This window comes from Cupriavidus sp. FW305-46 (assembly GCF_058787075.1).
This window is the reverse complement of record NZ_JBYSZI010000028.1, coordinates 8896-66566: the sequence shown is the minus strand read 5'-3', so window position 1 is coordinate 66566 and position 57671 is coordinate 8896. Positions and strand designations below refer to the sequence as shown.

38 protein-coding genes (1 of these 38 running past the window's edge) are annotated in these 57671 nt (G+C 70.4%); 18 read left to right on the top strand and 20 right to left on the bottom strand.

Annotated elements, in window-relative coordinates:
* The 8 genes from AC3WON_RS15545 to AC3WON_RS15510 all read left to right on the top strand — a co-directional run.
* Nucleotides 1–743, top strand: partial view of an AMP-binding protein gene (locus AC3WON_RS15545; protein ID WP_492352188.1) — the end only. Its footprint begins 979 nt before the window's first position; 743 of the gene's 1722 nt are visible here — the last part of the coding sequence; its start codon lies beyond the left edge, outside the window; its stop codon occupies nucleotides 741–743.
* Nucleotides 737–1711, top strand: coding sequence for a lysophospholipid acyltransferase family protein (locus AC3WON_RS15540; protein ID WP_492352187.1), 975 nt, complete (start codon nucleotides 737–739; stop codon nucleotides 1709–1711). Before AC3WON_RS15545 ends, AC3WON_RS15540 begins: the two co-directional genes overlap by 7 nt.
* 24 nt (nucleotides 1712–1735) lie before the next feature.
* Entirely contained in the window at nucleotides 1736–2335 is a 600-nt protein-coding gene (locus AC3WON_RS15535; protein WP_492319590.1) for a LolA-related protein, read from the top strand.
* Between the two features lie 20 nt (nucleotides 2336–2355).
* Nucleotides 2356–4755, top strand: coding sequence for an MMPL family transporter (locus AC3WON_RS15530; protein WP_492319613.1), 2400 nt, complete (start codon nucleotides 2356–2358; stop codon nucleotides 4753–4755).
* Complete coding sequence (locus AC3WON_RS15525) at nucleotides 4752–5600, top strand: polysaccharide deacetylase family protein (RefSeq protein ID WP_492352186.1); 849 nt, start codon at nucleotides 4752–4754, stop codon at nucleotides 5598–5600. Before AC3WON_RS15530 ends, AC3WON_RS15525 begins: the two co-directional genes overlap by 4 nt.
* A 66-nt stretch (nucleotides 5601–5666) precedes the next feature.
* The gene (locus AC3WON_RS15520; protein WP_492319588.1) at nucleotides 5667–6869 is read left to right on the top strand and encodes a beta-ketoacyl-[acyl-carrier-protein] synthase family protein; all 1203 of its coding nucleotides are present in this window, start codon (nucleotides 5667–5669) and stop codon (nucleotides 6867–6869) included.
* An 8-nt stretch (nucleotides 6870–6877) separates the two neighbouring features.
* Complete coding sequence (locus AC3WON_RS15515; RefSeq protein ID WP_492319587.1) at nucleotides 6878–7690, top strand: beta-ketoacyl synthase chain length factor; 813 nt, start codon at nucleotides 6878–6880, stop codon at nucleotides 7688–7690.
* The gene (locus AC3WON_RS15510) at nucleotides 7683–8171 is read left to right on the top strand and encodes a hotdog family protein (RefSeq protein ID WP_492319586.1); all 489 of its coding nucleotides are present in this window, start codon (nucleotides 7683–7685) and stop codon (nucleotides 8169–8171) included. Before AC3WON_RS15515 ends, AC3WON_RS15510 begins: the two co-directional genes overlap by 8 nt.
* A 6-nt stretch (nucleotides 8172–8177) precedes the next feature.
* On the opposite strand, the gene fahA is transcribed toward AC3WON_RS15510, so the two are convergent.
* From fahA to AC3WON_RS15495, 3 genes are all read right to left on the bottom strand, one after another.
* Nucleotides 8178–9440 carry a fumarylacetoacetase gene (gene fahA, locus AC3WON_RS15505; RefSeq protein ID WP_492319585.1) on the bottom strand — a complete coding sequence of 421 codons (1263 nt, stop codon included), beginning with the start codon at nucleotides 9438–9440 and terminating at the stop codon, nucleotides 8178–8180.
* A 140-nt stretch (nucleotides 9441–9580) separates the two neighbouring features.
* Nucleotides 9581–10900, bottom strand: a complete 1320-nt coding sequence (hmgA, locus tag AC3WON_RS15500) for a homogentisate 1,2-dioxygenase (protein ID WP_492319584.1) — start codon at nucleotides 10898–10900, stop codon at nucleotides 9581–9583.
* Nucleotides 10901–11411: 511 nt separating this feature from the next.
* Nucleotides 11412–11798: a helix-turn-helix domain-containing protein gene (locus AC3WON_RS15495; RefSeq protein ID WP_011617393.1), complete on the bottom strand. Its 387-nt coding sequence runs from the start codon at nucleotides 11796–11798 to the stop codon at nucleotides 11412–11414.
* A 338-nt stretch (nucleotides 11799–12136) separates the two neighbouring features.
* Between AC3WON_RS15495 and AC3WON_RS15490 the strand changes: the two genes are divergently transcribed.
* The 3 genes from AC3WON_RS15490 to AC3WON_RS15480 all read left to right on the top strand — a co-directional run bounded on the left by AC3WON_RS15490 (nucleotide 12137) and on the right by AC3WON_RS15480 (nucleotide 14285).
* Entirely contained in the window at nucleotides 12137–12742 is a 606-nt protein-coding gene (locus AC3WON_RS15490) for a TetR/AcrR family transcriptional regulator (protein ID WP_041688140.1), read from the top strand.
* A 170-nt stretch (nucleotides 12743–12912) separates the two neighbouring features.
* Nucleotides 12913–13938, top strand: coding sequence for an alpha/beta fold hydrolase (locus AC3WON_RS15485; protein ID WP_492319583.1), 1026 nt, complete (start codon nucleotides 12913–12915; stop codon nucleotides 13936–13938).
* Nucleotides 13939–13952: 14 nt separating this feature from the next.
* Entirely contained in the window at nucleotides 13953–14285 is a 333-nt protein-coding gene (locus AC3WON_RS15480; RefSeq protein WP_492352185.1) for a DUF2917 domain-containing protein, read from the top strand.
* 127 nt (nucleotides 14286–14412) lie between these two features.
* Here the strand turns inward: AC3WON_RS15480 and AC3WON_RS15475 are convergent, their stop codons facing one another.
* The 8 genes from AC3WON_RS15475 to AC3WON_RS15440 all read right to left on the bottom strand — a co-directional run bounded on the left by AC3WON_RS15475 (nucleotide 14413) and on the right by AC3WON_RS15440 (nucleotide 26610).
* Nucleotides 14413–14754 carry a DUF3325 domain-containing protein gene (locus AC3WON_RS15475; protein WP_492319582.1) on the bottom strand — a complete coding sequence of 114 codons (342 nt, stop codon included), beginning with the start codon at nucleotides 14752–14754 and terminating at the stop codon, nucleotides 14413–14415.
* The gene (locus AC3WON_RS15470; RefSeq protein WP_492352184.1) at nucleotides 14738–16369 is read right to left on the bottom strand and encodes a PepSY-associated TM helix domain-containing protein; all 1632 of its coding nucleotides are present in this window, start codon (nucleotides 16367–16369) and stop codon (nucleotides 14738–14740) included. Before AC3WON_RS15470 ends, AC3WON_RS15475 begins: the two co-directional genes overlap by 17 nt.
* Nucleotides 16366–16689, bottom strand: a complete 324-nt coding sequence (locus AC3WON_RS15465; RefSeq protein ID WP_492319580.1) for an iron uptake protein — start codon at nucleotides 16687–16689, stop codon at nucleotides 16366–16368. The genes AC3WON_RS15470 and AC3WON_RS15465 overlap by 4 nt, the downstream gene beginning before the upstream one ends.
* 70 nt (nucleotides 16690–16759) lie before the next feature.
* A complete protein-coding gene (locus AC3WON_RS15460; RefSeq protein WP_492352183.1) occupies nucleotides 16760–18814 on the bottom strand; it encodes a TonB-dependent siderophore receptor in 2055 nt (684 codons plus the stop codon).
* 333 nt (nucleotides 18815–19147) lie between these two features.
* Complete coding sequence (locus AC3WON_RS15455; RefSeq protein ID WP_492352182.1) at nucleotides 19148–20548, bottom strand: lysine N(6)-hydroxylase/L-ornithine N(5)-oxygenase family protein; 1401 nt, start codon at nucleotides 20546–20548, stop codon at nucleotides 19148–19150.
* A gap of 22 nt (nucleotides 20549–20570) precedes the next feature.
* Complete coding sequence (locus AC3WON_RS15450; protein ID WP_492352181.1) at nucleotides 20571–21671, bottom strand: GNAT family N-acetyltransferase; 1101 nt, start codon at nucleotides 21669–21671, stop codon at nucleotides 20571–20573.
* A gap of 32 nt (nucleotides 21672–21703) precedes the next feature.
* Nucleotides 21704–23386 (bottom strand): cyclic peptide export ABC transporter, encoded by a 1683-nt coding sequence (locus AC3WON_RS15445; protein ID WP_492319576.1) that lies wholly within the window; start codon nucleotides 23384–23386, stop codon nucleotides 21704–21706.
* Nucleotides 23383–26610, bottom strand: a complete 3228-nt coding sequence (locus AC3WON_RS15440; protein ID WP_492352180.1) for an amino acid adenylation domain-containing protein — start codon at nucleotides 26608–26610, stop codon at nucleotides 23383–23385. The genes AC3WON_RS15445 and AC3WON_RS15440 overlap by 4 nt, the downstream gene beginning before the upstream one ends.
* Before the next feature lie 409 nt (nucleotides 26611–27019).
* On the opposite strand from AC3WON_RS15440, the gene fhuF reads away from it, so the two are divergent.
* On the top strand, nucleotides 27020–27616 hold the full coding sequence (gene fhuF, locus AC3WON_RS15435; protein ID WP_492352179.1) for a siderophore-iron reductase FhuF: 597 nt from the start codon (nucleotides 27020–27022) through the stop codon (nucleotides 27614–27616).
* 12 nt (nucleotides 27617–27628) lie between these two features.
* Here fhuF and AC3WON_RS15430 read toward each other — a convergent pair whose 3' ends face one another.
* The 4 genes from AC3WON_RS15430 to AC3WON_RS15415 form a co-directional block, all read right to left on the bottom strand.
* Nucleotides 27629–33655: an amino acid adenylation domain-containing protein gene (locus tag AC3WON_RS15430; RefSeq protein ID WP_492352178.1), complete on the bottom strand. Its 6027-nt coding sequence runs from the start codon at nucleotides 33653–33655 to the stop codon at nucleotides 27629–27631.
* A 37-nt stretch (nucleotides 33656–33692) separates the two neighbouring features.
* Nucleotides 33693–36788, bottom strand: coding sequence for an amino acid adenylation domain-containing protein (locus AC3WON_RS15425; protein ID WP_492352177.1), 3096 nt, complete (start codon nucleotides 36786–36788; stop codon nucleotides 33693–33695).
* A complete protein-coding gene (locus AC3WON_RS15420) occupies nucleotides 36781–46068 on the bottom strand; it encodes an amino acid adenylation domain-containing protein (RefSeq protein ID WP_492352176.1) in 9288 nt (3095 codons plus the stop codon). The genes AC3WON_RS15425 and AC3WON_RS15420 overlap by 8 nt, the downstream gene beginning before the upstream one ends.
* Before the next feature lie 115 nt (nucleotides 46069–46183).
* Nucleotides 46184–47131, bottom strand: a complete 948-nt coding sequence (locus tag AC3WON_RS15415; RefSeq protein ID WP_492319570.1) for a TauD/TfdA family dioxygenase — start codon at nucleotides 47129–47131, stop codon at nucleotides 46184–46186.
* A 326-nt stretch (nucleotides 47132–47457) separates the two neighbouring features.
* Here AC3WON_RS15415 and AC3WON_RS15410 point away from each other — a divergent pair, with 326 nt between their 5' ends.
* The 4 genes from AC3WON_RS15410 to AC3WON_RS15395 are packed head-to-tail and all read left to right on the top strand — an operon-like array spanning nucleotide 47458 to nucleotide 50719.
* On the top strand, nucleotides 47458–47664 hold the full coding sequence (locus AC3WON_RS15410; RefSeq protein WP_492352175.1) for an MbtH family protein: 207 nt from the start codon (nucleotides 47458–47460) through the stop codon (nucleotides 47662–47664).
* Nucleotides 47661–48479, top strand: a complete 819-nt coding sequence (locus AC3WON_RS15405) for a thioesterase II family protein (RefSeq protein ID WP_492319569.1) — start codon at nucleotides 47661–47663, stop codon at nucleotides 48477–48479. Before AC3WON_RS15410 ends, AC3WON_RS15405 begins: the two co-directional genes overlap by 4 nt.
* Nucleotides 48466–49284, top strand: a complete 819-nt coding sequence (locus tag AC3WON_RS15400) for a 4'-phosphopantetheinyl transferase family protein (RefSeq protein ID WP_492319568.1) — start codon at nucleotides 48466–48468, stop codon at nucleotides 49282–49284. The genes AC3WON_RS15405 and AC3WON_RS15400 overlap by 14 nt, the downstream gene beginning before the upstream one ends.
* Nucleotides 49285–49294: 10 nt before the next feature.
* Nucleotides 49295–50719, top strand: a complete 1425-nt coding sequence (locus tag AC3WON_RS15395) for a diaminobutyrate--2-oxoglutarate transaminase (RefSeq protein WP_492352174.1) — start codon at nucleotides 49295–49297, stop codon at nucleotides 50717–50719.
* A gap of 48 nt (nucleotides 50720–50767) precedes the next feature.
* Here AC3WON_RS15395 and aliA read toward each other — a convergent pair whose 3' ends face one another.
* Genes aliA through badH form a run of 4 tightly spaced genes read right to left on the bottom strand, consistent with a single transcriptional unit; the run spans nucleotide 50768 to nucleotide 55219 of the window.
* On the bottom strand, nucleotides 50768–52411 hold the full coding sequence (aliA, locus tag AC3WON_RS15390) for a cyclohexanecarboxylate-CoA ligase (RefSeq protein WP_492352173.1): 1644 nt from the start codon (nucleotides 52409–52411) through the stop codon (nucleotides 50768–50770).
* 45 nt (nucleotides 52412–52456) lie between these two features.
* Nucleotides 52457–53608 carry a cyclohexanecarboxyl-CoA dehydrogenase gene (gene aliB / locus AC3WON_RS15385; protein WP_492352172.1) on the bottom strand — a complete coding sequence of 384 codons (1152 nt, stop codon included), beginning with the start codon at nucleotides 53606–53608 and terminating at the stop codon, nucleotides 52457–52459.
* A gap of 30 nt (nucleotides 53609–53638) precedes the next feature.
* Nucleotides 53639–54421, bottom strand: coding sequence for a 2-ketocyclohexanecarboxyl-CoA hydrolase (badI, locus tag AC3WON_RS15380; RefSeq protein WP_492319564.1), 783 nt, complete (start codon nucleotides 54419–54421; stop codon nucleotides 53639–53641).
* 30 nt (nucleotides 54422–54451) lie between these two features.
* Entirely contained in the window at nucleotides 54452–55219 is a 768-nt protein-coding gene (gene badH, locus AC3WON_RS15375; RefSeq protein WP_492319563.1) for a 2-hydroxycyclohexanecarboxyl-CoA dehydrogenase, read from the bottom strand.
* A 139-nt stretch (nucleotides 55220–55358) separates the two neighbouring features.
* Between badH and AC3WON_RS15370 the strand changes: the two genes are divergently transcribed.
* Complete coding sequence (locus AC3WON_RS15370) at nucleotides 55359–55880, top strand: MarR family winged helix-turn-helix transcriptional regulator (RefSeq protein WP_492352171.1); 522 nt, start codon at nucleotides 55359–55361, stop codon at nucleotides 55878–55880.
* Nucleotides 55881–56144: 264 nt separating this feature from the next.
* Entirely contained in the window at nucleotides 56145–56438 is a 294-nt protein-coding gene (locus AC3WON_RS15365) for a GYD domain-containing protein (protein ID WP_010810201.1), read from the top strand.
* A 78-nt stretch (nucleotides 56439–56516) separates the two neighbouring features.
* Here AC3WON_RS15365 and AC3WON_RS15360 read toward each other — a convergent pair whose 3' ends face one another.
* Nucleotides 56517–57533 carry a zinc-binding alcohol dehydrogenase family protein gene (locus tag AC3WON_RS15360; RefSeq protein WP_492319561.1) on the bottom strand — a complete coding sequence of 339 codons (1017 nt, stop codon included), beginning with the start codon at nucleotides 57531–57533 and terminating at the stop codon, nucleotides 56517–56519.
* Nucleotides 57534–57671 lie beyond the last annotated feature (138 nt).

The window sequence follows — 57671 nt, the reverse complement described above, 5'->3', positions numbered from 1 at the left end:
TGCCGCTGGGCGACGCCATCGCGCCGCTGGATGCCGGCCACTTCCTGCTCCATGGCCGCAAGGCCGACATGCTGAATATCGCCGGCAAGCGCACCTCGCTGGCTTACCTGAACCACCAGCTCACGGCCATCGACGGCGTGCGCGACGGTGCGTTCTTCATGCCCGATGATGCGCACGAAGGCGACACGCATGGCCACGTGGTGCGGCTGGTGGCGGTGGCAGTGGCGCCAGGCGTTGCACCGGCGCAGCTGCAGCAGGCGCTGCGCGCGCGCATCGACCCGGCCTTCCTGCCACGCCCGCTGCTCTTTGCCGACAGCCTGCCGCGCAATGCCGCCGGCAAGCTGCCGCGCGAAGCCCTGGCGGCGCTGGTCGCAAGGCTTGCCGGGGCGCACCACGGCGATAGCGTGGCAAGGCCCGGCTTTGTCATCGACGCCGATCACCCGGCCATCGCCGGCCACTTTCCCGGCCATCCGATCGTGCCGGGGGTGGTGCTGCTGGACCACGCGGTGCTGGCACTCGGCGCTGCAATGGGCCGCCGCCTTGCCGTCACCGAGGCCGGCACCATCAAATTCCTGAGCCCCGTGATCCCGGGCGAGCGCGTTGAGATCCTCCACCAGGCCGACGCAGCGGCCGATGGCGGCGAGAGTATCCGCTTCACGCTGCGCAGCGCCGGTCGCGATGTCGCCAGCGGCACGCTGCAGGTGCGCGGCGCCGCGCCGCAAGCGGGGGCATCGGCATGCTGAGCTGGCTGTGGAAGCGGCAGTCGCCGCTGGAATCCGAATGGTCGCGCCGCCAGGAGCGCGGCAGCATCACGCTGCTGCGCGTCATGACGTGGATCTCGCTGGCACTGGGCCGCCCCGTCGGGCGCGTGGTGCTGCGGGGGATTGCGGCGTACTTCATGCTGTTCGCGCCGGCGGCACGCCATGCCTCGCGCGCCTACATGGACCGCGCCCTCGGGCGCGAGGCCAACTGGGTCGATGGCTACCGGCATGTGTTCACCTTCGCCTCGACCATCCATGACCGCATCTACCTGCTCAACGGCCGCTTCGACCTGTTCGATATCCGCCTGCACGGAGAAGAGCAGCTGGAAGCCGCGATGGCGCGCGGCCGCGGCGCAATCCTGCTGGGTGCGCACCTGGGCAGCTTCGAGGTGGTACGCGCGCTCGGGCGGCGGCACCCGGACATGGAAGTCGCGATCACCATGTACGAGGAAAACGCGCACAAGCTCAACGATGTACTGCAGTCGATCAACCCGGCGATGCGCCAGGACGTGATCGCGCTGGGCCGCTTCGACACCATGCTGCGGGTGCGCGACTACCTTGACCGCGGCTACATGATCGGCATGCTGGCCGACCGCACGCTGTCGCAGCGCGCCACCGACCCGGTGCAGCAGTGCAGCTTCCTCGGCACGCCGACCGGCCTTCCGACCGGCCCGCTGCGCATGGCGGCGATGCTGCGCCGGCCGGTGTTCTTCATCACCGGCCTGTACCGCGGCGGCAACCGCTACGATGTGCACTTCGTGCCGCTGGCCGACTTCACCGGAACCGCACGCGGCCAGCGCGAGGCAGCCGTGCAGACCGCGCTGACGGAATACGTGCGTTTGCTAGAGCAGTTCTGCCGCAGCGCCCCGTACAACTGGTTCAACTTCTACGATTTCTGGCACGCCGGCCCGCCGCTGTCTGAACAGCCGCCGCCGGGCAACGAGCCATGACCCGCGAGCCCTGAGCAGCCCCTGATGCCCCTTTCCAGACGCCCTTTCCGCTTCCTGCTGTCGATGCTGCTGGCCAGCGCCATGCTTGCGCTGGCCACGCCGTCCGGCGCCGCCACATTTGGCGTCGACCAGCTGATGTCCACCCTGGCGCAACGCAAGTCAGGGCGCGTGCTGTTCACCGAGACCAAGTACATGGCGATAGTCGACAAGCCGGTGCAGTCGACCGGCGAACTGCTGTTCACGGCGCCCGACCACCTGGAGAAGCGCACACTGTCGCCCAAGGCCGAGAACCTGGTGCTCGACGGCGACATGCTGACGGTCGAGCGCAACGGCAAGCGCTACACCATGCCGCTGCAGAACTACCCCGAGCTAGCCGCCTTTATCGAGAGCATCCGCGGCACGCTGGCAGGCAACCGCCAGACACTTGAGCGCTACTACAAGCTCGGCCTGGAAGGCCGCGCCAGCCGCTGGACGCTGACGCTGACCCCGGCGGACTCGCGCATGGCCGCGGTGGTCAGCCAGGTGCGCATCGACGGGAGCCAGGATGCGCTCGACCGCGTCGAAATCCGGCAGGCCGACGGCGACCGCTCGGTGATGAAGATCCGACCTGCCGGCCGCCCATGAGCGCAGCGCCGCCCGCAACGATGCGCCCGGCGATGCGCCGGCTCGCGCTGGCGCTGTGGATCTTCGCCATACTTGCCTGCGCGGCTGTGATCAGCCGCACCACCTTCACGGCCGACCTCTCGGCCTTCCTGCCGCGGCTGCCCAGCGCCGAGCAGCAATTGCTGGTGAACCAGCTGCGCGACGGGCTGGTATCGCGCCTGGTCCTGGTCGGGATCGAAGGCGGCGATGCCGATGGCCGGGCCGCGGTATCGCGTGCCATGGCGGCGCAGCTGCGCGGCGACCCGCGCTTCACGGCGATCCAGAACGGCGAGCCGGTCAACCAGGATGCAGACCGCCAATACGTGTTTGCGCACCGCTACCTGCTCAGCCCCGCGGTCACGCCGGAGCGCTTCAGTGAACGCGGCCTGGCGCAGGCGCTGAATGAATCGTTCGAGCTGCTGGCCTCGTCCGCCGGGCTCTTCACCAAGTCGCTGCTGCCGCGCGATCCCACCGGCGAAGTGGCCGCGATGCTGGCACAGCTGGATGCCGGGCAGCGCGTGCCCATGCACGCCGGCGCCTGGGCGTCGCGCGACGGCAAGCGCGCGGTGCTGCTGGCGCAGACCGCCGCCGCGGGGTCTGACACGGATGCGCAGGCACAAGCCATCGGGGCCGTGCGCGAGGCGTTTGCCAAGGCTGCGACGGCTGGCAAGTACCAGCTGGCGATGACCGGGCCGGGCGTGTTTTCCGTCAATGCACGCGACACCATCCGCCATGATGTGGAGCGCCTGTCGACCATCGGCGTGGCCATCATCGTCACGCTGCTGCTGCTGGTCTACCGCTCGGTGCCGCTGCTGGTGCTGGGGCTGGTGCCGGTACTGAGCGGCGCGCTGGCGGGCATTGCCGCGGTCAGCCTGGGCTTCGGCGGCTCGGTGCACGGACTGACGCTGGGCTTCGGCACCACGCTGATCGGCGAGGCGGTCGACTATTCGATCTACCTGTTCGTACAGTCCGCGCAGTACACGCGCGACGGCCGGCGCGACGAGCGCGCCTGGCTGGGCGGCTTCTGGCCGACGGTGCGCCTGGGCGTGCTGACCTCGGTCTGCGGCTTTGCCTCGCTGCTGCTGTCGGGCTTTCCGGGGCTGGCGCAGCTGGGGCTGTATTCGATTGCCGGGCTGGCGACCGCGGCACTGGTGACGCGCTTCGTGCTGCCGCAGCTGGTGCCGGCCACGCTGCACCTGCGCGACGTGGCGCCGCTGGGCCGCCGGCTGCAGTGGCTGGCGGCGCGCGCGCACCGGCTGCGCTGGCTGGTGCTCGCGCTGGTGGTGGCAGCCGGCACGGTGCTGGCCATGCACCGCGGCACGCTGTGGGGCCGCGAGCTGCAGGCGCTGAGCCCGGTGTCGGCCAGCGACCAGGCCCTCGATACCAGGTTGCGCGAGGATCTTGGCGCGCCCGACGTGCGCTACCTGGTGGTGCTGTCCGGGCCGGACCAGGAATCCGTGCTGCAGGGCGCGGAGCGCGTGGCCCGTGAACTGGACCCGCTGGTGGCGCAGAATTTCATCGGCGGCTACGAGAGCCCGGCGCGCTACCTGCCCAGCGCGGCAACCCAGCGCGAGCGCCAGGCCAGCCTGCCGCCGCCCGACGAGCTGGCGCAGCGACTGGGCGCCGCCATCGCCACGCAGCCGGTGCGCGCGTCACTGTTCGCGCCTTTCCTGGCGCAGGCCGAGGCGGCGCGCACCGGTGCGCTGCTGCGGCGCGAGGACTTGCGCGGCACCTCCATGGCGCTGGCTGTCGATGCGTTGCTGGCGCAGCGCGACGGGCGCTGGAGCGCCACGCTGCCGCTGCGCGCACCGGCCCAACAAAGTACCGGCGCGGCCGACGGCATCGACACCAGCGCAGTGCGGGCCGCGGTCGCGCGGGCCGGCGTCGCTGACACGCTGTTCGTCGACCTCAAGGGCGAATCCGACCGCCTCTACACCGGCTACCTGCGCGAGGCCTTGCTGCTGTCGCTGGCCGGCCTGCTGGCGATCATCGTGCTGCTGGCCGTGGCGCTGCGCTCGGCACGGCGCGTCGTGGCCACGGTGCTGCCGCTGGCCGCGGCGGCGCTGGTGGTGCTGGGCGGGCTGGCAGCGCTCGGCCAGCCGCTGACGCTGCTGCACCTGGTGGGCCTGCTGCTGCTGATGGCCGTGGGTTCCAATTACGCGCTATTCTTCAACGGCCCCGCGGCGGGCAGCCAGGTGGCGGGCGCTTCACCGCATACACTGGTATCGCTGCTGCTGGCCAACCTGACCACGGTGGCCGCCTTCGGCCTGCTGGCGCTGTCGAGCCTGCCGCTGCTCAAGGCCTTCGGCCTGACGGTAGGTCCGGGGGCCGTGCTGGCCCTGTGGTTTTCGGCGATACTGGCGCGCCGTTCGGCGCCAGACACAGCCAAGAGTGCAACATGAATTCGTATCCCGCACCGCGCGTAGCCTTGCGCGGCACCTCTTACAGCCGCCCCTGGCGCCCCACCCCGCTGCTTTACGGCGCCGCCGCCGTGCACCTGGGTGCCGCCGGCGCAATGCTGGCGCACCCTGAGGCCATGGGCATGGCGCTGGCCGGCGTTGGCGCCGCCCATGCGGCAATGTGCGCCGCCGGCCTGTGGCCGCGCAGCCACTGGCTTGGCCCCAACCTGCTGCGCCTGCCGCCCTCTGCCGATGATTGCGTGGCTCTGACGTTCGACGACGGCCCCAACCCGGCGTTGACGCCGCGCGTGCTCGACATGATGGACCAGCACGGCGCGCGCGCGACCTTCTTCTGCGTCGGCGCGCGCGCCGCGGCGCATCCGGAACTGGTGCGCGAGATCGTCCGCCGCGGCCACGCCGTGGAAAACCACAGCATGTACCACCGGCTGCACTTCTCGGTGTTCGGTCCCGGGCGCATGCTGCGCGACATCGGTGCCGCGCAACAGGTGCTGACCGACCTCACCGGCCAGGCGCCGCGCTTCTTCCGCGCGCCAGCGGGGCTACGCAATCCCTTCCTTGAGCCGGTGCTGTGCCGGCTCGGGCTTCAGCTTGCGGCCTGGACCCGGCGCGGCTTCGATACCCGCTGCGGCGACCAGGCGGGGCGCGTGGCGCAGCGCCTCACCGGCAAGCTCGCCGGGCGCGACATCCTGCTGCTGCACGACGGCAATCCCGGCACCGATGCCGCCGGCAATGCACATTGCACCACCGTGCTGCCGGGCCTGCTCGCTGCCATCGAACGCGCCGGCCTGCGCTGCGTCACGCTGCGCGCGGCCGTGCCGACAGCCTGAGTGAGCGGCGGCTTGTTACAATTGGCACAGCCTTCCGAGATTCCTTCCATTCGTTCCCCCGAAGCCGTGTCCCCGCTCCTGTTCTCGCATTTCACGGCCACCAGCTGCCTGGGCGCCGGTGTAGACGCCACCCTGTCGGCACTGCGTGCGCAGCGCGGCGGCCTGGCGCCCTGCCGCTTCGGCGGTGTCGAGCTCGATACCTTCGTCGGCGAAGTCCCCGGCCTGGACACCGTGGCACTGCCGCCCGCACTGGCCGAATTCGACTGCCGCAACAACCGGCTGGCGCAACTGGCGCTGGAGCAGGACGGCTTTGCCGCGCGCGTGCGCGAAGCGGCGGCGCGCTACGGCGCCCACCGGGTCGGCGTCTTCCTGGGCACCAGCACCGCGGGCGTGCTGCAGACGGAACTGGCCTATCGCCAGCGCGATCCTGCCAGCGGCGCGCTGCCGCCGGGCTTCCATTACGCCACCACCCACAACCCCTACTCGCTGCCCGCCTTCCTGCGCCAATACCTGGGGCTGGCCGGTCCGGCGGCTGCGGTGTCCTCGGCCTGTTCATCCGGCGCCAAGGTGTTCAGTTCGGCACGGCGCATGCTGGAGGCAGGGCTGATCGATGTGGCCGTGGTCGGCGGCGTCGATTCGCTGTGCCACACCACGCTGTACGGCTTCAATTCGCTGGAGCTGTTGTCCGACCAGCCGTGCCGGCCCTATGACGTGGCGCGCAATGGCATCTCGATCGGCGAGGGGGCGGCATTCGGCCTGCTCGAGCGCGTGGCCGGCACCGCGCAAGGCGATGCCATCCTGCTGGCCGGGATCGGCGAATCGAGCGATGCGCACCATATGTCGACCCCGCACCCCGATGGGCTGGGCGCGCGCCTAGCGCTGGAGCAGGCACTGGCCAGCGCTGGAGTCGCGCCGGCACAGGTCGGCTACGTCAACCTGCATGGCACCGCCACGCGCAGCAACGACGCGGCCGAGGCGATGGCCATGGCCGCGGTGCTGCCCGGCACGCCGTGCAGTTCCACCAAGGGCGCCACCGGGCATGCGCTGGGCGCCGCCGGCGCGCTCGAAGCCGTCATTTGCGCGCTGGCGCTGCGCCACGGCCTGGTGCCCGGCGGCATCAACACCACGCAGGTGGATCCGGCGCTGGACGTGAACTACCAGCTCGCCAACCGCGAGGCACCGCTGCGCTATGCGATGACCAATGCCTTCGGCTTCGGCGGATCCAACTGCAGCCTGCTGTTCGCCCGCGCGGACGCAGCTTCCCACTGAGCATCGCCATGCCGCAGCACGTGTATATCGAAAGCATCGGCCTGCTCGGCCCCGGCCTGACCGGCTGGCAGCAGGCCAGCGAAGTCCTTGCCGGCCGCGTGCCGTATGCGCACGCGCCCACCGAACTGCCGCCACCCGCGGGCCTGCCGCCGGCCGAGCGCCGCCGCACCGGCCCGACCGTACGGCTGGCGCTTGGTGTCGGCCAGCAGGCCGTCGCCGCAAGCGACTGCGAAGCCGCGCAGCTGCCGACGATCTTTGCCTCGTCCAGCAGCGACGGCTTCAACTTCCATGCGATCTGCGAAGCGCTGGCCGAGCCCGAGCCGCTGATGTCGCCCACGCGCTTCCACAACTCCGTGCACAACGCTACCGCCGGCTACTGGTCGATCGCCGCAGGCGCGATGCGCACCTCCAATGTGCTGTGCGCCATGGATGGCAGTGGCAGCGCAGGCTTGCTCGAATGCGTGCTGCAGGCCGCCGCCGATGCCGAGCCCTGCCTGCTGATCGCTTATGACACCGGCTATCCCGAGCCGCTGCACAGCCACCGCCCGATCCCCGATCCCTTCGGCGTGGCCCTGCTGGTCACGCCGCGGCAGACCGCGCGTTCGCTCGCGCGCATCGGCGTGGCGCTGAAGCAGGCCCCCGCCACGGTGATGCCGGACGCCGCGCTGGAAGCTCTGCGCACGTCGGCGCCGGCCGCACGCATGCTGCCGCTGCTGGCGGCCATCGCCCGCGGCGAGGCCACCACCGTGGTGCTCGACTACCTGGATACGCTGCAGCTTGCAGCCGAGGTGGAAAGCCTCGGCGGCCAGGCGGATGGCTGAGCTGCTGAAAGACCGCGACTGGATCGCGGCACGCATTCCGCACCAGGGCACGATGTGCCTGCTCGACGGCGTGCTGGCCTGGGATGCGGCATCGGTTCGCTGCACGTCCGCCACGCATACGCGCGCGGACAACCCGCTGCGCGCGCAGGGCCGGCTGGCCGCGGTCAGCGGGATTGAATACGCGGCACAGGCAATGGCCGTGCACGGCGCATTGCTGGCGGAAGCGGAATCAGGAATGGGCGCACAGCGCCCGCGCTCGGGCTACCTGGCCAGCGTGCGCAAGCTGGTGCTGCATGTGGAGCGGCTCGACGATATCGACGCGCCGCTGCAGGTTGAAGCGCAACGCATCAGCGGTGAAGGCAACAGCGTGCTGTATGCCTTCACTGTCAGCGCCGCGGGCCAGGCACTGCTGTCAGGCCGCGCGGCGGTCATCCTGGATGCCGCCGCAGTTGGCCAAAGCGCCAACCACAGCGCCGGCTGAAGCGCTTCAGCGCGCCGGCAGGATCTTGCCCGACACCGCGCCGAAGCCGACGCGATAGCCTTCGCCCTGGCAGTAGCCGGTCATGATCACGTCGTCGCCATCCTCCAGGAAGGCTCGGCGGCTGCCGTCGGCCAGCGTCACCGGCTCGGCGCCGTTGCGGGTCATTTCCAGCAGGCTGCCGTAGGAGTCCGGCGTCGTGCCGCTGATCGTGCCCGAGCCCATCAGGTCGCCCACGCGCACATTGCAGCCCGACACCGTGTGGTGGGCCAGTTGCTGCGCCATGGTCCAGTACATCGCCTTGAAGTTGGTGCGGCAGATGGTGCTGGGTGCCGCTGCGCCCTGCGGCTGCAGCGCGACTTCGAGGGCGATGTCGTAGGCATTCTTGTCCTGCTGCTGCAGGTACGGCAGCGGCTGCGGCGACTGCTCGGGGTTGTCGCGGCGGAACGGCTCGAGCGCTTCCATGGTCACCACCCACGGCGAGATCGAGGTGCCGAAGCCCTTGCTGTTGAACGGCCCCAGCGGCACGTATTCCCACTGCTGGATATCGCGCGCGCTCCAGTCATTGAGCAGCACCATGCCGAACATATGCGCCGGCGCATCGGCGGTGCTGACGGGCTCGCCCAGCGCCGATTCCTTGCCGACGATAAAGCCCATCTCCAGTTCAAAGTCCAGCTTGCGGCAGGCGCTGAAGATCGGGCGTGCCTCGTTCGGCAGCTTGATCTGGCCGTTGGGACGATGCAGCGGCGTGCCGCTCACCACCACCGAGCTGGCACGGCCGTTGTAGCCGATGGGGATTTCCAGCCAGTTCGGCAGCAGCGCGTTTTCCGGGTCGCGGAACATGCGGCCGACGTTGGTGGCGTGCTCCTTGGACGAATAGAAGTCCGTGTAGCCCGGGATCTCCACCGGCAGGTGCAGCGTTGCGGCCGACATCGGCACCAGCGCCTGGTCGCGCAGGGCGGCGTTGTCGCGCAGCGCGGCGTCATCGCCGGACAGCAGCGCGCCCAGGCGCTTGCGGGTTTCGCTCCACACCGGCTTGCCCAGGGCGATAAAGCGGTTCAGGCTGGCTGCGGCGAACGTACCCTTGGCGGCGGCGGGCAGCAGGCCGGCTTCATCGAGCGCTGCGAGGTCGAGCACCTGGTCGCCGATGGCGACGCCGATGCGCGGGAACTGGCCCTTGGTCGAGAACACGCCGTACGGCAGGTTCTGCAGCGGGAAATGGGTCTGGCCGTCGTTGGCGGAGGCGATCCAGCTGGTTTGGGGGGCGGTCATGGGGTTACTCCGAACATTTTAGGTGGCACTTGTCGCGTGCCGTGACTCGTCATGCTTGACGAGCGCCTGCCCTCTCCCCCGGCCCCTCTCCCGCAAGCGGGAGAGCGGAGAAAACCGGGCGGGCGATCAAGCGCCCGGGATTAGCGAACCTTTGGGTTGAAATGCTTCTTCAGGCCCTGCCAGCAGGTGTAGTAGTCCTGCTGCAGCGAGGCCGACTGCGCGGCATACGGCGTCGGGCGGATCACGCCCGGGGTCTCGAACATGAAGGCCATGGTGTCCTCGATGCGGTGCGGCTTCGAGGTATCGGCGGCGCTGGCCTTCTCGAAGGTTTCCGCATCCGGGCCGTGGCCGCTCATGCAGTTGTGCAGGCTGGCGCCGCCAGGGGCAAAGCCTTCGGCCTTGGCGTCGTAGACGCCGGTGATCAGGCCCATGAACTCGCTGGCGATATTGCGGTGAAACCAGGGCGGGCGGAACGAGTCCTGCATCGCCAGCCAGCGCGGCCCGAAGATGACGAAGTCGATGGTGTCCACGCCCGGCGTGGCCGACGGCGACTGCAGCACCAGGAAGATCGACGGATCCGGGTGGTCGAAGCTGATCGAACCGATGGTATTGAAGCGGCGCAGGTCGTACTTGTACGGGGTGTAGTTGCCATGCCAGGCCACCACGTCCAGCGGCGAGTGGCCGATCCCGGCGCGCCACAGGTTGCCCTGGAACTTGGCCACCAGCTCGAAATCACCCTCGCGGTCTTCATAGCTGGCAACCGGCGACAGGAAGTCGCGCGGGTTGGCCAGGCCGTTGGAGCCGATCACGCCCAGGTCGGGCAGCTGGAACAAGGCGCCGTAGTTTTCGCAGATATAGCCGCGCGCCTCGCCGTCGGGCAGCTCCACGCGGAAGCGCACGCCGCGCGGGATCACCACGATCTCCTGCGGCTCCACTTCCAGCCGGCCCAGCTCGGTCACCATCAGCAGGCGGCCCTGCTGCGGCACGATCAGCATCTCGCCGTCGGCGTTGTAGAAGAAGCGGTCCTGCATCGACTGGTTGGCCAGGTACAGGTGGATGCCGCAGCCGGTCATGGCCTCGGGGCCGCCATTGCCGGCCATGGTGACGATGCCGTCGACAAAGTCGGTCGGCACCGACGGCATTGCCGGCGGGCTCCAGCGCATCTGGTTGGGCGACGGCGGCACCTGGTCGAAACGGCTCAGGAAACGCGACTGCTCGATCTGCGTGAACGGCGTATGCATCGAGGCCGGGCGGATGCGGTACAGCCACGAGCGCCGGTTGTGCGCGCGCGGCGCGGTGAAGGCCGTGCCGGACAGCTGCTCGGCATACAGGCCGTAGGGCGCGCGCTGGGGCGAGTTCTGGCCGACGGGCAGCGCACCGGGCAGCGCCTCGGTGGCGAATTCATTGGCGAAGCCGGACATATAGCCGTGCTCGGCGAGCTGGGTGTGCGTGAGTGTCATGGTGTCGTCAGCGTTCCTGGGTCTCGGTCCATTTGGCGCTGCGCTGGCGCCTGGCGGCCTCTTGCTGGGAGTGCCTGCCGGTCCGTATTCCGCCTCTGCGTGGTGCACGGGGCAAGAATTACGTAATGCGTAATGAATTTACCATATCGTAATAGCCAAGCTCGGACGTGTCAAACGGCACCGCTGGCGCATGCGCCGGACGCCGCTTGCATTGCAGTTGTAGGTGGGAAACGGGAAAAGTGGGAAAAAACCAGGAAGCGCCGGGATGCGCGCGTCGACGCCTGCACGGCGGCAGTTGCTCACGCAGCGGGGGAAAACCAGGAAATGCGGGAAAGCGCCGAAGCAGGCAACCAGGCCTGCGGCGTCATCCACGCCAGGCGTCGCGAACGGCGCTCAGGACGGTAGCAACCGGCGCGGTGCGGAAAGCCCCGCGCCGGTTGTCATGGGGTGGCCTGGAGGCCAGCTGCCGGTGCCGGCGCGTTGCGAACGCGGCCGGCCAGGCGGCGGCCGGTCAGACCGGCTTGTGGCCCTCTCCGGTCCCGGAGCCGAAACCGCCTCCGGAAGCCGGCGCCGCGGCCGGCGCGGCCGTGCTTCCGGCGGCCGGCTGGCCTGCCATCGAAGCTGCCGTCACGCCGCCATTGCGGCTGGCAATGAATGCGTTGACGTCTGCAGCAAGATGCTGCGGGGCCAGCACGACTTCCAGGCCCAGCGCCTCGCAGGCAGCCAGGAACGTCGACATGCGGGGATCGGCCTGACCCGACTCCGCCCGCAGGTAGGCTTCCCGGGAAATCCCCGCTTTACGGGCGACGTCCTCCTGCTTGAGCTTGCGCGCGCGACGCAACGCCCGCAGTTGCCGGAACGGTTCGCTAGCGCCTCTTGGCACGGCTGTACTGTTCATGTCGGTCTCCAGTCACCAGTGAAAAAAAGTGCGCGGACGTGCATTCGAGTATAGAGCACGCAAAGCGTTCCGTATGTAACCGCAGAAACACTTTGTGCAGATTTCTTAGAAGTCCGCAATCCCGTCCTGACATCGGCCGATTGCCGAACATCAAAGAGCCGGATCGTGCACAACAACGCTGCACCGCCCAGTCTCTAACGGGCCTTGGCGGTTTGCGTTGACGTCACATGCATATCCATATGACGTTATGGCCTCCCGGACACAAGTGCGCAAGTCGGGGCAAATACCATGCATCTGGTTTCGTTGACAAACCGACCGGTCGTGCTATTCTCCACGCCATGCAGAAAGGACAACTCACTCGCAACGCCATCGTCGAACAGGCACTGGACACCGCTGCCAAGGTCGGCTTCGAACAATTGTCGCTGGCCACGCTGGCCGCGGACACCAATATGTCGAAGAGCGGCCTGTATGCACACTTCAAGTCCAAGGAGGTGTTGCAGCAGGCAGTGCTGGACCTGGCCGTTGAGCGCTTCGGCGAGATCGTGATCCGGCCGGCGATGCGCCAGCCGCGCGGCATGCCACGGCTGCAGGGGCTGTTCGAAGGCTACCTGGAATGGCTGGGCGGCACGGTGACGCAGGGACGTTGCCTGTTCACGGCGCTGGGCCAGGAATACCGCGACCGGCCGGGCTCGATCCGCGACCTGGTGGTGCAGTCGCTGAAGGACTGGCACAGCACGGTTGCGCGCGTGGTGGGCGACGCCATCGATGAGGGCCATTTCGGGCCGGATACTGACCCGCGGCAATTTGCATTCGAACTCTCGGGTATCGGCATGGCCTTCCAGCAGTCGTTCAAGCTGCTTGGCCGCGACGATGCCGAGACCATGGCGCGGCGCGCATTTGCGGCTCTGGTGGCCCGTGCCGCCGAAGGCGCCCGCGGCCACTGAACCACACATTGGCGCCGGCGCTATCCCGCCGGCAGGCAGCAACCGCTCCGGCGGGCTTTTTTTGTACCAAAAAAAGCACGACTGGTCGGTCGTAACAACAGCACCGAAGCCGCCGGCGGGGCCGGTGCCGATGATGCCGTGCAATCCAGAATCCATTGGAGGTGCAGGTCGTGACGCAAGCAGTCTCTTCTCCTTCCCCGGTTTCCTCATCCCCCGCCGCCGCGCCCCTGCCCGCGCGCGCCGGCAATGCGCCGCTGCGCACCGGCAAGTCCGGCGCGGTGGAGCGGGCCTTGCAGGGCTGGCAGCGGTTGCGCTGGCAGGCGGGCAGCATGGTCAGGCCCGGCGCGACAGCGCGGGCGCTGGAGCACATCTGGTTCAAGCCGCCGCGCGCCGCCGCCACATCGGCAGCACGGCGCCAGCTGGACAGTGCGCGCGCCGACTGGGCGCTGGTGACGGGCCAGGGCCCGAGCCGGCGCGTGCGCGTCTATCGCTGGGGCAGGTCCGGCCCGGTGGTGCTGCTCGCGCACGGCTGGGGCGGACATGCCGGCCAGTGGCATGCGGTTGTCGAGGGCCTGCTGGCCGCCGGCATGCGCGTGGTGGCCTTCGATGCGCTCTCGCACGGCGCCTCCGACGCCGGCGCGCGCGGCGCGGCGCAGACCTCGGTGCTGGAAATGTCGCGCTCGCTGCTCGCCGCGGCCTGGCACGCGGGGCCGGTGCACGCCGTGGTGGCGCATTCGCTCGGCGGCGCGGCCACCGCGCTGGCACTGCGCGAGGGCCTGCCCGCCCGCGCCGCCGTGCTGGTCGGATCGCCGGCCGACATGCACGCCGCGTGTGCGTCGCTGGCCTGGCAAATGGGCTTCACGCCCGGCGTGCTGGCACGCATGCAGCGCCAGAGCGAGCGCTGGCTGGGACTGCCATGGTCGGCTTTCAACGTGCCCGACGTCGGCCGCACCCGGCCGGTCCCGCCAACGCTGGTGATCCATGACCGCGACGACAAGGAAGTGCGCTGGGAAGATGGTGCAGCCATCGCCGGCGCCTGGCCCGGCGCGCAACTGGTCACGACCAGCGGCCTGGGGCATCGCCGCATCCTGCAGGATCCCGGCGTGATCCGGCACATCGCCGATTTCATCCGGCCCGGCTCAGCCCCAGCGCGCGCGGCAATCCCGCCAGCGTTGCACGGGCTGGCCGTCGACTGAACCTGGAGACCATCATGTTCCTGGTGAGCAATGACATGACCGCCACCCTGCCCGCACGCAGTTCGCTGCGGCTGGTGGCGGGCCCCGGCGAACACGTCGCCGTGCGCTGCACGGAAGGCGAACTCTGGCTGATCCGCGACGGCGACCCGAAGGATACGGCGCTGACGGCGAGCGAGAGCTTTACGTTGTCCGACAGCGGCCATATCGAGCTGTATGCCGTCACCACGGCATCGCTGCACGTAACGCGCTGCCGGCAAGGCGCCGGGCCTGCGGCGAGCGCCTGGCGGCAATGGCTGCGGCGCTTGCTGGCGCCGCCTGGGCGCGGCTATACCAGCGCAGGCCGATGATGCGGGCGGGGCTGAACGCCCCCTCGCCCTGCCAGCCCTGACGCGGGTGCGCGGTCGTGGTTGGGTGCAACTTGTGGCGGTTAATTGCGTTTTTATATGAAAAGCAGCCCCTTGCGGGGCACGTGCCTCAGATACGCAAGACAGCCAGCAGCCCGCGTGCGATCGCCTGCAGCCAGCCACGCCGCCAGGTCAGCGTGAACGACACCGCCAACGCTCCCGCCATCATCGCCAGCGCCCACAGCAACACGCCAAAGCCGGTGCGGTTGCCCGCCAGCGCGGCCACGGCGCCAAGCGCCACCAGCGCCCAGGCCGCGCAGCGCAGCCGCCGCCGGCCACTGGCGGGCAGGTCCGCGCCCTGCCCCGACAACTCGGTCCAGTGCCGCTCCGTGGCGCAGGCAAACAGCACGAAAGCGCAGTACGCGCACAGCGCCAGGCCCAGCAGCAGCAAGTGTTCAAGCGTGATTGGCACGATCCATCTCCTCTAGCGCCTGGCTGCTGGCAGCAGCGGTCCGGGCCTGGCGTGCCGCGTCGACGCGCCGCAGCCGTCGCGCCGACGCCAGCGCCAGCCCACCGGTCAGCAGCAGCACGATGTCGACGCCGGCCACGGCAAGGTGGCCGCGCGCCAGCGCCAGCGGCAACCAGTCGCCGGTGCTCAGGCCGTTGAGCACCGGCGCCGCCAGAGCCAGCGCGGCGATCGCCAGGCATTGCTGGCGCCATGGCACCAGCGTGCGGCTGCCCGGACGCATCGCCACGCGCGCATGGATCGCGGTGGCCAGCCACACCAGGAAGAACAGCCCGGCCTCGATAAACTCGCGCGACGGCAGCGTCATCGGCAGCAGCCGGTTGGCCACCATCATCGCCAGCGTGGCGATGACCAGGCCCGTGGTGGTACCCGCGGTGACCGCGGCCGCCAGCCGCACGCCCTTTTCGCCGTGGCGCGCATGGCGCTTGTCGAGCCAGTACAACTGCCCGGTAGCGATCAGCACGCACCCCGCCAGCCCGGCCAGGAAATACAGCCAGCGCAGCGGCCAGTGATCGAACGCGATGAAGTGCATGCCGGTCAGGAAGCGCTGCGTGGTCGCAGCGGGCTGCAACGGCACGTGATGCAGCAACGCACCGGTGGCGCCGTCGAAGTAGGCGGCGTCGTCGGCCAGGCTGACGCGGTCGCCCACCGAGCGGCTGACCTTGACCACGGCGTTGGCATCGCCGGGGTTCCATACCCGGATCGCGGCCGGCGCCGCCCCGCCCCAGCGTGCGCGCGCGGTCTCGACCATCGGCCCCAGCGCGGCCATCGGTGCCGCCACCCCGGCGGGCGGGCGCGAGTAGCCGGACAAGGCCTGGTCGTAGAAGGTGTTCGGCTGCTGGTACAACGCGCTGATGCCGGCCGGCATCAGGATCATGTAGACAATGCAGATCCCGGAGAACGTGATCACCGCATGGAACGGCAGCGCCAGCACGCCGGTCAGGTTGTGCAGGTCCAGCAGGCTGCGCTGCAGCTGCTTGCGCGGCCGGAACGTGAAGAAGTCGCGGAAGATGCGGACGTGGATGATCACCCCCGACACGATCGCCGCCAGCATCGCCATCGCCGCCAGGCCCACCAGCCAGTAGCCGATGTTCCAGGCACGCAGGTGCAGGTTGTAGTGCAGCGGATAGAAGAACGACGACGCGCCCAAAGTGCCCACGTCAGGCAGCAGCTCGCCGCTGCGCGGATCGGCCAGGCGGATCTGCCCGCCCGCGGCGGCATGGCGCACGCGCGCGATCATCACCGGGGTGCGCTGCTCGGGCAGCGTGACCGCCCATTCGCGCAGCGGCTTGCCGCGCGCCAGCGCCGCCACGGCGCGCGGCACCACGGTGTCGATGTCGATCGTGGGCGGCGCTGCGCCCAGGCGCGTGGCCGGCATCATCCAGCGGTCGACCTCGCGGTCGAACACCGCCACCGAGCCCATGAAGAACGCCACCATCAGCACACCGCCGAGCAGTACGCCAATCCAGGTGTGCGCCCAGGTCATGGCCTGGCGCAGGCCGCCGGCATGTGCATCGGCCTTCTGTGCGCGGGCCTTGCTATTTCGTGCGGGTCGCGTCATGCCAGCTTCTCCCCCAGCCACCACGCCACGCCGGCACCGATGGCCGCGCCGGCCACCAGCACCAGCCACACGCGCAGCAGGTGCCGCGTGACCAGCGCCCACAGCGACATCATCGGAAACAGGAGGAAGGCCAGCATCGAAAACCAGAGCACGGCCTCGCTGCGGGCCAGGCCCAGGCGCCAGCCGAGCGCGGCGCCGCCGGCGGTGATGCCCCAGACAAAGGCATAGCTGCCCGCCAGCGCGGCCAGCGCGCGGGCAGTCATGGCCAGCGCGGGCGGGAAGGCGCGGCGCGATGGCAGGGATGAGGGACTGTCGTTCATTGGAATTCTTGGCAACGCGCGGCCGGCGTGGTGGTGCAATGGCATCGCACCACCACGAAGGCCGCTGCGCTCACATCTTCATGCGCACGGTGAACATGGCCGCGCGCGGCTGGCCCCAGATGTTGCCTTCGCGCGGGTTGTTGATCCGTGAGTAGTAGCTGCGGTCGAACAGGTTGGTCAGGTTCAGGTCCGCCGACACGTGCTTGTTGAAGTCGTAGCCGATCGCCGCATCGAACGTCGCATAGCCGCCGCGGCGCAGCGTGACCGCACCAATCGGCGCGGGGAACAGCGCGGTGTTCTGCACATGGCTGACCGCGGTCATGCCGCCACCGATGCGCCAGCGGTTGAAATCGCCGGGCAGGCGGTACATCGTCCACAGCTTGAACAGGTGCCTGGGCGCAATCGCCGAGAACGGCGTGTTGACCTGGCCGGTGCGGTTCTGCAGGTCCTGCGTGACGTTGAACGTATAGCCGGCGTAGATGGTCCAGCTCGGCGTGATGCGGCCGCTGGCTTCCAGCTCGAAGCCCTGGCTCTTGGTCTCGCCCTGCGACACGAAGAACGGATTGCTCGGGTTGGTCGTGTTGATATTGTCAAGCGTGGCGCGGCCGGTCTCGCGTACCTCGAACAGTGCCAGCGAGGTGTTCAGCGCGCCCTCGAAAAATTCTCCCTTGACGCCGACCTCGTACTGCTTGCCCTTGATCGGATCGACCAGGTTGCCGCTGGCGGTCAGGTACTCATCCTGCGGCTGGAAGATCTCGGCATAGCTCGCGTAGGCCGACCAGTGCTCGGTGAAGTCGTAGATCAGCCCGGCGAACGGCGTGAACTTGGCGTTGATGTCGTCGCCCCTAGTCACGCTGGTGGTCGACGTGTACTGGCGCGCGCTGATGTCCCACCAGCTCAGCCGTCCGCCCAGCACCAGCGTCACCGGATCCGCCAGCGAGAAGCGCGCGTCGCCGTAGACGCCGTACTGCCTGGTCGTGGTGGTGATGCCTGTGCCATTGGGGGTGAAGGTTGGCTTGGCGAAGTCGCTGCGCGGGTTGAAGATGTTCACGACCTGCGAGAACGGCGAAATGGTATACCGGGGGTCGCGCCGTTCCGAATCGGAAAAATTGAAGCCGACCAGCGCCTTGTGCCGGCGCCCGAACAGCGAGAACGGCCCGTTGGCATAGAGGTCGAAGCTGGTCTGCTCCTGCGTGTAGGTCTGCTTGGCCGCGAACAGCGTGGTCGTGTTCACGCCCGGGATCACCGGCGTATAGGCATAGGCCTGCTCGCGGTTCAGGCGGTTGTTCAGGTAGCGCAGCGCACCCTTGACCTGCCAGCCGCTGTCGAACTTGTGCTCCAGCTCGGCGAAGGCCGAGGTGGTATAGAAGTGGTCGCGGTTCCAGTCCGCACCCAGGTAAGTCGAGCGCGGCACGTCGAGCAGGCTGGCCTGGCGCGTGACCGGGTTGTAGTAAGCGGGCAGCGTCCACGGCTGGCGGCCTTCCGAATCCTGGTAGCTCGCGCCGACCGTCACCAGCGTGCTGGGCGTGATGTCGTACTCGATCACGCCATAGAGCGCACTGGTGCGCATATTGGTCTTGTCGATGAACGAGTCCTTGTCCTGGAACGCGCCGGTGATGCGCGCGCGCAGCGTGCCGTCGGCATTGAGCGCGCCACCGGCATCCACCTCGGCGCGGTAGTTGTTCCACGATCCCACCGACAGCGCGCCGCCGACCTGGGTTTCTCGCGTCGGGCGCTTGCGCACCAGGTTGATCGCGCCGCCGGTCTTGCCCGCCCCGGCGAGCAGGCCCGACGGCCCCTTCAGCACTTCCACCCGCTCGATCATCGACAGGTCCGGCTGCACGGTGTTGCGCCAGTCATACTTGGTCGGCACGCCGTCCAGCATGAAGGTGTCGATCTCCAGCCCGCGCGAATAATAGATCGAACGCTCCTGGTCACGCTTCTCGACGAACACGCCGGTGGCCTGCATCATCGCGTCTTCCAGCGTGGTCAGGTTCTGCTCGCGGATGCGCTCGGCGTTGACCACGGTGACCGATTGCGGCACCTCGCGCGCGGTCAGCGGCACCTTGCTGCCAGCGGTAGTGGGCGGGTTGATGGGGTTTTCGCGGGCGCCGTTGACTGTCACCGCCGGCAGCGAAGCCTCCGGTTGCCGGGCGGTTCTGCCCGCGGGGGCCGGCTGCTCTGCCTGCGTTGCCGCCGATGCCGAACCTGTCGCGTTTTCCTGTCCGAAAGCCGACGCGCTGACCATCAGGCCAACAGCGGCCGGGATCCAGCGCATGGCGGTGCGGCACTGCACGGAGCCATGCCGTGTTGCCCGCGCGCGTTCGGTCGCGCGTCTGTTGCTGTGTTTCATTGCCTTCTTACTCCCCTGCTCGGTTGTGAAAATCCAGGCCGTGGGACCCGGCTGGCCGCCTGGTCGCGGCCGCCGGTCCTCATGTTGCTTTGTATGGGCGATACCTCAGTGCGTGCCGGCGTGCGCGACGCGCGCGGGGCGGCTGCGAGGCGGCTCGGCCTCCATGGCGCACGCCACACCCGCGCGGTTGCCCAGTACGGCGGCCGCAATCTCTTGCGCGCGCACCGCCAGCACCGACAGCAACGTGTCCGACAAGCCGTGCGTCGCTTCGCAGCAGCCCTGCAGGAATACGCCCGCCTGGCAGCCCGGCGCCATCTGCAGCCGGTAGTCGCGGTCGGCCTGGAAGCCCTTGGCGTCGTCCAGGTAGGACGCCAGCGGCGCCAGCAGCGACTGGTGCAGCTCGCGCCGGTAGCCCGTGGCGAGGATGACCGCGTCATAGCGCTGCAACTGATGCGCGCCATCGTCACGCCGCGCAATGTCCAGCCGCACGCCGTCGGCATCGGCCTCGGCATGGCGGGCCTCGCTTCCGGCCAGGAGCCGGTGGCGCACCTTGCCGGTGACCTTCTGCTGGTACAGCACCTCGTAAATGGCTTCGATCAGGTCGGTATCGACCACTGCGTAGTTGGTGTTGCCGAACTCGCGCAGCAGCTGCTCGCGCTCGGTCGTTGCCCGCGAGAACAGGTAGTCGATATAGCGCGGATTGAAGATCTCGTTGACAAAGGGGCTGTCGTCGGCCGGCTTGAGCGCCGGCGCACGGCTGACCAGGTCGACCGCAATGCCGCCTTCGCGGCCATGCAGGTCCAGGAAAATCTCGGCGGCGCTCTGGCCCGAACCGATCACTGCCACGCGCCGCACGGGCGCGGTGCGTTCCAGCCGCTCCAGCGACTCGAGGTACGAGGACGAATGGAACACCCGCGGCTGGCCGCGCAGCGGCACGAAGGCGTCCGGAATGCTGGGCGCGCCGCCGACGCTGACCACCACGTTGCGCGCGCGGCGCTCGGTCAGCGCCCCTTGCGCCGTGCGCGAGGTCACGCGCAGGCAGGCCAGCTCGCCATTGCCCCCGGCGGGCTCGGGCGCGACCGAGACCACTTCCTCGCCGTAGTGGCAGGCGTCGGCAAAATCGCCCGCCACCCAGGACAGGTAGTCGTTGAACTCGTAGCGGCTGGGATAGAAGGTGCGGGTGTTGATGAAGTCCAGCAGCCGCTCGCGCTCGTGCAGGTAGTTGATGAAGGTATAGCGGCTGGCCGGATTGCGCATCGTGACCAGGTCCTTCAGGAACGAGATCTGCATGCGGCTGTTGTCGAGCAGCATATTGCCGTGCCAGACGAAGCCCGGCTTCTTCTCGATAAAGCCGAAGCGGAACGGCGCCTGCTGCGGCAGCATCTCGCGCAGGGCCACTGCCAGCGCGAGGTTGGAAGGGCCGAAGCCGATGCCCAGCAGGTCGAGCACGGGCCCTGCACCGGCATCGGTGCCGTGGGCGGCGAAGTTGGAAGCGGAATAGAGCATGGTCTCTCCTTGCGCGGCTGGCTCAGGCCGCCAGCGCGGTCGGTTCTGCACTGGACAGCTGCGCCTGCCCGTCTTCCTGCGGCACCCACAGGCGCTCGCCGAAGAAGCGTTCGCGCAGCAGCATGACCAGCATGGCGCGCTTGTGCGGGAAGTCGAAGGCCTTGACCTTGGCAAACCCGGAACGGTCCAGGTTGCGGATCTGCTGCACGTGGTCGATGCGCGGCTCGCCCACGATGCGCTGCGTGCGCGGGTCATCCAGGAACATGTAGTGCATCAGCGACGGCAGCCAGGCGCTGATATAAGCCTTGCCACGGATCTCGCCGTCGCCGATCAGCACATGCCAGCCGCGGTCAAAGTCGCCGGCGTCGTAGTACGGGCCGATGCGGTTCTCCTTGGCCCAGTACACCTCGAAGTACGCGAACGGCTTGCCGTCCAGGCAGCCGATCAGCGGGATGGTGTGCGGGTCGGCCAGCTGCGCCGACAGGTAATCGCGATGCTTTGCCAGATCGCCTTCTTCCTCCCAGAACGCCGCCACGCGCGGATCGTTCATCCAGCCGTGGAAGCACGCCAGGTCGGCATCGAGATCGGCCACCCGCATCGAGAACACCTGGCCGAGCCACGGGATATGGCGTGCATAGACCTGGCCCGACGGCTTGGGCGCGCGCAGCGGATGGCGCCGGCCCTGGGTCATCGCGTATTGCAGCGGATAGTCGCGGCCCGAGGTGCCGGTGTGCCACAGCGCCGGCAGTTGCCAGAGCTGCTCGACGCGCGTCACCAGCTCGCCGCCGGCCGCGCGCGTGGCGCTGCCCTCGCGCAGCATTGCGTTGGCGATGGCTTCGGGCAGGTCCAGCGCGATGGCCTGCGTCGCGGGGGCGCGCGCCAGCACCGCCTCGCAGGCGGCAAAAGTGGCGGCGCGCGCCAGCGGGTGGGCCGGCTCGGCGTCGGCAAGCGCCAGCTGCGGCTGGGTGCCGGGCGTGAACTGCCAGGCCTGCAGCGGCGTGCCATCCAGGCTTAGCTGCAGCGCGGAGCCTTGCCAGCGGCTCTGCAGCATGGGGATCGTCGCGGACAACCAGGGCTGGCTCGCGATCGCGTGGGTCATCAAAGGCGCGGCATTGCTTTGCATGTGAACTGACTCCCTGTCTTTGGTGGCGCGCGTCATGCGGCGGCCTGATGGTCGGTCTGGCCGGCCGCGGCGGGGGCGGCCGCGCTGTCAGTGGCGCTGTCGGCGCGGATCACGCCGCTGTCGGCACGGATCACGCGGTCGGCCACGTGGAAATAGCGGTCGTCATGGCTGACCGCGACAATGGTCTTGCCGCTGCGCTTGAGCTCCGGCAGCAGCGATTCATAGAAGTAGGCGCGGAACACGGGATCCTGGTCGGCCGCCCATTCATCGAGCAGCAGCACCGGGCGCGCCTCGACATAAGCCGCCAGCAGCGCCAGCCGCTTGCGTTGCCCCTGCGACAGCTGCGTGGTCGACAGCAGCTCGTCGCGGATGGCGACCTTGTGGTCCATGTGCAGCCGTTTCAGGAAGGCATTGGCCACCGCGGCGTCGAAGCGCCCATCCGGGCCGACCAGCCGCGCGAACAGATGGGCGTTGGAGAACACCGTGGCGAAATGGCTGCGATACCAGGGCAGCTCGGCGGTACTCACCGGCTTGTCGCCGAGCGCTATGCTGCCGGCGCTCGGCTGGTACAGGCCCGCCAGCAGCTTCATCAGCGTCGACTTGCCGCTGCCGTTGCCGCCGACGATAAAGACGGTCTCGCCGGCGGACAGCGTCAGCGACACGGGGCCGAGGCGGAAGCCGCGCTCGTCGCCCTGGCCTGGATAGTCGTAGCGCACGTCCTGCAGCGTGATCAGCGGCGTGCCCGGCGCGGGCGGTGCAGCGGCGGTATTGGCCGAATGCAGCGCGAAATCCCCCGTGTAAGGCGCCAGGCGCAGCGTCTCGATCTTGCGCAGCGCGACGTTGCCGGTCATCAGGATCGGCAGCGTGCCGACCAGGTCGTTCAGCGGCATGCGCAGGAACATCAGCACCAGCACGAAGGCGGTGATGCGCTCGCGCCCAATACCCAGCGCATCGCCGGCGATAAAGATCGCGCACGCCAGCCCCAGGATCAGCGTCGCGGTGAACGACAGGCTCAGCACCCAGTAGCGGTCGGCGCGCACCTCATGTGCGCGCGCAAATTCCGCGGCGGGCTCGAAGTCGCGCTGGTAGAAGCTCTGCTTGCGCCAGGCATTGAGCGCCAGTTCATAGCGGCCATCAATCGCGCCCTGGTAGCCGGCGTAGAGCCGGTCGTCGGTGTCGCGCACCGCCTTCATCAGGGTGCGCATGCGCAGCACCCAGCGCTGCGCCAGCAGCACGCCTGCGCCCAGCACCGCGGCACCGAGCACGAACAGCTGCCACGACAGCCAGCCCAGGTACAGCAGCCCGCCCAGCACCAGCACGCCGTTGTAGAACACGAACGGCACGCGGTTGAAGGCCATGCCGATCGAGGCGATGTCCTTGGTCAGCGTGGCATAGACGGTCGGGCCGCCGATCGCTTCCAGGCGCTCCACGTCGGTATCGAGCACGCGCTTGAGCATGCGCAGGCGCATGTCGTACACCACGCGGTGGCCGAGCGCGGTCAGCAGCGCCTGCGAGCCGAAGCCGCAGCCGAACAGCACTGCCAGCAGGCCCAGCAGCACGCCGATGCGCCCCGCTTCGAGCGCCGCCGGCGCGGCGATCATGCGGTTGATCTCGGCAATCAGCGCGATGCCGGCGAGCGCGCTGCAGGTGCCCGCGGCCAGCGCCAGCAGCAGCAGGCCGCCGAAGCGGCGGCGCAATGAGAGGAACAGATTCACAGGGCCTCCAGCAGGTCGTTCATGAAGGCCAGGTCGGCGTCGGCATCGCGCCGGCCGGCCTGGTCGATCGCCGCGGCCATGTCGCGCAGCACGGGCGCAGCGAACAGCGCCGGCAGCGCCAGTTCGCAGGCCATCTGCTCGCGGATGCGGGTCTGCAGCCGCACCAGCAGCAGCGAATGGCCGCCCAGCAGGAAGAAGTCGTCGTCGGCCCCGGCCTGGGCCACGTCCAGCACCGCGCACCACAGCGCCGCCAGTTCGTGCTCGGTTGGCGTCGATAGCGCCGCCGGAGCGCGCGGCGCGGCCGGCTCGGGCAGCGCCTGGCGGTCGACCTTGCCGTTGGCGTTGAGCGGCAGCGCGTCGAGCCGCGTCAGGCTGGACGGCACCATGTAGCCGGGCAACTGCTCGCGCAAGCGCGCGAGGATGGCGTCGTCCGAGTCATCGCCAGCCGTGGCGGCCACGTAATACGCGCACAGCCGCGCCATCCCGTCGGGACCCTGCCGGGCCACACAGACTGCCTGGCTCACCTGCGGGCACGCGCTCAGCGCCGCCTCGACCTCGCCCGGTTCGACGCGGAAGCCGCGCACCTTGACCTGGTGGTCGCGCCGGCCGAGGAACTCGACGATGCCGTCAGCACGCTTGCGCGCCAGGTCGCCGGTCCGGTACAGCCGGTCGCCCGCCATGGCGCCCGGCGTGCCGGGCGCAAACGGGTTGGGCACGAAGGCCGCGCCGGTGCGGGCCGGATCCCCGGCATAGCCGCGCGCCAGCCCGGCGCCGCCGATGTAGAGCTCGCCGGCCACGCCCGGGGGCACCGGCTCGAGCCGCGCGTCCAGCACGTAGAGCTGGTTGTTGGCGATCGGCAGGCCGACCGGCGCGACCGCCCACGCGAGAGCGCCCTCGCCCGCCAGCGCATGCGCCGCGGACCAGACCGTGGTCTCGGTGGGACCATAGACGTTGCAGACCTGCGCGCCCCTGGCCAGCAGGGCCGCGGCCAGCTCGCGCCCCAGCGCCTCGCCGCCGCACAGCACGCGCAGCCCCTGCCATGCCGGCGAGGCTTGCGTCACCAGCATCTGCCAGGTCGCGGGCGTGGCCTGCATCACGGTGATGCCGTGTGCGGACATCAGCGCCGCCAGCCGCGCCGGGTCGCGCGCATCGTCGCGCGTGGCGATCACCACGCGGGCGCCGCTGGCCAGCGGCAGGAACAGCTCCAGCCCCGCGATATCGAAGCCGAGCGTGGTCACCGCCAGCAGCCGGTCGCTTCCATCCATCGGCACCACCGGCGTCATCGCCCGCAGGAAGTTGGCAAACGCGCCGCGCGAAATCTGCACGCCCTTGGGCGTGCCGGTCGAGCCGGAGGTGTAGAGGGTGTAGGCCAGTTGTGCCGGATGGCATTGCGCAGCCGGCTGCGTATCGGGAGCGGTGTTCCAGGGCGGCGTGTCACCGTCGACCAGCACCACCGCGCCGCTGTCGCCGAGCTCGGCGCGTGTAGCGGCGCTCGCCAAGATCAGGCGCGCACGGGCATGGCCGAGGATGTGGGCATTGCGCGCGGGCGGATGGTGGGCGTCGACCGGCAGGTAGGCGGCGCCCGCCTTCACGATGCCGAGCAGCACCGCCACCAGCGCGGGCGTGCGCGGCAGGCACACGCCGACCAGCGCCTCGGCGCCGACATCCTGCGCGGCCAGCCAGTTCGCGATGCGGTTGGCGGTCGCTTCCAGCCCGGCATAGGTCAGGCTCGATTCGCCGTCCGTCACCGCGATGGCATCGGGCGTGGCCGCGGCGGCGCGCGCGATCCGTGCGACTACGTCGTCGGCCGGGTCGAGTGCGAGGCCGGTGTCGTTGCCGTCGGCCAGCGTCCGGGCCTGCTCGCTTTCATCCATCAGGGACAGTGCTTCGAGCGGTGTCTCGGGCGCGGCCAGCATCGCGCCGAGCAGGTGTTCATAGTGCCGCGCCATCCGCTGTGCCGTGGCCGCGGTGAATAGCGTGGCGTCGTATTCCAGCGTGGCGGACACGCGCGTGGCGCTGGCGTGCAGGTCGAGCGTGACGTCGAACTTGGCGCTGTCGTCGGGCACCGGCAGTGCGCTCGCCTGCAGGCCGGGCAGCGTGAAGGCGGCGGGCTCGCCCATCTGCAGGTTGAACATCGCCTGGAACACCGGCGTGCGGCTGGGGTCGCGCGACGGCGCCAGCCTGTCGACCAGCAGTTCGAACGGCAGGTCGGCGTGGTCCAGCGCGGCGCGGGCATCGTCGCGGACCTGCTGGCACAGCGCGTGGCCGCTCAGGCCGGGCGTCAGCCGAGCGCGATAGACCTGGGTATTGATGAAGCAGCCGACCAGTTCGTCCAGCTCTTCATGCGTGCGGGCTGCGTTGGGCACGCCCACGGCAAAGTCGGACTGGCCGCTGTAGCGCGCCAGCAGCGCCTGCCATGCGGCCAGCAGCACGGCGAACGGCGTGAGCCGGCCACCCCGACCCGTGCCACCAGCGCAGTAGCTGCGCAGCGCTGCCACCACGTCGTCCGACAGCGTCCAGCGGACGCGCCCGCCCTTGCCTGCCGGCCGCGCCGGGCGCGGGGCATCGAGCGGCAGTTCCAGCGCGGGAATGCCAGTGCCCAGGCGGTCCGCGCAGCGTGCCAGCGCGGCATCGAGCGCAGGGCCATCGAGACGCTCGCGCTGCCAGGCCGCGTAGTCGGCATACTGCACCGGCAGCGGCGTCCAGCCCGGCTCGCTGCCATTGGCGGCCGCGCCATAGGCCCGCGCGAGGTCGCGCGCCAGGATCGGGTTGGACCAGCCGTCCGAGACGATGTGGTGCATGGCCAGCACCAGCACGTGGGCGCCATCCTCCAGCCGGGCGACGGTGACGTGGAAAGGCGCGGCGGCGTGCAGGTCGAATACACGCGCCGACTCGCGGCGCAGCAGCCCATCGAGCTCGCCTGCGGGCAAGTCGATCCATTGCACGGCCGGCGGCGCGTCGTCGACGATCTGCCGGGGCTCGCCGTCACCGGTCGAGAAACGGGTACGCAGTACCGCATGGCGCGCGGTCACCTGCGCCAGCGCGTGCTCCAGCGCCGGGGCCGACAGCGGGCCCTGCAGGCGCCAGGCGCGCACCAGGTTGTACGCGATGCTGTCCGGCGCGTAGCGCTGCAGGAACCACAGGCGCTGCTGCGCGAACGACAGCGGCGCGGGGCCTTGCGAGGCGCGCACGCGGATCGTCAGGTCGGGCATAGGCTGCGTCATTGGGTCTCCTCGGGAGCCGCGAGGCAGTCATTGCTGGCCTGGCTGCCACCGCGCGCACGGCCTTGCCGCGCGAACGGCAAGGCCAGGATCGCCCCGCAGCCGCGGCCATGCCGCGACTGACTGGCAAGGGGGCGCCCGGGTGCGACATTGTCTTTACAAAGCGAATTGCGAATATACCTGATAATCATTCTCATTTTCAACCAAGAAAAGGCGTTGACTGCATATCCGCAACGCCGTACGGGGCTGCCTCTTGTTTCCGTTACCGATCCTGCTTGCACTGTTTCCCGAGCCGCTGCGTCACTACGCCGAGGCCATACGCATCGGCCCCACGACGTCCGATGACGTCATGCCCGCCGCGCTCATGTCCGCGCCGGCGGGCCGCGCCCCACTGCGGCAGGCGCTTCACGCCATGGCCGTCCACTACGGTGGCGACGATGCGCGCGTGGCCGGCTCGGTCTGGGCGCGGCATTGCTTCTCCGCGCTGCTGCCCGGCACGGTGGCCGCCGCTGCGCTGGCGCACCACGTACTGCCCTTGCGCGACGCGGCCGTCCGGCCCGATCGGCATGGCCGCGCCGTGACGCTGCTGCTGCCACATTTCGGCCAGACGTTGCCCGGCGCGCCGCCGCAGCAGCGCTACGGCGCCCTGCTGGACGATCTGCTGGCGCCGCTGGTCGATGCGCTGGCAGCGGCCAGCGGCGCGTCGCCGCGCCTGCTGTGGGCCAATGCCGGCGCTGTCGTCGCCGAGGTATTGCGCCACGCGCCCGCCCTGCTGCAGCCGGGCATGCCGGCCACGGACGCCACGCTGGCGGCCGACGCCGCCTGGCTGATGGACACCCGCACCCGCCCAGACGGCCGCGACAACCCGCTGCATGCGCCGATGCGCGCGCACCGCGTGACGCAGGACGGCACCACCACCACGCTGTGGCTGCGCCGGCTGTGTTGCCTGCGCTACCGCTTGCCGGCCTTCACGCTGTGCGGCGACTGCCCGCGCCGCCTGCTGCGGTAAAGCCGTCGGCACCTAGGCCGCCAGCTCGCTGGCGCTGCCGTGCTCGACGCGCACCGGCACTTCGCCCAGCGTGGCGCCGGCCAGCGCCGGCAGCGCCAGCAGGATCGCCACGCACTGCCGGGTCAGTTCCTCCGCCGCGCTGTCGTCGAGCGCCGCCGTGTCGTACTCCACGCGCAGCGTCAGCGTTTCACGCGGGATCACGATGGCCGTTACCGGATAGCTCATCTGTCCGCGGTTATCGACATCGCTGAAGCGCAGCGCGCCGCGCTGGGTTTCCCGCAGCGTGCTGTCGACCGGGTAGTTCTCGTAGATCAGCATGGTGTCGAACGGCGCGTGCGCGGCATCGTCGCTGCCGGCCGCCCAGCTCTGCAGCCACGCCGGCGGCGCATGCTCGGTCTCGCGCAGCGCCAGGTTGTCGGCCTGCAGCGCCGGCAGCCAGTCGGCCACGCGCAGCGAGTCGGGCAGCGCCTGCACCAGCGGCAAGGTACTCGCGAGCAAGCCCATGATGTCTTCGATGCCGGGCAGCTCCGCCGAACGGCCCGAGCCCACCACGGCCATCCCCACCGTGCGCGCACCGGTGGCCTGGCGCAGCGCCAGCATCCATGCTGCCTGCACCAGCGTGTTGACGGTGACGTGCTGGCGGCTGGCGAAAGCGGCCAGCGTGCGCAGCGCATCGGCCTGCACCACGTGTTCCACCGCGCGGATCTGCTGACCGCGCTGTGCCGGCGCAACCTCGCGCGTGATGCGCACCGGTTGGCGTGCCAGCGGCGCCAGACGCTCGCGCCAGCGTTGTTCAGGATCGGCGCCCGACTGCGCCTGCTGCCACGCCACGTAGCGGCGCAGCGACACCGCGGGCTGGGCCGGCTGCTCGCCGTCGTAGCCGCGCAGCACCTCGCCCAGCAGGCGCGACATGCTCCAGCCGTCCAGCAGCAGGTGATGCCAGGTCCAGAGGAAGCGCCAGCTGTGGTCGCCGATGCGCACCAGCGTCAGCCGCATCAGCGGCGCCTGGCCCAGGTCGAAGCCCTCGCGGAACTCGGCCTCGCACAGCGCCTGCCATTGGGCATCGTCGGCGGCCGCGGCAGGGCGATGGCTGCGTTCGCGCCAGTCGTGGTGCCTGACCGGCAGCGTGGCCTGCGTGGGCACCACCAGCAGCGGCTCGGCCTCCATGCCCGCGCCCGCTTGCAGCCACGCCACCCGGGCCCGCAGCACCGGATGCCGCCGCACCGCGTCCTGCCATGCCGCGACCATGCGCTCCACATCGAGCCCGTCCATGGTGGCCTGCACCTGCACGGTGTAGGCCGGCGAGCCGGGATGCCGCGCGCCGTGCCGGATCATGCCGCGCTGCATCGGCGTGGGCCGCCAGATGTCCTCGATCTCGTCGGCACGCAGCGCGAGCGCATCCAGTTGCTGCTGCAACAGCCCGCTGGCCGGCACATCGGAGGGCGTCAGCCGGGCCACGGACTGCGCCACGCAATGCCCGACCACCTCGCGCAGCGACTGCGCGATGCGCGCCATCAGCGCTTCGATGGTGGCCTCGCGGAACTGTGCGCCGCTGTAGGTGCAGCGGAACTGCAGGCGGCCGCCCTGGACCCGGCCATCGAACGCCAGCGGCGCCGGCAAGGGGATGTCGTCGGAGACGCCGCAGCCGGTATCCTCCGCGGCGGCCTGCCAGCCGCGTTCCCCAAGGCTGCTGTCGAACTGGCCGAGGTAGTTGAACAGCACCTGCGGCGCGCACGGCGGCAGCGCCGCTGGCGCGAGAGCGCTGAGCACGCCGTACCCAAGCCCTTGGCGCGGCACCGCGCGCAGCGCTTCCTTGACCCCGGCGATGGTGTCGCCGACGTCCGCAACGCTCGCCAGCCGGACCGGCCAGACGCTGGTGAACCAGCCCACCGTGCGGCTGAGATCGAGCGCGCTGCCGGCCGCCTCGGCTTCGCGGCCGTGGCCTTCCACGTGGATGCGGATGTCGTCGCGGCCAGCAAAGGCGCACAGCGCGCGCGCGAATCCCGCCAGCAGCAGGTCGTTGACGCCGGTGCGGTAGGCGGCATGCGCCCGCCGCAGCAAGGCGTCGGTCGTGGCCACGTCCAAAGCAAAGCTTGCCGTGCGCGGGCGCGCCGGTTCACCGCCCGGACCATCGCATGGCAATGACATCTGGTCGCGCGTGACGGTGCGCCAGTATTCGGCCTCGGGCGCGAACACGTCGCGCGCCGGCCCTGCGAGCGTGCGGCTCCATGCGGCATAGCTGGCGCCCACGGGCGCCAGCGCTGCCACCTGTCCCGCCAGCCGTGCGGCGTAGGCGGCTTGCAGGTCTTCCAGCACGATGCGCCAGGACACGCCGTCGACCACCAGATGGTGGCAGACCAAGAACAGCCGCTCGCTGCCATTGGCGACGCGCAGGTGCAGCGCACGCAGCAGCGGCCCGCGGGCGATGTCCAGCCGGTCCTGCTCTGCATCGCAGACAGCGGTGATTGCCGCGGCGTCCGGCACGTCGATGGCCGTCAGTGCGACCGCGTCCCGGGCTTCAGCGGCGGCCTGCTGGCGCCAGCCTTCGTCGGTGCGTGTGAAGTGGTAGCGCAGTGCGGCATGGTGGCCGATGACGTCCTGCAGCGCGGCCTGCAATGCCGGTGCGTCGATGGCCGACTGCGGGCGCAGCAGCACCGACTGGTTGAAGCGGTTGCGGCTGGCCTCGGCCAGCGGCTGCCCGAGAAAGGCCGCCTGCACCGGCGTCAGCGGCGCCGCGCCAGCGTCATCGTTGGCCGCATCCTGCGCCGTGCCACCCACGCGCTCCGCCACCCGCGCCAGCGCGGCCACCGTCTGGTGCTCGAATACCTGGCGCGGCGTCAGCCGCCAGCCCTGCAAACGGGCGCGCGCGACGATCTGCAGGCTCAGGATGGAATCGCCGCCGAGCGAGAAGAAGTTGTCATGCAGGCCCACCTGCGCGATGCCGAGCACGTCTGCCCAGACGGCCGCCAGCATCCGCTCCGCCGCTGACACCGGCGCGGTGTAGGCGGTCTCGGCCTGCCACTGCGGTTCCGGCAGCGCGCGCCGGTCCAGTTTGCCGTTGGGCGTGACCGGGAGGCTGTCGAGCTGCAGGATCGCGGCCGGCACCATGTAATCGGGCAAGGCCGCCGCGAGCGCCGCGCGCAGGGCCTCGCACGATACCGCGCGCTGCTGCGCCACGACGTAGCCGACCAGCCGCGTGCCGGCGGACGTCTGGTGCGGCAGCACCACCACTTGCCGAACGCCGGGCTGCGCCAACAGGTGCGCCTCGATCTCGCCCAGTTCGATGCGGAAGCCGCGGATCTTCACCTGGTGGTCCTGCCGGCCGAGGTATTCGATGCAGCCTTCGGGCTGCCAGCGCACCAGGTCGCCGGTGCGGTAGAGCCGTCCGCCGGGCGCGCCGAAAGGATCGGGAATGAAGCGGTCGGCCGTCATGCCCGCCCGGCCCAGGTAGCCGCGTGCCAGCCCTTCGCCGCCGAGATAGAGTTCGCCCGGCACACCTACCGGCACCGGTTCGAGCCGGCTGTCCAGCACGTACGCGCTGCGCGCGCCGACCGGCCGGCCGATCGGCGCATAGGCGCCGGTGACCTGGGCTTCCGCGTCGGCGGCCCTTGCCTTCCACACCAGCGGTGTCACCACCGTTTCGGTCGGGCCATAGCCGTTGATGATGTGCTGCGGCCGCAGCGCCTGCGTCAGGCGGGCCACGCCCGCGCGGGGCATGGCTTCGCCACCGAAGGAATAAAGCCACAACGGCGGCGGATCGCCCTGCGATTCGGCCCAGGCGGCGAGCTGGTGCAGGTAGCGCGGCGGAAAGCCCGCGTGCGTGACCGCATGGCGTCGCAGCGCCGCGTAGGTCTGCTCCACGCTCCACAGCGTGTCGTCGCGCAGCACGATGCTGGCGCCGCTGGCCAGCGGCACCATCCAGCGCTCGTGCGCGCCGTCGAAGCTGAACGACAGGAAATGCAGCTCGCGGCTGGCGGCCGTGATGTCGTAGCACTCGGCGGTGGTGACCACGTGCATTGCCAGCGGGCCGTGCGCCACCGCGACGCCCTTGGGCTTGCCGGTCGAGCCGGAGGTGTAGATGACGTAGGCAAGCTGCGCCGGGTGTACGGCAATTTCGGGATCGTGTTCGAGGAAGGATGCGTCGGCGTCGTCATCGACCAGCAGCACTGTCATGCCTTCGGCTACCGGGAAGGCATCGCGCAGCGCGCGCTCGGTGAGCAACAACTGCGGCGCGGCGTCCTCCTGCATGTCCAGCAGGCGCCGCGCCGGATAGGTGGGATCGAAGGGCACGAAGCAGCCGCCAGCCTTCAGCACCGCCAGCAGCGCCACGATCATGCGCGGCGAACGGCCCAGCGCCACGCCGACGCGGCTCTCGGCGCCAATGCCCTGCGCGATCAGCCGGTGCGCGAGCCGGTTGGCCTGGCGATCCAACTCGCCGTAGCTGAGCGTGGCATCGCCGAACAGCACGGCCGGGGCCTCGGGCGCGCGGCGGGCGTGGGCCGCCACCTGTGCGTGCACCGGCACGAACAGTGGTGCTACGCAGCCAGGTTCGCTCCAGCGCGCCAGCGCGTCGCGCTCGGCGTCGCCCAGTAACACAGCCGCGGCGGGTGTCGTGGCGGGATCGGCGGCGAACGCCTGCAGCAGGCGCGCATAGTGCCCCGCCATGCGCGCCACGGTGGCGGCATCGAACAGATCGGCGGCATAGGCGATCCGGCCGCAAAGGCTCCCATCGGGCAGCTCGGTGGTGGCCAGGCTGAGTTCGAAACGCGCGGTCGTCACCGGCAATTCCAGCGGCGTGACGCGCAGCCCCTTCAGTTGCGGCACCGCCGCCGCGCCGGCGGTGCGATGGTCGAAGGTGACGTTGAACAGCGCCGGCTGCGCCAGGCTGCGGCCGGGCTGAAGCGCCTCCACCAGCAGGTCGAACGGCAGCGCCTGGTGCTCCTGGTCCGCCGCCGCCTGCCGTGCCAGCCGGGACAGCAGCTCGGCAAACGGCTCGTCTGGCGCCACCTCGGCGCGCATCACCTGCATGTTGACGAAGCAGCCGACCAGCGCCTCGGTTTCGCTGCGTTGCCGGTTGGCCACCGGCACGCCGATGCAGACGTCGGCCTGTCCGGTGTAGCGGTTCAACAAGACCGCATAGGCGGCCAGCAGCGCCATGTTGAGCGTGGCCTGATGCGCGCCGGCGAGCGTGCGCAGCGCCGCGGCCACGTCGGCCGGAATGACGAAGGTGTGCTCGGCGCCCGCGCCGGTACGCGCCGCGCGGCGTGGCCGGTCGGCCGGCAGATCGAGTGCGGCGCCGGGCGCATCGCCCAGGCGGTCGCGCCAGTAGCGGAGCTGGCGCTCGGCTTCGCCGGCTTCCATCCAGTTGCGCTGCCAAGCGGCGTAGTCAGCGTACTGCACCGGCAGCTGTGGCAGTTCGGGCTGCATGTCGGCAGCTTCGGCGGCGTAGCAGGCGGCCAGTTCCGCGACCAGGCGCACGATCGAGGCGCCGTCGGCGACGATGTGGTGCAGCACTACTACCAGCACATGGGACTGGACGCTCTCGCGGATCAGCGCGACGCGCCACAGCGGTCCTGCGGCGAGATCGAACGGCGCGTGGACAATGCCGTCGATGGTGGTGTCCAGGCCGGTGGTATCGGCTTCCATCTCGACGAATGGCGGCGGCAGGCTGTCGTGCACCTGCTGGCGCGCCACGCCGGCAGCGTCGGTTGGATAGGTGGTGCGCAGCACCTCATGGCGCGCACCGATGCGATCGAACGCACGGCGCAGTGCTGCGACGTCGAGCGCCCCTTCGAGCCGGTATGCGCCCGGCATGTGATAGGCGGTGCCGGCCGGATCGAGCTGCTGCAGGAACCACAGGCGGTGCTGCGCGTACGACAGCGGCAGCGCTTCGCTGCGCGGCGCCGGCACGATCGGCAGCGTGGAGAAGGCCACGCCTTTGTCGTGCAGCGCGGCCAGGAACGCCGCGCGCTGCGCTGGCGCCAGCCGGGCAAAGCGCGCGGCGACCTGCGCGTGCGCGGTATTCAATGCATCTGACATGGGAGCGGTATCACGGTCAATGGATATCGGGGAGCGCTCAGGCGGCCACGGCAGCCTGGGGCGCCGCACTCAGCGCGGTGAGCGCGCGCGCGTCGAGTTCGCCCGCCGTCTCGCTGTGTTCACGCACGGCCGCGGCCAGCGCGTGGGCGGTCGGGTGGTCGAACACCACGCCCGGTGCGATCTCCACCTGCAGGCGCCGGCGCAGCCGCGCCACCAGCTTGATCACCAGCAGCGAATGGCCGCCGAGCGCGAAGAAGTCGGCGTGCGGGTCGACCCGCTCCTGCTCCAGCAGTTCGGCCATCAGCGCGCAGACCAGGGTCTCCACGGCATCCGCGGATGCCGTGGCAGCTTGCGGCGCCGCTGCGGCAATGTCGTCCGGCGATGCGGCCAGCGTGCGCAGCGCCGTGCGGTCGGTCTTGCCGTTCGGCAGCCGCGGCAGCGCAGGCAGCGCGATCAAGCGCGACGGGACCATGGCGTCGGGCAGCATGGCGGCAAGCGCGCGCCGCAGCGCATCCGTGTCGGCGGAGCCGGCCGATGCCGGCACGATGAACGCGCACAGCACGGCTGCGCCGCCGGGGCCGGGCGCGGCACAGACCGCAGCCTGCGCCACCGCCGCTTGGGCCAGCAGCGCTGCCTCGACTTCCGCCGGCTCGACGCGGATGCCGCGGATCTTGACCTGCTGGTCGGCGCGGCCCAGCAGTTGCAGGCCGGCGGGGGTGGCGCGCGCCAGGTCTCCGGTGCAGTAGAGGCGCTGCCCTGCCGCGAACGGGTCGCCGACAAACGCGGCGGCGTCCAGGTCCGGGCGGCCGAGGTAGCCATGCGCCAGTTGCGGACCGCCGACGTAGAGCTGCCCGGCCACGCCGGCCGGGACCGGGCGCAAGGCATCGTCCAGCAGCCGCACGCGCGTCGCGCCCAGGGCCCGGCTGAGCGGCGCCGTGCCGGCGGGCCATCCCGGATCCTCCGCGCCGACGGCGTGGACCATGACGCCGATGGTGGTTTCGGTCGGGCCATAGTGGTTGAAGATCCGGCAGTCCGGTGCGTGGCGGCGCAGCCCCTGCACCAGGCTGGCGGGCAAGGGCTCGCCGCCCAGGATCACGGTGGCAGGCACGGCCGGTGCATCCGTTTCCAGCAGCGCCGCCAGGTGCGACGGCACGATCTTGATGGCGTCGACCTCGCGTCCACGCAGGTAACGGGAGAAGGCGGCGGGATGCGCCATGTCGTCATCGCTGGCCACCGCCAGGCACGCCCCCTGCCACAGTGCTGCGAACAGCGTGGTGTTGCCGAGGTCGGCCGCGACCGACGACGTCAGGCCGAGCCGCCGGCACGACGCCAGCGACAGCGCCTCGCACACCGCCGCGGTGTAATGGCTGATCTGCCGGTGGCCGACCACCACGCCCTTGGGCTCGCCGGTGGAGCCGGAGGTGAAGAGCACGTAGGCGGCGTCTTCCTGTGCGCTGGCAAATTCGCCATCAACCTGTGCGGCCTCGGCCAGCAGCGCATCGGCACAGATCACCGTGGCGTCATCGTGGGCAGCCTGCTGCGCGATGGTCAGCACCGGCGCCGACTGCGCCAGCACGCTGCGGCGGCGTGCCTGCGGCCACGCCGGGTCGAGCGGCACATAGGCGCCGCCCGCGGCCCATACCGTCAGCAGGCTCGCCACCAGCGCGCCGCTGCGCGGCAGCGCCAGCGCCACGCGCGTGCCGGGGCCCACGCCGAGCGCGCGCAGCCGTTGCGCAGCGCCTTGCACGGTGCGCTGCAGGCCGGCGTAGTCGAGCACCAGGTCCGCGGCCTCGAGCGCGGGCGCATCCGGCGTCTGCCGGGCATGCTGCGCGATGCGTGCGAGCAGGGTCTGCCCCGCATCCACGGGCGTTTCGCCCGTCCAGCACTGCGGCACGCGCAAGGTATCGTCCGCAGGCCACGACAGCGATTCCAGCGGCGTGTCGAGCGCCACAGGCAATGTGCCGATCAGTGCCGCCAGATGCGCCAGCACCCACTGCGCGACGCGCGGATGCAGGACGCCTGCGCGCGCATGCAGCGCGAGCGCCGCCATGCCCTGCCCGTCATCGAGTGCCTCACACACCAGGTCGAAGCCGGGCCATGCCGGGCTGGCCATCGCCACGCCGGCGGGCGGCAGCGGCGCTACCGCAAACCCGATACGGGGCGCGGCATCCCCGGGCTGCCAGGCTTCCTGCCACGCGGCGTGGCTGTCGAGCGCGGGCAGCCAGGCGCGCCAGTGCTCGGCCACGCTGCGCTGCGCGTCCCAAGCCACGCTGACCGGCAGCGCCTTGACGAACACGCCGGCGGCGTCGGCCATCACGTCGTAGTCGCGGCGGCAATCATGCAGCCAGGCACCGCTGAACACCGGCTGCGCGCACAGGCGCGCCAGCACGGTCCACCAGGCCGCCTGCACCACGCGCTCAGGCGTGGTGCCGAACTGTCGTGCCGATGCGGCCAGCGCCTGCCGGTGCGCGCCATGCAGCGTGTGGCGCCAGGTGTCGCTACCTTGCGCGGCGGCGCTTCCTGCCAGCGCATCGGAGATGCGCAGCGGGGCCGGCAGGCCGGCGGCCTGCGCCTGCCAGTACGCACGGCCGGCGCTGCCGGTGCCGTCTTCGCCCAGGCGCGCGTCTTGCTGCCAGTCGGCGTATTGCGCGTATTGCAGCGGCAATTCCTCATCGCCATCGATCCGTGCCCGCGCATCCAATGCATCGCGCATGTTTTCGGCAAGCTTCAGCACGGTGCCGCGGTCTGCCGCCAGCGGACTAACCAGCAGCCACAGGGTGGCGCCGCCCGCGGGCAGAGGGCTGATGCAGGCGCGCAGTACGTCGCCGGTGGCCGGGTCGAGCGCAGGCAGCGACGGCGCATCGCCGGGCGCGGCGATGGCCGTGGCGGCACCGTTGGTGCCCGCCTGTGGCACGCAGGCCACCAGCTCGTTGCCATCGTCGATATATGCGGTACGCAGCGATTCGTGCCGCACACGCAGCGCCGCCAGCGCGGCATCCACTGCGGCAGGGTCGGGCTGCCCGTGCAGAGCGATCCGCGCCACATGCGCGCGCGGCGCCGGCGTGTCGCGCCATTGCTGCCATGTGGCCTGTTGTTCGGGTGTCGGGGTCCAGGCGGACTGCAGTTCAGGCATCGGCGTTCTCCTGCGGCACCGCGGCGGCATTGCCGTCGAGCCGGGTGCGGTCAAACATATCGCCCATCGCGACGACGATCTTGCGCGGGCCTTCATAGGGGTCGCGGGCGTGCGCGGCCAGCATGTTGTCGAGCATCACCACGTCGCCGCGTTGCCAGTCGAAGCGCACGGCGCAGGCCTCGTACAGTTCGCCTATCAGCTTCATCGCCTCGTCGGGGATCGGTGTGCCGTCGCCGAACATCACATGGCGCGGCATGCGTTCCAGCCCCACCATCTCGAGCAGGTCTTCACGCACGTCTTCCTCCAGGCACGACACGTGGTGCAGCTGCACCTGGTTGAAGAAGCTGCGCTCGCCGGTGACCGGGTGGCTGACGATGGCCGGGCACACGGTGCGGGTCTGCAGGATGTCGCCGTCCAGCCAGCGGCAGTCGATGCCGGCGGCGCGGCAGCGCGCTTCCACTTCAGCGCGGTCCTCGGTCTTGTAGAAGTCGCGCCAGTCCACGTCCAGCCGCGGCGTGAAGGTGCGCACGTACATAAGTTGCCGGCTGGCGAACTCGGCGGCCAGCGCGGGCGGCAGGCGGCGCAACAGTTCGCGGCAGTCGACGATGGGGGTGGCGCCACCGATGGCGGAGGGCAGTTCGCAATAGAACCACTGCTTGCGCGGCCAGCGCTCCAGGTGCGCGCTTTCGTTGTGGTACAGGATCATCTGGCGCTCGGGGTACGGCGTGGAGCGGTAGGTGTTGCGGCCGCCCTCCTTCTTGGGCAGGTCGCCATAGCTGCCGTACAGGCCCGGATGCATCGCTTCGGCAAAGGCCTCGAAGGCCTGCGGCGTGGGCAGGTCGAAGCCGCGGAAGACGATGCCCGCGTGTTTATGCAGGGTGTCGATGATCAGCCCGCGCGCCCGGGCGGCCCAGGCGACGGGATCGAGGCCGGGCGCCGCCGGCTCGATCACGATGGGAAAGACGTCACCGGCCCGCAGCGGGTGCAGCCGCACCTGGCTGGCCGGGTCGGCGGCGGACGGAACCGGAGTGGCGGGAGCGAGGGTGGCCGGGCGCGGCCGCGCCAGCGATTTGAGCTGGTCGAGCTTGGCCGCCATGCGTTGGCTGGTTTCCATGTTTCGGGACTCCTCGGGTTTCGGTTGGGTCGGGCGCGCGGCGCCCGGGACAAGTTCGGTGACGTGGCCGACGGGCTGGTCCGGCGCGCGCAGCAGCGCGTCCAGCGTGGCCAGCCAGTCGCTGGCAAAGCGCGCCACCGTGGTCCGCTCGAACAACGCTGTGGCGAACACCCAGTCGCCGCGCAGCGCCGCGGCTTCCTGCCCGCCCTCGGGCTCGAGGAACAGCGCCATGTCGAACTTGGAATTGCGCTCCACCGGCGGCAGCATCTCGGCCTGCACGCCGGGCATGGCGAACTGCCCGGCCGGCGTGTTCTGCAGCACGAACAGCGCCTGCACCAGCGGGTTGCGGCTGCGGTCGCGCGGCATGCCCGCGGCCTCCACGATGCGGTCGAACGGCAGGCCGTCATGCTCGAACGCGGCCAGCACGCCGCGCCGGCAGGCGGCGAGGGTGTCGCGGAAGCTGGCGCCGGCGACGCGCCGGGAGCGCAGCGGCAGCACGTTGACGAAGAAGCCGATCAGCGGCTCCAGCGCCGCGTCGTGGCGGCCGGCGACGTCGGTGCCGAGCACCAGGTCGTCCATGCCGGTGGCGCGGTGCAGCCAGCACTGGAAGCTGGCCAGCAGCACGACAAACGGCGTGACCTGCTCGGCGCGGGCCAGCGCATGCACCTGCGCCATGCGCGCGGCGTCGACGTGCAGCGCCACGGCATCGCCTTCCATGCGCGCCACCGGCGGGCGCGCGCGGTCGGCCGGCAAGGCCAGTGCCGCCGGCGCGCCGGCGAGCGCGCCGCGCCAGTAGGCGGCCAACTGGTCGAGCGCGGCGCCGCGCAGCCAGTCGCGTTGCCAGGCGGCATAGTCGGCGTATTGCAAGGCCAGCGGCGGCAGCGGTGCGACCTGGTCCGGCGCCAGTGCGCGGCGGTAGCCGTGGGTGATCTCGTCGACCAGCAGCCCGACCGACCAGCCGTCGGACACCAGGTGGTGCATCGCGACCAGCAGCACGTGTTCCTGCGGGGCGCAGCGCAGCAGCGTGGCGCGCCACAGCGGCGCCTCGCCGAGCGCAAAGGGTCGTGACGCGTGCTCACGCATGGCTTCGCGCAGCGCCGCGTCGCGGGCCTCGGGCGCCAGCGCCTGGAGGTCGGCCATTGGCAGGCCGATGCCGGCGGCGACATCGATGCGGGCGAACGGCTCGCCGTCGTCGTCGGGATAGGCGGTGCGCAGGACCTCGTGGCGAGCGGCCACGGCGGCCAGGGCCTGGCGCAGCGCGGCGACATCCAGCGGCCCGCGCAGGCGCAGCGCGCCGGCCATGTTGTAGGCGGCACCGGCATTGCCCTGCAGGCGCTCGACCAGCCACAGCCGTTGCTGCGCCAGTGATACCGGCATGCGCGCAACGCGAGGCACGGGCACCAGCGCGGGGATCGCCGCCGCGGGCGCCGCCGTGGCCAGGCGCGCGGCAAAGTCGCGCAGCACCGGGGCTTCGAACACATCGCGCAGCGCGGCCTGTGCGTGGCCGGCGGCGCGCAAGCGCGCCACCACGCGGGTGGCGATCAGCGAATGGCCGCCGAGACGGAAGAAATGGCTGTCGCGGCCAACCCGCACACCGGGCAGCAGTGCCTCCCAGATTTCCGCCACGGCTTGCTCGACCGGGTTGGCCGGGGGATCGCCCTCCTCGCCGGCGGCTGCCACCTGCGGCGCGGGCAGCGCCTTGCGGTCGATCTTGCCGTTGGCGTTGAGCGGCCAGACCGGCATGCGCACCCACGCGGCCGGCACCATGTAGGCCGGCAACCGCGCCGCGACGCTGGCGGCAAGCTCGGCTTCCAATACGGCTTCCGCGCCGGCTTCTGGCTGCCAGTAGGCCGTCAGCCATTCGCTGCCGGCGGCCTGGTACACCGTCACCAGCGCCTGACGCACGGCGGGATGCGCGGCCAGCACGGCCTCGATCTCGCCCAGCTCGATGCGGTAGCCGCGCAGCTTGACCTGGAAGTCCTTGCGACCCACGTACTCCAGCACGCCGTCGGCCTGCCAGCGGCCGAGGTCGCCGGTCAGGTAGCGGCGGCTGCCCGGGGCGCCGGTCGGATCGGGCACGAAGGCGGCGGCGGTGCGGCGCGGGTCGGCCAGGTAGCCCCGGCCCACGCCGGCGCCGGCCACCGCGATCTCGCCGATCACGCCGGGTGCGGCCAGGTTGCCGTCGGCATCGAGCACCTGCAGCACCGCATTGGCGGTGGGACGGCCGATCGGCACGGTGTCGCTGCCCTGCTCCAGCCTATCGGCAGACAAGGGGTGGAAGGCCACGTCGTCCGAGCATTCCGCGGGACCGTAGGCGTTCATCAGCGGCACCGCCGGGTAGCGCCCGAACCAGGCGCGCGCGGTGGCGGGCGGCAGCGCCTCGCCAGTGGGCAGCACCCAGCGCAGCGCCGGCAGCGGCGCGTCGCGGCCCTCGGCGGCCTGGCAGTCGAGCATGGCCTGCAGCAGCGACGGCACCGGTTCGAACAGCGTCACGCCGCGCTGCGCCAGCAGCGCCGTCAGCGCCGAAGGATCGCGCACCACCTCGTCGGCGACGATCTCCATGCGCGCGCCGAACAGCGGCGCGGCGAGCGCCTGCCATACCGAGATGTCGAAGCACGGCGGCGCGGTCTGGGCGATCACATCGCCCTCGCCCAGCCCCAATGGCACCACCTTGGCCAGCATGTTGTTGAGCATGCCGGCGCGCGTGACCATCGCGCCCTTGGGCACGCCGGTCGAGCCGGAGGTGAACAGCACGTAGGCGAGCTGGGCGGGGTGCGAGGATGCCGGCAGTGCCGTCGATCCCGCAGCGGTGGCCTCGACGGCGGCCAGCGTCCGGGCGTCTGCGATCCCCGCCTCGGCAATCGCAGCAACGCCTGCAGCATCCGTCAGCACCTGCGCGGGGCGCGTCTGCGCCAGCACCTGCAGCCAGCGCGCCGGGGGATGGCTGACGTCGAGCGGCACCCAGGCCGCGCCGGCGCGCAGTATTCCGGCCAGCGCGACCAGCCAGTCGAGCCCGCGCGGCAGCAGCACTGCGACGACGTCATCCTGCGTCACGCCCGCGGAACGCAGGCCCCCGGCAAGCCGGCCGGCACGTTGCCACCAGTCGCCGTAGGTCAGTGCGGCGTCGCCGCAGCGCGCCAGCACGCGCTCCGGATGCGCGGCGACGCGGCGCGCCACGCGCTGTACGTAGTCGTCGTGCAGGGCTGCCTGCGAGACGCTGGTGTCATCGCTGGCGCCCCAAGCCTGCAGCCGCGTGCGCGTGGCCGGGTCAAGCAGATCGACGGCACCGACATGCGCCGCGCCCTCGGCCAGCGATGCCAGCGCGGCCGCGTACGCGTCCATCCATTGCGCGAGGCGTTTCGCCTCAACGCGGCCGGCATCGCAGGTGAAGCGGACGGTGAAGCGACGATCGGGCATCACTTCCAGCGTCAGGCCGTAGTGGGTCTGCTCGATGTTGTCGTGCTGGCGCAGGCGCAGGCCCGCCACCTCGCGCGCCCGGTCGTTCAGGTCGGGCAGGTTCTGGAACACCATCAGCGTGTCGAACAGCGCGCCACCGGTACCGGCCTGCGCCTGGATCTCGGCCAGCGCGGCATGTTCGAACTCGCGCATGGCGACGCCGGCTTGCTGGGTAGCCTGCAGATAGTCCGTCACCGTCAGCGGGCCGCGCGGACGCAGACGCAGCGGCAGTGTGTTGATAAACACGCCCAGCATGCGCTCGGCGCCGTCGAGGCCCGTTGGCCGGCCGGCCGAGGTCACGCCGAAGACGATATCGTCGCTGCCGCAATGGCGCGCCAGCACGATACCCCACGCCGCCTGCATCACGGTATTGAGCGTGACGCGATGCGCGGCCGCCAGCGCGCGCAGGCTGGCGTCGAGTCCGGCCGGCAGCACCAGGTCGCGGCACAGCGGCACCGCATTGGTGTGCGCGGCCGCCGGCGCGATGCCCGGCAGCACGGTGGGACCGGGCAGGCCGGCGAAGGCCTCGCGCCAGAAAGCCTGCCGCGCCGTCGCGGGCTGCGCGGCAAGCCAGGCGATATAGTCGCGGTACGGCCGGCGCGGCGCCGGGGCGTGGGCCGGATCGGCGTAGCGGGCCAGCGCGTCGTCGAGCAGTTGCACCGAGCCCCAGCCGTCGACGATCAGGTGGTGCCGGCTCCAGACCAGCCACCATCCCTGCTCGCCGGTGCGCAGCAGTGCCAGCCGCATCAGCGGCAGCGCAGCCGGGTCGAAACCACGCGCGCGGTCGGCGCGGCACCAGGCCGCCAGACGCTCGGCCAGCGCTGGACTGTCCTCGCCGCGCCAGTCCTCTACGGCCACGGGCAACGTGGTGCGGGCATGCACGCATTGCAGCGCGCGGTCGCCGCAACCGCCTTCGCCTGGCGCGACAAAGGTGGTGCGCAGGATCGGATGGGCGTCGAGCAGCCCCTGCCACGCGGCAGCCATGCGCGTCGGGTCGAGCGGCCCGTCGATTTCCAGCACCAGTTGGTTGACATAGGCGCCGTTGCCGCCGTCGCGCAGGTGGTGGAACAGCAGCCCTTCCTGCAGCGGCGACAGCGGATAGGCATCCTCGATGCCGCCCTGCGCGATGCGCAGGCGCTCCAGTGCTGGCGCGTCGCAACCGCTCAGCGCAAATGGCTGTGCCACGGCCGGCGTCGCAGCGGGAGCGGCGGCAGGTTGCGCGCGCGCGGCGAGATGCGCCGACAGGCGCGCCAGCGTCGGGTGCGCGAACAGGTCCCTGGGCGCCAGCATCAGTTGTTGCGCGCGGGCCTTGGCCACGATCTGCAGCGCCAGGATGGAATCGCCGCCGAGCGCGAAGAAGTCGGCGTCGCGGTCGACCTCGTCGCGCCGCAGGATCTCGCGCCAGAGCGTGCGCAGCGTCTGCTCGATGGCAGCGCTTGCGTCAGCCGGTGCGGCGCATGCGCGCAGCGCGGCGGCCAATGCCGAGGGCGTGGGATGGGAGAACAGCAGCTTGGGGGTCAACGCCAGACCGGCCTGGCGCGCTTGCGCGACCAGCTGCAGCCCGAGGATCGAGTCGCCGCCGAGGGCGAAGAAGTTGTCGTCGGCGCTGACGGCATCGCGCCCGAGCACGTTGGCCCACAGGCGCGCCAACGTCGCCTCGGTTTCGTCCTGCGGTGCAGCGCGGACGGGCGCGACGCCTTCATCGGGCACCGGCGGCAATGCCTTGCGATCGACCTTCCCGTTGCGCAGTCGCGCGAAGGCGTCGCACTGCACGAAGGCCGCCGGCAGCATCGGCGCCGGCAGTGCGGCAGCCATGGCGGTGCGCAGTGCGGCCAGGTCGAATCCGTCGGCGGGCACGAGATAGGCGACCAGCCGCAGCCCTTCGCCTGCGGGCGAGGGCTGCGCCAGTACCACCGCATCACGCACGTGCGGCGCCTGGCGCAGCCAGGCTTCGACTTCGCCGGGTTCGACGCGGAAGCCACGGATCTTGACCTGGGCATCGGCACGGCCGAGGAAGACGATGGCGCCGTCATCAGTCATGCGCACGCGGTCGCCGGTGCGGTACAGGCGGCCGCCGGGCTGGAACGGATCCGGCACGAAGCGTTCGGCGCTCAGCGCCGGGCGGCGCAGGTAGCCGCTCGCGACGCCGGCCCCGCCGACGTAGAGCTCGCCTGCCGCGCCGCGCGGCACGGGATTCAGGTGCCGATCCAGCACGTGGGCGCTGACGCCGGGCAGCGGGCGGCCGACCGGAATCGCACCCTGCGCTCCGCCCGATGGCACCGCGTGCGTCAGGCAGCCAACCGTGGTTTCGGTGGGCCCGTAGTGGTTGACCACGCGGCAGGCCGGATGCAGCGCCTGCACGCGCGCCACCAGCGCCGCATCCAGCGCCTCGCCACCGAACACCAGGCATTGCCGCGGCACCAGCCGCGCCGGATCGGCGACGGCCAGCAGTGCGCGCAGGTGCGAGGGCACGATCTTCAGGCAATCGACCGGCCGCGCCGCCAGCGCGCTGGCGAGGGCCTCGGGGTCTTCGCCCAGCGCATCGTCCAGCACGCGCAGCGTGTGGCCGCCCAGCAGCGCGCCGAACCAGGCGGTGTGGCCCAGGTCCGCGGTCACGGAGGACAGCGACGCCATCGACGATCCCGCCGGCAGGGCCAGCGCGTGCAGCACGCCAGCGGCGTAGTGCGCAAGGTTGCCTTGCGTCACCACCACGGCCTTGGGCGTGCCGGTCGAGCCGGAGGTGTAGATCAGGTAGGCCGGCTGGGCGGGCACGGCAGCGGGCCATGTAGCCGGGCGGGTTGCGGCATCGGCTTGCAGGGAGGCGGCATGCCAGCCGGCAGCGGGCAGCGCGTCCGCCAGCCACTGCGGCCGGCCACCCTCGCCCACTACCGCTTTCAGGTCCGCATCTGCCGCCAGTTGTGCCAGCCGCGCGGCGGGCAGGGCTGCGTCGAGGCACAGGAACGCGGCGCCCGCTTTCCACGAGGCGAGCATGGCCACGGCCATGCCGGCGCCGCGCGGCAGCAGCAGGCCGACCACGTCGCCGGCGCGCGCGCCGCCGTGCTGCAATCGCGCAGCGAGCGCGGAGGCGACAGCGTCGAGCGCACCGTAGGACAACTGCGCATCGGCAGCGTCTACCGCGAGGCGCTCCGGATGCTCGCGCACGCCGGCCTCGAAGGCCACCAGCGCGGTGGCGTGGGCCTGCGTTGCGGCGCCGCTGGCCTGCCCATGCGAAAGCATCGCCACATCGAACAAGGACAGATCGCCGACACGCACTTCCGCATCGTCAAGCACCGCATCCACCGCAACCCCCAGCGCCGCAATCAGCCGCAGCACTGCCTCCGGGGCAAAGCGGTCAGCGTCGTAGCGCCACTGGCCGCGCAGGCGTTCGCCTTCGTCCTGCCAGCGCAGGTTCATGTCGTTGGCCGCGCCGCGCTGCGTGGCCAGGTATTCGCGCACCAGGTAGCGGCCCAGCACCTTGCGCGGGCCCACCGGCACGAAGGTCGTCATATGCCGGAACAAGGGTCCCGAGGTGCGATCCGCGCCGCCCATGCGCACCAGCGGATATTGCTGGTGGCGCAAGGCGCCACGCATCTGGCGGGCGCAGTCGCGCACCACCGCGGCAAAGGCCGGGTTGGCGGAGAATTCCGCGCGCAACGGCACGGCGTTGAGCGTATAGCCGATCAGGTCGGCATGCTGCGCGCCGGAGCGTCCGGCCGTAGGCGTGCCGATGAGGAAGCCGTCCTCGCCGCTGGCCCGGTGCAGCACGGTCTTGAACAGCGCCAGCATCACCACGAAGACGCTGACCTCGAGCCGCGCGGCCAGGTCGCGCAGCCCCTGCGTCTGTTGCGCCGTCAGGTGGAATTCAATCTCGGCGCCGCGCAGGCGGGGCTCGACGGCGCGCTCGCCGGCCAGGGCCGGCGCCGCGGGCGCGTCCTCGAGTACGCTGTCCCAGTAGGCGCGCAGCGATGCACCACGCGGCCCCGCCAGCAACTGGCGCTGGCGCACCAGCCAGTCGCGGTAGCGGCCCACCTGCGACGCCATCGGCGGACTGGCCGGGTCCTTGGCACGCAGCGCTTCGTAGGTCGCAAGGATCTGGTCGCAAACCGTCTCGAAGCCGAGGTAGTCGCCGGCGATATGGTGCATGCCGGCACACATCCACATGCGATCGGTGCCGTCGGCCTGGCGCGAGACCAGGAAGCGGAAGCGGCAGACCTGGCCCGCGTCGGGGTCGAACGGCTCGTCCGCTTCGCGCTCGAACCAGGCCATCAGATCGGCCTCGGCAAGGCCGTCGACGCGCGTCAGCGAAACCTCGGCTTCAAAGCCGGCCGGCCGCGCCATCACGATCTCGCCGTCCTCGTCCAGGTAGGCGCTGTGCAGCGCCTCGTGGCAATCCACTACATGGCGCGCGGCCTGCTCCAGCAGGTCGAAGCGCAGCCCCGGCGCCAGCTCGATCGTGAAGACCATGTTGTACGCGGCGCTGTGCGGATGGCGGCGATGGAAGGCCAGCAGCGCCAGCTGGCCGGGGCCGGCGGGATAGCGGTCGAAATAGCCGGGATGCGCGGCCAGCCAGGCATCGGCCTCGGCGGCGCGCGTGGCGAGCAGCGCGGCCGCGGCGTCCAGCGCCTCAGCGCTGGCGGCGCAGCCATCGGCCACGCGCCAGCGCCCGTCCAGCAGGCGCAGGCGCACGCCATCGGCGCGCAAGGTTCGCATCAGGGCGCCGGTTTCTGCCGGCAGGGAAGCTACGGAAGACGACATGGCGAAAACGTTGGAGATGGCAAGGCCCTGGCCCGCAGGGCGGCCAGTGGGCATCGGGACGGCGGCGGGATCAGCCCAGGCCGGGCGGCGCGGGCTCGGCCATGGCGACGATCACGCGGCGCGGGCCGCTGAAGGTGCCGCGCCCGTGGGCGGCCAGCATGTTGTCGAGCATCAGCACATCGCCCTGCTGCCAGGGAAAGCGCACGGTGCAGTCGTCGAGCGTGGCGCGGATGGCGGCAAGGGCGTCGTCCTCCAGCGGCGCGCCGTCGCCGTAGACGACATTGCGCGGCAGTTCGTTGACGCTGCCGACCACGGCGAGCAGGGCCTCGCGCACGTGGGGCGCGAGCCCCGAGACATGGAACAGGTGGGCCTGGTTGAACCACACCATCTCGCCGGTCACCGGATGCCGCGCGACGGCCTGGCATAGCTGGCGCGTGCGCAGTTCGCCGTCGGCCTTCCATTCGAAATCGATCTGCTGGGCGCGGCAGAAGCGCTCCACCTGCGCGCGGTCATCGGTGTTGAAGGCGCGTTGCCAGCTCAGGTCGAGGCCGTTGCCGTAGTTGCGCACGTACATCAGGCGGCGCGCGGCAAAGCGCTCGCGGATGACTGGGTCCAGGCGCTGGTAGACCAGCCGGCTGTCGGCGATGGGCGTCTCGCCGCCCGATTCGCTCGGCTGCACGCAATGGAACCAGATCTTCATCGGCCACTGCAGCGTGTACGACTGCTCGTTATGCAGCGGGATGACCTGGTGCGCCGGGTATTCGGTGGAGGTATAGACGCCCTCCTTCACCTGCGAGCGCGGCGTCGAGCCGAACTCATAGCTCAGCAGCGGATGGCCGAAGGCGCTGGCGAAGGCGCGGAAATCCGAGTCATCGTCAAAACGGAAGCCGCGGAACAGCACGCCGCCGACGCGCGGCAACTGTTCCGCGGCAATCGCGGCCATGGCGCCGAACTGGCGGCGCCAGTCGGTGTCGCCGTCGGGGGTGACCACCAGCGGCAGCGCGCTGTGCTCAAACATCGGCGCGGCGCGCAGCGCGCCCGCCCTCGCTGTCGATGCGGTGGCAGTTGCGGCGGAGCCGGCGCGACAGTCCGCATGGAGGTCGGCGATGGTAGCGGTCGTGTCCAAATCCATATCCCTGTTGCCTCGCTGGGTTCGTTCGCGCTTGCCGCACGGCGCCGGAAGGCGTTGCAGCGGGGCCAGGGGCGGGAGGGGCGCGGCCACGCGAACAATGTCTGCACATTGGATGGAAAGCGAGTCTACCGGAAATATTTACGAATGGAAATACAAATCATTATCATTTACGATATAGCCTTCGACGTCTTACTACCTGAAGGAGCACAGCCATGAGCTGGGATCATCCCGACACGCGTTTCCACGTCGTCCGCAACGATGAAGGCCAGTATTCGATCTGGCCCGACTACAAGCCCGTACCGGCAGGATGGACCAGCGTGGGCTTCCAGGGCAGCCGCGACGAGTGCCTGGCCCATATCGAGACGGTCTGGACCGATATGCGTCCGCTGAGCCTGCAGCGCGCGCTGGCCGGCGCATGAGCCCCGCGCAGCCGATGCGCGATCCCTGGTACGCCGTGATGCCGGGCCGCGGCGGCCCGGCTGCCGGCGATCGCGTGCGCCTCTATTGCCTGCCCTACGCCGGCGCCGGCCATACTGCGTACCACGGCTGGCGCGCCGCGCTGCCCGCCGCGATCGAGCTGGCGCCGGTATGCCTGCCCGGACGCGGCACGCGCACGGCCGAAGCGCATGGCGCATCGATCCATGCGCTGGCCAGCGCGCTGGCCGCGTCGATCGCGCGCGCGGCCCGAGCCGAAGCGCCGCGCTTTGCGCTGTTCGGCCACAGCATGGGTGCGCTGCTGGGGTTCGAAACCGCGCGCGTGCTTGAGACCGTGCATGGCCTCTCCCCCGCCGCGCTGGTGGTGTCCGGGCGCGGCGCGCCCGCGCTGCCGTCGGCTCGGCCGCCGTTCAGCAGCCTGCCGGACGGCGCCTTTGCCGACGTCATCGCCGCCATGGGCGGCATGCCGGCCGAGATCCGCGAAACGCCGGAAGCGCTCGCCTTCTTCCTGCCCGTGCTGCGCGCGGATATCGCGCTGTGCGAGGCCTGGCGCTACCGTCCCGGGCCGCGGCTGGGCTGTCCGGTCACCGTGCTCGGCGGCAGGGACGACGTCCACGCCCCGCCCGCGATGCTGGCCGCGTGGCGCGACGAGACCCTGCACGACTGCAGCCACCGGCTGTTCGCGGGCGGGCATTTCTTCCTGCACGAGGCGGCGCAGGACGTGCTGGATGCGGTCACGGATGCCGTGCTCGGTTCCACGTTGAGCGCCACCAGAGACCACGGCCATGCGCTCGCCTGACATGGCCGCGCCCGCGCACGGCCAGATCCACGTCTGGCACGTGGCAGTCGACGCTGCGGCAGACCTGTCGGCGCTGTCGGCAAGCGAACGCGCGCGCGCCGCCACGTTCCGGCAACCCGGCGACCGCGCCCGCTTCACCGCGGCCCGCTCGGCATTGCGGACACTGCTGGGCCTATACCTGGGCGTGTCGCCCGACGCCGTGCCGCTGGTCGCCAACGCGTTCGGCAAACCCACGCTTGGCGGCCATTGCACCACAGCCTTGCAGTTCAACGTCAGCCACAGCGACGCACGCGCCGCAATCGCCTTGTCATGCGCGCCGGTCGGGATCGACATCGAAGCCTGGCGCGCGGACATGTCGTGGGCTGCCTGGCACGACAGCGCGGCCGTGGCCTGCGCCCCCGACGAAATGCGCTGGCTTGGCGCGCTGGCGCAGCGCCGGCCGCGGGACGCCATGCTCGCCTTCCTGCGCCTGTGGACCGCCAAGGAAGCGTGCAGCAAGGCCGTCGGCACCGGGCTGTCGGCTGCGCCGCAGTCGGTGCGCGTGGCGCTGCCGGCGTGCGCTGCCTGCGTGCCGCCGCTGGCGCGCGCCGGGGCCGACCTGCGCGTCTGGCATATCCACGATGCATGTGGCCAGCCCGATCACGACACCCGCTACGTCGCGAGCCTGGCCACGCCACTGGCCGCCGCGCGCGTCGTGCACCGGCAGTATCCGCCGCGCGAGCTGCCCCCACGCGCGGCCAACCCATCTTGCCCGGTCTCGATGCCGGGCCCCGCAGTCAACGTCCCTGTTCAACGCCCCCGTTAGGAACGAAACCATGACGCCTCCCTCGCTCGCCACGCATGCCCACGGCCAACCAGCGCCGTTCTCGGCCGGCGCCTTCGTCCGGCAAGCGCCCATCCGGCTCGACGACAACCCCTACCTGCAGCGCCAGTGCGCGCGCGAGTCCAACGCCCGCTCCTATCCGCGCCGCATCCCGCTGGCGCTGGAACAGGGCTATGGCGTGTATTTGCGCGATACCAGCGGCCAGCTCTTCATCGACTGCCTGGCCGGCGCCGGCACGCTGGCGCTCGGCCACAACCACCCGGCGGTGGTGCGCGCGCTGCGCGACACGCTCGACAGCGGCCTGCCGCTGCATACGCTGGACCTGGCCACGCCGGTCAAGGACCGCTTTGTCGACGACCTGTTCGGCCTGCTGCCGCCCGAGTTCGCCGCGCGCGCCCGCATCCAGTTCTGCGGCCCGACCGGCGCCGACGGCATCGAGGCGGCGCTCAAGCTGGCCAAGACCGCCACCGGCCGCCATACGGTGCTGAGCTTTGCCGGCGGCTACCACGGCATGACGCACGGCACGCTGGCGCTGATGGGCAATCTCGGCCCCAAGGCGCCGCTGGGTGCGCTCGGCGGCAGCGTGCAGTTCCTGCCCTACCCGTATGACTACCGCTGCCCGTTCGGCCTGCGCGGCGACGCCGGCATCGACGCGGGCCTGCGCTATATCGAGCAGATGCTGGCCGACCCGGAGTCCGGCGTGCTGCCGCCGGCGGCGGTGGTGGTGGAAGCGGTACAGGGCGAAGGCGGCGTGATCCCCGCGCCCGCGCGCTGGCTGCGCGAACTGCGCCGCATCACGCGCGAGCACGGCATCGCGCTGGTGCTCGACGAAGTGCAGACCGGACTGGGCCGCACCGGGCGCACGTTCGCGTTCGAGCATGCCGGCATCGTGCCGGACGTGCTGGTGCTGTCCAAGGCGATCGGCGGCGGCTTGCCGATGTCGGTGGTGATCTACGACAACGCACTCGATGCGTGGCAGCCGGGCGCGCACGCCGGCACCTTCCGCGGCAACCAGCTGGCAATGGCGGCGGGTTCCGCCACCATCCGCACCCTGGTCGCGCAGGGCATCGTCGCCCATGCCGAGACCATGGGCCAGCGCCTCGCCACGCGGCTGCGGCAGTTGCATACCGCGTGCCCCGCGATCGGCGAAGTGCGCGGGCGCGGCCTGATGATCGGGGTGGAACTGGTCGACGAACGTGCCGAGCCCGATGCGGTGGGCGCCTACCCGGCCGACGGCAACTTCGCGCGCACGGTGCAACGCGAATGCCTGCAGCGCGGGCTGATCGTCGAACTGGGCGGACGCCACGGCGCCACGGTGCGCTTCCTGCCGCCGCTGGTCATCGGCGAGACCGAGATCGACCTGGTGGCCGAGTTGTTTGGCGACGCAGTCAGCGCGGCGCACAAGCAATGCCGCTGAGCGCTTGCGCGCCGTTCCGCGGTGGCCGGGGCCACCGCGGAACCAGCTTCAGGACGCGTCGCCGCGCAGCATCTCGCGCAGACGGAATTTCTGGATTTTCCCGGCGGGCGTGGCCGGCAGGGCGTCCCGCACCACGAGCTTCTCGGGGATGTACTGCAGCGCCATCTTCTGCGCCTTGAGCCAGTCCACCATCGCCGCCTGGTCGAAAGGCTGGCCGGCGCGCGGTACGACGAAGGCGCAGGCGCGCTCGCCCAGGCGCTCGTCGGGATAGGCGACGATGGCCACCTGCGAGACCGCGGGATGGCGGTACAGCAGGGTCTCGACCTCCAGCACGGGGATGTTCTCGCCGCCTCGGATGATCACGTCCTTGCTGCGCCCCGCGATGCGCAGGTAGCCGCTGGCATCCAGCCGTGCGAGGTCGCCGGTGTCGAACCAGCCGTCGGCATCGGTGCCGTTGAGCTGCGGACGCTTCAGGTAGCCGCCGAAGTTGGAACAGGCGCGCACCAGCAGGCGGCCGGTTTCCCCCGGCGGCACGTCGGCGTCGGTGCCGTCCACGATGCGTATTTCGACGCCTGGCAGCGGGCAGCCGTCGGTGGTCGACGCGAGTTCGTCGCTGTCATCCGGCAGCGTGGTGGTGACCGCGCCGTTCTCCGTCATGCCCCAGGCCGACACGATCTTCGCGCCGAGCGCCTCGCGGGCGCGCTCGACCAGCGCGCCGGGAATCGGCGCACCCGCGCACAGGAAGATGCGCAGGCTGGGGACCGGCGTGCCGGACTCCGCCACCACACGCGCCAGATCGGTCAGGAACGGCGTCGAGCCCATGGTGAAGGTCACGCGCTCGTCGCGAATCAGGGCGGCGGCGCGCGCGGGGTCCCAGATGTCCTGCAGCACCGCATGCGCGCCCAGCACCACCGGCATCAGCAGCCCGTACATAAAGCCCGTCTGGTGCGCCATCGGCGAGGCCATCAGCACCACATCGTCGCCGGTCAGGCGCAGCCGTTCGGCATAGGCGACGATGTTGGAGAACAGCGTGTTGGCCGTGTGCATCACGCCCTTGGGCTCGCCGGTGGTGCCGGAGGTGTAGATCAGCTGGGTGACGTCGTCCGGGCCGGGGCGGCTGTGCAGCAGGATGTTGGCGGCATCGGGCTGTTCTTCCCATGCCGGCCCGCTCAGCAGCGCGTCAAAGCTGTCCGGGCCATCACCGCCGGCAACAACGATGTGGCGCAGCGCCGGCAATGCCTCGTGCAAACCCTGCAGCATCTGCGCATGGCCGAAGCCGCGGAACAGCTGCGGCACCACCGCCACCTTGCATTGCGCATGCGCCAGCATGAACGACAGCTCGCGCTCGCGGAAGATCGGCATCAGCGGGTTGAGCACCGCGCCCAGCCGCGAGCAGGCGAGATACAGCACAGTCAGGTGCCAGCCGTTCGGGAGCTGGCATGACACCACATCCTGCGCGCCGATGCCGAGGCGGCTGAGCCCCACCGCTACCCGGTCCGCCATCCGGGCCAGCTCGCGCCAGGTGAAGCGTGTCACGCTGCCGCTGTCGAGGCTCAGCGCCATCAGCGCTGGGGCGTCGGGCCGGTCGCGCACGCAGGCGGCCAGGTAGTCGTTGACGGTGCGGTCATGCCAATGCCCGGCGGCAATGCTGGCGGCACGGCGCGGCGCGATCAGTACGGCGTCGAAATCCATGGGTGTCTCCTCTTTATCGGATGGCTCGGCGGTCGTGGCGCCGCTTCAGGCCGGTACGGCTTCGCGCCCCGCGCGCGTGCGGGCAATGATGGTCTTCATGATCTGTGCCGTGCCGTCGCCGATCTGGAAGCCCAGCACATCGCGCAGGCGCTGCTCCATCACGCCGCGGTCATAACCGCCGTGGCCGAACGACAGCAGGCACTGGTGCACCACGTCGTACGCCAGCTTGGGCGCCCACCACTTGCACATCGCCGCCTCTGCGGTGTGCGGCAGGCCACGGTCCTTGAGCCACAGCGTCTGCAGGCACAGCAGGCGCGCGCCCTGCACCTGGGTCTCGAAGTCGGCGAGCGGATGCGACACGCCCTGGAAGGCCGACAGCGGCTTGCCGAAGGCCTGGCGCTCGGCCACGTAGGCCCAGGTCTCGTCCAGCGCGGCCTGCGCCACCGCCAGCACCTGCAGGCCGATCAGCGCGCGCGAGAAGTCGAAGCCCTGCATCACCTGCACGAACCCCTCCCCCTCCTTGCCGAGCAGGTGGCTGGCGGGCACGCGCACGTTCTCGAAGAAAATCGAGCCGCGCCCGATGGCGCGCTGGCCGTGGCAGTCGAAGCGGTTGCGCGTGATGCCCGGCAGGTCCATCGGCACCAGCAGCGCAGACACGCCGCGCGCGCCGGACTCGACGGTGCCGCTGCGGGCAAAGACCACCGCGGCATCGGCCTGGTCGGCGGCGGAGATCGAGGTCTTCTCGCCGTTGAGCACGTAGACGTCGCCATCGCGCTCCATGCGCAGGCGCAGGCTGGCCGCGTCGGAGCCGCCGCGCGGCTCGGTCAGCGCGATTGCCAGCAGCGCCTCGCCGCGCGTCAGGCGCTGCAGCCACGGTCCGGCGATTTCCGGCTGCGCATGGTGCGCCAGGATCTGGCCGTTCAACGAAGCCAGCAGGTTGATGTACGACAGGCTCAGGTCGGCGCGCGCCACGGCTTCATGGATCACGCCAGCCGCCAGCGAGCCCATGCCCTGCCCGTCATACTGTTCCGGCAGTTCGGGCGCGATAAAGCCCATCTCGCCCATTTCGCGCATCAGCGCGCGGTCCAGCACGCGGGTGCGGTCGCGCTCCAGGTAGCCGGGCGCCACGCGCGCATCGGCAAAGCGGCGCGCGTGCTCGGCCAGTGCCGTCAGGTCTTCGTCAAGGTAGGGATTCATGGTGGTCTCCGCTGGTTCGGACGGCACGGCTTACTTCGCGTACTTGCGGAACTCGGGCTTGCGCTTTTCCTGGAAAGCGCGCACGCCTTCGCGCGATTCCTCGGTGTCGTAATAGAGCTTGAGCGCGTACATGCCCATGCCGGCGATGCCGCTCTGGTGCGCGGTATCGAGATTGAAGGAGCGCTTGGCGATGGCGATCGCGGTGGGACTCTTCTCCATGATCTCGTCGCACCACTTCTGCACCTCGGCATCGAGCTGCTCGTGCGGCACCACCGCATTGACCAGCCCCATCGCCAGCGCTTCCGCGGCCGGGTAGCGGCGGCACAGGTACCAGATCTCGCGCGCCTTCTTCTCGCCCACCACGCGCGCCAGGAAGGCGGTGCCGTAGCCCGGGTCGACCGAGCCGACCTTGGGCCCGACCTGCCCGAATACGGCCTTGTCCGACGCGATGGTGAAATCGCAGATCGTGCACAGCACGTTGCCGCCGCCCACGGCATAGCCCTGCACGCGCGCGATCACCGGCTTGGGCACGTCGCGGATGGCGTTGTGCAGTTCTTCCATCGGCAGGCCGATGGTGCCGCGGCCGTCGTACTGGCCCTCGTGCGCGGACTGATCGCCGCCGGTGCAGAAGGCCCTTTCGCCGGCACCGGCCAGCACGATGGCGCCGATCTCGCGGTCATAGCCGGCGCGGTTGATCGCGTGGATCATTTCGTCGCAGGTGCGGCCGCGGAAGGCGTTCATCTTTTCCGGGCGGTTGATGATGATCCAGGCGGCGCCGTTGCGCACTTCGTACAGGATGTCTTCGTATTGCATGGTGGTCTCCGTTTTCTGGTGTTTGCTTGCTCAGCCGTTCATGGTCAGGCCGCCCGACACGCTCAGCACCTGGCCGGTGATGAAGCCGGCGTCGTCGCCGGCAAAGAACAGCACCGCGCCGGGCAGGTCGTCGGGCTGGCCGATGCGGCCCAGCGGGATCGAGCGGGTAAAGGCTTCCACCAGCTTCTCGGGGTTGCCCGCGCCCTGCTTGTAGTCTTCGAACAGCGCGGTCTCGGTCGGCCCCGGGCACACCACGTTGACGGTGATGCCGTGGCGCGCATGCTCGCGGGCAATCGTCTTGGAGAACGACACCAGCCCGCCCTTGCACGCGGCGTAGACCGCTTCGCCGGACGAGCCCACGCGCGCGGCATCGGAGGCGATATTGACGATGCGCCCGCGCTTGCGCTCGACCATGCCGGGCAGCACCGCGTGGTGCATGTGCAGCGCGCCGGTCAGGTTGATGGCGATCAGCCGATCCCATTGCGCGGGCTCGGTCTTGATGAACGGCTTGAACACATCCCAGCCGGCGTTGTTGACCAGCACGTCCACCGGGCCCAGGCCCTGCTCCACCGCCGCCACCGCGGCATCCACGCTGGCGCGCTCGGTGATGTCGCAGCGGATCGCCAGCGCCCGCCCGCCAGCCTCGCGGATCTGGCCGGCGACGCGCTCGGCCGCTTCCGGGTTCAGGTCGAGTACGCCCACCGCCGCCCCGGCGCGCGCAAAGCGCAAACACGTTGCACCGCCGATACCACCGCCACCACCGGTCACGATGACCGTCTTGCCTTCAAGTCCTTGCACAGCGTTCTCCTTTCAGGATTCCGGTGCTATCGTGCCGGCCATGACGCCGCCACATCGCACCGCCAATTAGGTAAATATGTTTACCTATAATAGGAGGCAGCCATTGCCTGCGCAAGACGCCAACACTGTGGAAAAGACTATGGTTAACCCGGACATAGAAACAGAACTCCCCGCAAACGCGCGCATGGAACTGGCCAACCGGCTTTTCTTCCGGCTATACCAATGCGCAAATATGTTGCATAAAACGGGATCACGAGCCGTCGAGGCAGAGGGCCTGACGACGCAGCAGTGGGCCGTGCTCGGCGCGTTGTCGCGTCCGGAAGCCGCCGATGGCATGAGCGTGGGCGACCTGGCCCGCTACCTGATGGTGAGCCGGCAGAACCTGTCAGGACTGGTCAGCCGGATGGAACGCGACGGCCACGTCACGCTGGCCCCGGACGGCCGCGACCGCCGCTCACGGCTGATACGGATGAGCGAACCGGGACGGGAGGTCTGGCTGCACCAGGCGCAGCCGAAGATCCGGGCCTATTACGAGCAGGCGCTGACGGGGTTTTCTACCAATGACCTGACGCACACGCTGCATTACCTGCTCAAGTTGCTGGACAACATGCGTGCGCTCGACACGCCCGACAGCGCAGACGGTGGCAGCCCAGGGGACTGAGCCGCACGCAGTATCGCAACTGAAACACACCGGCCGGCTGGAACAGCCGAGCGCGCGCCCGCGATCCGCATCCTGGCCTGCCGCGCCGACTGGCGCGCAATATGCGTTGGCATGAAGTTGCTCAGACATCGCGAGCATCAACGGCGAGGCGCCATGCCATTCGCGCCTCGCCACGCCCCGAAGCCCTGAACCACTGCCCCGGCCGCTTGCCCCATGCACGCCGCCGGGACGGCGACCGATCCAGCCATAACCGGAGGTCCCGCCATGACCCGCTACATCGTGCTAGCCAGCTTCACCGACCAGGGCATCCGCACCGTCAAGGACACCACCAAGCGCGCGGCCGCCGTGCGCGAGATGGGGGCACGCCTGGGCGTGCAGATGAAAGACATCTACTGGACGCTGGGCGAATACGACATCGTGCTCACCGTCGAAGCGCCCGACGACGAGACCATGACCAGCTTCGGGCTGACCATCGGCGCGGCCGGCAACGTGCGCACCCAAACCCTGCGCGCCTTCAATAGCGACGAGATGCAGAGCATCCTCGGCAAGATGGGCTGACCCCTGCCGCGGAAACGCACAACGCCCGCCGGGGCCATGCCGGCGGGCGTTGTTGTTTGCCGGGCGCAGCGCGCCGGCTCAGAACCCTTCCAGCACCAGCTTGCCGATAGTGCGCCCGCCTTCCAGCATGGCGTGCGCGCGCCGCAGGTTCTCCGCATTGATGCGCCCCAGGTTCTCGCCCAGCGTGGTCTGCAGGCGCCCGGCATCGACCAGCCGCGTGACCTCGTTAAGCAGACGATGCTGCGCGACCATGTCGGGCGTGCTGTACATGGCGCGCGTGAACATGAATTCCCAGACGAAGGTGGCGCTCTTGTTCTTGAGCAATTCCACCGGCAACGGCCGCGTATTCGCGACGATCGTGCAGATCTTGCCCTGCGGGGCGACCACTTCGGCCATCGCCGGGAAATGCCCGTCGATATCGTTGAAGCAGAGGATGTAGTCGACCTCGGCAAATCCCAGCGCCTTCAGCTGCGCCGGCAGGTCGCCACGATGGTCAACCGTATGGTCGGCGCCAAGGCGGCGGCACCATTCCTGCGACTCGGGCCGCGACGCGGTGGCGATCACGGTCAGCCCGGCCAGCACCTTGGCCAGCTGGATGCCGATCGAGCCTACGCCGCCCGCGCCGCCGACGATCAGCACCGGGCGCCCGGCGTGATCCCCGTTGGGCGAAATGCCCAGCCGGTCGAACAGAGCCTCCCAGGCGGTGATCGCCGTCAGCGGCAGCGCCGCCGCGTTGGCGAAATCCAGCGAGGCAGGCTTGTGGCCGACGATGCGCTCGTCGACCAGGTGGAACTCGGCGTTGGAGCCGGACCGAGTAATGCTGCCCGCGTAGTAGACCGGGTCGCCGACCTTGAACAGGGTCACCTCCGGCCCCACGGCGACCACCGTGCCGGCCGCGTCCCAGCCCAGCACGCGCGGCGCGGGCTCTACCTGCGCCTTGGGCGCGCGCACCTTGGTGTCGACCGGGTTGACCGAGACGGCCTCAACCTTCACCAGCAGGTCGCGGCTGCCGGGGCTGGGTATGTCGATCTCCACGTCTTGCAGCGAACGCGGGTCGGAGATGGGCAGGTACTGGGTCAGGCCGATGGCTTTCATGGCGGGCTCCGGGTTGTGTAGGGAATGAACCGAAGCGTAGCCTGTCACGATTGATTTGATTAGCTGGAAGCTACAGCAATCAATTTCCCGAAACTCAGGATAATCACCCAACAAAAAGGGCCGCCTGCGCTACCCGCG

What these genes read in the sequence shown, in the direction of transcription:
- AC3WON_RS15400 (WP_492319568.1), top strand. Translation starts at nt 48,466, where the DNA reads ATGCGCTCGCCTGACATGGCCGCGCCCGCGCACGGCCAGATCCACGTC.
- AC3WON_RS15495 (WP_011617393.1), bottom strand. Translation starts at nt 11,798, where the DNA reads ATGAACAGTACAGCCGTGCCAAGAGGCGCTAGCGAACCGTTCCGGCAA.
- AC3WON_RS15465 (WP_492319580.1), bottom strand. Translation starts at nt 16,689, where the DNA reads ATGAACGACAGTCCCTCATCCCTGCCATCGCGCCGCGCCTTCCCGCCC.
- AC3WON_RS15540 (WP_492352187.1), top strand. Translation starts at nt 737, where the DNA reads ATGCTGAGCTGGCTGTGGAAGCGGCAGTCGCCGCTGGAATCCGAATGG.
- AC3WON_RS15425 (WP_492352177.1), bottom strand. Translation starts at nt 36,788, where the DNA reads ATGCCTGAACTGCAGTCCGCCTGGACCCCGACACCCGAACAACAGGCC.
- badI (WP_492319564.1), bottom strand. Translation starts at nt 54,421, where the DNA reads ATGCAATACGAAGACATCCTGTACGAAGTGCGCAACGGCGCCGCCTGG.
- AC3WON_RS15415 (WP_492319570.1), bottom strand. Translation starts at nt 47,131, where the DNA reads ATGTTTGAGCACAGCGCGCTGCCGCTGGTGGTCACCCCCGACGGCGAC.
- AC3WON_RS15410 (WP_492352175.1), top strand. Translation starts at nt 47,458, where the DNA reads ATGAGCTGGGATCATCCCGACACGCGTTTCCACGTCGTCCGCAACGAT.
- AC3WON_RS15525 (WP_492352186.1), top strand. Translation starts at nt 4,752, where the DNA reads ATGAATTCGTATCCCGCACCGCGCGTAGCCTTGCGCGGCACCTCTTAC.
- AC3WON_RS15530 (WP_492319613.1), top strand. Translation starts at nt 2,356, where the DNA reads ATGCGCCCGGCGATGCGCCGGCTCGCGCTGGCGCTGTGGATCTTCGCC.
- AC3WON_RS15370 (WP_492352171.1), top strand. Translation starts at nt 55,359, where the DNA reads ATGGTTAACCCGGACATAGAAACAGAACTCCCCGCAAACGCGCGCATG.
- AC3WON_RS15535 (WP_492319590.1), top strand. Translation starts at nt 1,736, where the DNA reads ATGCCCCTTTCCAGACGCCCTTTCCGCTTCCTGCTGTCGATGCTGCTG.
- AC3WON_RS15440 (WP_492352180.1), bottom strand. Translation starts at nt 26,610, where the DNA reads ATGACGCAGCCTATGCCCGACCTGACGATCCGCGTGCGCGCCTCGCAA.
- AC3WON_RS15420 (WP_492352176.1), bottom strand. Translation starts at nt 46,068, where the DNA reads ATGCGAACCTTGCGCGCCGATGGCGTGCGCCTGCGCCTGCTGGACGGG.
- fahA (WP_492319585.1), bottom strand. Translation starts at nt 9,440, where the DNA reads ATGACCGCCCCCCAAACCAGCTGGATCGCCTCCGCCAACGACGGCCAG.
- AC3WON_RS15455 (WP_492352182.1), bottom strand. Translation starts at nt 20,548, where the DNA reads ATGCTCTATTCCGCTTCCAACTTCGCCGCCCACGGCACCGATGCCGGT.
- AC3WON_RS15470 (WP_492352184.1), bottom strand. Translation starts at nt 16,369, where the DNA reads ATGACGCGACCCGCACGAAATAGCAAGGCCCGCGCACAGAAGGCCGAT.
- fhuF (WP_492352179.1), top strand. Translation starts at nt 27,020, where the DNA reads ATGGCCGTCCACTACGGTGGCGACGATGCGCGCGTGGCCGGCTCGGTC.
- AC3WON_RS15480 (WP_492352185.1), top strand. Translation starts at nt 13,953, where the DNA reads ATGTTCCTGGTGAGCAATGACATGACCGCCACCCTGCCCGCACGCAGT.
- hmgA (WP_492319584.1), bottom strand. Translation starts at nt 10,900, where the DNA reads ATGACACTCACGCACACCCAGCTCGCCGAGCACGGCTATATGTCCGGC.
- AC3WON_RS15450 (WP_492352181.1), bottom strand. Translation starts at nt 21,671, where the DNA reads ATGCAAAGCAATGCCGCGCCTTTGATGACCCACGCGATCGCGAGCCAG.
- AC3WON_RS15430 (WP_492352178.1), bottom strand. Translation starts at nt 33,655, where the DNA reads ATGTCAGATGCATTGAATACCGCGCACGCGCAGGTCGCCGCGCGCTTT.
- aliA (WP_492352173.1), bottom strand. Translation starts at nt 52,411, where the DNA reads ATGGATTTCGACGCCGTACTGATCGCGCCGCGCCGTGCCGCCAGCATT.
- AC3WON_RS15365 (WP_010810201.1), top strand. Translation starts at nt 56,145, where the DNA reads ATGACCCGCTACATCGTGCTAGCCAGCTTCACCGACCAGGGCATCCGC.
- AC3WON_RS15360 (WP_492319561.1), bottom strand. Translation starts at nt 57,533, where the DNA reads ATGAAAGCCATCGGCCTGACCCAGTACCTGCCCATCTCCGACCCGCGT.
- AC3WON_RS15515 (WP_492319587.1), top strand. Translation starts at nt 6,878, where the DNA reads ATGCCGCAGCACGTGTATATCGAAAGCATCGGCCTGCTCGGCCCCGGC.
- AC3WON_RS15490 (WP_041688140.1), top strand. Translation starts at nt 12,137, where the DNA reads ATGCAGAAAGGACAACTCACTCGCAACGCCATCGTCGAACAGGCACTG.
- aliB (WP_492352172.1), bottom strand. Translation starts at nt 53,608, where the DNA reads ATGAATCCCTACCTTGACGAAGACCTGACGGCACTGGCCGAGCACGCG.
- AC3WON_RS15405 (WP_492319569.1), top strand. Translation starts at nt 47,661, where the DNA reads ATGAGCCCCGCGCAGCCGATGCGCGATCCCTGGTACGCCGTGATGCCG.
- AC3WON_RS15510 (WP_492319586.1), top strand. Translation starts at nt 7,683, where the DNA reads ATGGCTGAGCTGCTGAAAGACCGCGACTGGATCGCGGCACGCATTCCG.
- AC3WON_RS15395 (WP_492352174.1), top strand. Translation starts at nt 49,295, where the DNA reads ATGACGCCTCCCTCGCTCGCCACGCATGCCCACGGCCAACCAGCGCCG.